The organism is Pseudomonas turukhanskensis, from assembly GCF_027922365.1.
GTDB lineage: Bacteria > Pseudomonadota > Gammaproteobacteria > Pseudomonadales > Pseudomonadaceae > Aquipseudomonas > Aquipseudomonas turukhanskensis.
In genome coordinates this window covers 75671-133341 of sequence record NZ_BSFN01000001.1, presented here as the reverse complement: position 1 = coordinate 133341, position 57671 = coordinate 75671, and the positions used below count along the sequence as shown (strand labels likewise).

General features: G+C 61.0%; 46 protein-coding genes, 1 pseudogene and 1 riboswitch. Of the genes and pseudogenes, 28 read left to right on the top strand and 19 right to left on the bottom strand.

The window, feature by feature from the left end; all coding sequences use genetic code 11:
• Positions 1 to 49 precede the first annotated feature (49 nt).
• Both PKE98_RS00530 and gshB read right to left on the bottom strand, forming a co-directional pair.
• The gene (locus PKE98_RS00530) at positions 50 to 943 is read right to left on the bottom strand and encodes an energy transducer TonB (protein ID WP_271193275.1); all 894 of its coding nucleotides are present in this window, start codon (positions 941 to 943) and stop codon (positions 50 to 52) included.
• 178 nt (positions 944 to 1121) lie between these two features.
• Positions 1122 to 2075: a glutathione synthase gene (gene gshB / locus PKE98_RS00525; protein ID WP_271193274.1), complete on the bottom strand. Its 954-nt coding sequence runs from the start codon at positions 2073 to 2075 to the stop codon at positions 1122 to 1124.
• A 245-nt stretch (positions 2076 to 2320) separates the two neighbouring features.
• Between gshB and pilG the strand changes: the two genes are divergently transcribed.
• The 9 genes from pilG (at position 2321) to PKE98_RS00480 (ending at position 16910) form a co-directional block, all read left to right on the top strand.
• The gene (gene pilG / locus PKE98_RS00520) at positions 2321 to 2728 is read left to right on the top strand and encodes a twitching motility response regulator PilG (protein WP_108094981.1); all 408 of its coding nucleotides are present in this window, start codon (positions 2321 to 2323) and stop codon (positions 2726 to 2728) included.
• Positions 2729 to 2773: 45 nt separating this feature from the next.
• Complete coding sequence (pilH, locus tag PKE98_RS00515) at positions 2774 to 3139, top strand: twitching motility response regulator PilH (protein ID WP_108094980.1); 366 nt, start codon at positions 2774 to 2776, stop codon at positions 3137 to 3139.
• Positions 3140 to 3180: 41 nt separating this feature from the next.
• On the top strand, positions 3181 to 3717 hold the full coding sequence (locus PKE98_RS00510; RefSeq protein WP_271193273.1) for a chemotaxis protein CheW: 537 nt from the start codon (positions 3181 to 3183) through the stop codon (positions 3715 to 3717).
• Positions 3718 to 3801: 84 nt separating this feature from the next.
• Complete coding sequence (locus PKE98_RS00505; protein ID WP_271193272.1) at positions 3802 to 5850, top strand: methyl-accepting chemotaxis protein; 2049 nt, start codon at positions 3802 to 3804, stop codon at positions 5848 to 5850.
• A gap of 44 nt (positions 5851 to 5894) precedes the next feature.
• The gene (locus PKE98_RS00500) at positions 5895 to 6791 is read left to right on the top strand and encodes a CheR family methyltransferase (RefSeq protein ID WP_271193271.1); all 897 of its coding nucleotides are present in this window, start codon (positions 5895 to 5897) and stop codon (positions 6789 to 6791) included.
• 25 nt (positions 6792 to 6816) lie between these two features.
• Positions 6817 to 14688 (top strand): Hpt domain-containing protein, encoded by a 7872-nt coding sequence (locus PKE98_RS00495; RefSeq protein ID WP_271193270.1) that lies wholly within the window; start codon positions 6817 to 6819, stop codon positions 14686 to 14688.
• Complete coding sequence (locus PKE98_RS00490) at positions 14685 to 15704, top strand: chemotaxis protein CheB (RefSeq protein ID WP_271193269.1); 1020 nt, start codon at positions 14685 to 14687, stop codon at positions 15702 to 15704. The genes PKE98_RS00495 and PKE98_RS00490 overlap by 4 nt, the downstream gene beginning before the upstream one ends.
• A gap of 20 nt (positions 15705 to 15724) precedes the next feature.
• Positions 15725 to 16201 carry a chemotaxis protein CheW gene (locus tag PKE98_RS00485; protein WP_271193268.1) on the top strand — a complete coding sequence of 159 codons (477 nt, stop codon included), beginning with the start codon at positions 15725 to 15727 and terminating at the stop codon, positions 16199 to 16201.
• Between the two features lie 178 nt (positions 16202 to 16379).
• On the top strand, positions 16380 to 16910 hold the full coding sequence (locus tag PKE98_RS00480) for a ferritin-like domain-containing protein (protein ID WP_271193267.1): 531 nt from the start codon (positions 16380 to 16382) through the stop codon (positions 16908 to 16910).
• Between the two features lie 146 nt (positions 16911 to 17056).
• On the opposite strand, the gene PKE98_RS00475 is transcribed toward PKE98_RS00480, so the two are convergent.
• Complete coding sequence (locus PKE98_RS00475) at positions 17057 to 17776, bottom strand: 16S rRNA (uracil(1498)-N(3))-methyltransferase (RefSeq protein ID WP_271193266.1); 720 nt, start codon at positions 17774 to 17776, stop codon at positions 17057 to 17059.
• 688 nt (positions 17777 to 18464) lie between these two features.
• Here PKE98_RS00475 and PKE98_RS00470 point away from each other — a divergent pair.
• On the top strand, positions 18465 to 19766 hold the full coding sequence (locus tag PKE98_RS00470) for an OprD family porin (RefSeq protein ID WP_271193265.1): 1302 nt from the start codon (positions 18465 to 18467) through the stop codon (positions 19764 to 19766).
• Between the two features lie 128 nt (positions 19767 to 19894).
• On the opposite strand, the gene PKE98_RS00465 is transcribed toward PKE98_RS00470, so the two are convergent.
• On the bottom strand, positions 19895 to 21298 hold the full coding sequence (locus PKE98_RS00465; protein ID WP_271193264.1) for an adenosylmethionine--8-amino-7-oxononanoate transaminase: 1404 nt from the start codon (positions 21296 to 21298) through the stop codon (positions 19895 to 19897).
• A gap of 216 nt (positions 21299 to 21514) precedes the next feature.
• On the opposite strand from PKE98_RS00465, the pseudogene PKE98_RS00460 reads away from it, so the two are divergent.
• From PKE98_RS00460 to PKE98_RS00450, 3 genes and pseudogenes are all read left to right on the top strand, one after another.
• Positions 21515 to 23005 (top strand): annotated as a pseudogene (locus PKE98_RS00460) (flavin monoamine oxidase family protein); the annotation flags it as partial.
• A 275-nt stretch (positions 23006 to 23280) separates the two neighbouring features.
• Positions 23281 to 23835, top strand: a complete 555-nt coding sequence (locus tag PKE98_RS00455; RefSeq protein WP_271193263.1) for a cytochrome b — start codon at positions 23281 to 23283, stop codon at positions 23833 to 23835.
• A gap of 30 nt (positions 23836 to 23865) precedes the next feature.
• A complete protein-coding gene (locus PKE98_RS00450) occupies positions 23866 to 24450 on the top strand; it encodes a YceI family protein (RefSeq protein ID WP_271193262.1) in 585 nt (194 codons plus the stop codon).
• A gap of 241 nt (positions 24451 to 24691) precedes the next feature.
• Here PKE98_RS00450 and rhlE2 read toward each other — a convergent pair whose 3' ends face one another.
• The 5 genes from rhlE2 to ahcY all read right to left on the bottom strand — a co-directional run bounded on the left by rhlE2 (position 24692) and on the right by ahcY (position 32084).
• A complete protein-coding gene (gene rhlE2 / locus PKE98_RS00445) occupies positions 24692 to 26647 on the bottom strand; it encodes an RNA helicase RhlE2 (RefSeq protein WP_271193261.1) in 1956 nt (651 codons plus the stop codon).
• A 166-nt stretch (positions 26648 to 26813) separates the two neighbouring features.
• Complete coding sequence (locus tag PKE98_RS00440; protein WP_373877790.1) at positions 26814 to 27545, bottom strand: DUF3142 domain-containing protein; 732 nt, start codon at positions 27543 to 27545, stop codon at positions 26814 to 26816.
• A 4-nt stretch (positions 27546 to 27549) separates the two neighbouring features.
• Positions 27550 to 29649 (bottom strand): PA5441 family protein, encoded by a 2100-nt coding sequence (locus PKE98_RS00435; protein WP_271193260.1) that lies wholly within the window; start codon positions 29647 to 29649, stop codon positions 27550 to 27552.
• Positions 29650 to 29730: 81 nt separating this feature from the next.
• Entirely contained in the window at positions 29731 to 30576 is an 846-nt protein-coding gene (metF, locus tag PKE98_RS00430) for a methylenetetrahydrofolate reductase [NAD(P)H] (protein WP_271193259.1), read from the bottom strand.
• A gap of 113 nt (positions 30577 to 30689) precedes the next feature.
• Positions 30690 to 32084: an adenosylhomocysteinase gene (ahcY, locus tag PKE98_RS00425; RefSeq protein ID WP_271193258.1), complete on the bottom strand. Its 1395-nt coding sequence runs from the start codon at positions 32082 to 32084 to the stop codon at positions 30690 to 30692.
• Positions 32085 to 32105: 21 nt separating this feature from the next.
• A riboswitch (S-adenosyl-L-homocysteine riboswitch) is annotated at positions 32106 to 32225 on the bottom strand.
• Positions 32226 to 32411: 186 nt separating this feature from the next.
• Between ahcY and PKE98_RS00420 the strand changes: the two genes are divergently transcribed.
• The 3 genes from PKE98_RS00420 (at position 32412) to PKE98_RS00410 (ending at position 33878) form a co-directional block, all read left to right on the top strand.
• Entirely contained in the window at positions 32412 to 32816 is a 405-nt protein-coding gene (locus tag PKE98_RS00420) for an acyl-CoA thioesterase (protein WP_309298732.1), read from the top strand.
• A 103-nt stretch (positions 32817 to 32919) separates the two neighbouring features.
• On the top strand, positions 32920 to 33306 hold the full coding sequence (locus PKE98_RS00415) for an MAPEG family protein (RefSeq protein WP_271193257.1): 387 nt from the start codon (positions 32920 to 32922) through the stop codon (positions 33304 to 33306).
• Positions 33307 to 33428: 122 nt separating this feature from the next.
• Positions 33429 to 33878, top strand: a complete 450-nt coding sequence (locus tag PKE98_RS00410; RefSeq protein ID WP_271193256.1) for a c-type cytochrome — start codon at positions 33429 to 33431, stop codon at positions 33876 to 33878.
• On the opposite strand, the gene PKE98_RS00405 is transcribed toward PKE98_RS00410, so the two are convergent.
• The 4 genes from PKE98_RS00405 to PKE98_RS00390 all read right to left on the bottom strand — a co-directional run bounded on the left by PKE98_RS00405 (position 33879) and on the right by PKE98_RS00390 (position 38491).
• The gene (locus PKE98_RS00405) at positions 33879 to 34283 is read right to left on the bottom strand and encodes a DUF1090 domain-containing protein (RefSeq protein ID WP_271193255.1); all 405 of its coding nucleotides are present in this window, start codon (positions 34281 to 34283) and stop codon (positions 33879 to 33881) included.
• Positions 34284 to 34386: 103 nt separating this feature from the next.
• Entirely contained in the window at positions 34387 to 36066 is a 1680-nt protein-coding gene (ligB, locus tag PKE98_RS00400) for an NAD-dependent DNA ligase LigB (RefSeq protein ID WP_271193254.1), read from the bottom strand.
• A 189-nt stretch (positions 36067 to 36255) separates the two neighbouring features.
• Positions 36256 to 37446, bottom strand: a complete 1191-nt coding sequence (gene metK, locus PKE98_RS00395; RefSeq protein ID WP_271193253.1) for a methionine adenosyltransferase — start codon at positions 37444 to 37446, stop codon at positions 36256 to 36258.
• Between the two features lie 19 nt (positions 37447 to 37465).
• Positions 37466 to 38491, bottom strand: a complete 1026-nt coding sequence (locus tag PKE98_RS00390) for an ArsR/SmtB family transcription factor (protein WP_271193252.1) — start codon at positions 38489 to 38491, stop codon at positions 37466 to 37468.
• Positions 38492 to 38679: 188 nt separating this feature from the next.
• Between PKE98_RS00390 and tkt the strand changes: the two genes are divergently transcribed.
• The 8 genes from tkt (at position 38680) to PKE98_RS00350 (ending at position 45507) form a co-directional block, all read left to right on the top strand.
• Positions 38680 to 40677: a transketolase gene (gene tkt / locus PKE98_RS00385; RefSeq protein WP_271193251.1), complete on the top strand. Its 1998-nt coding sequence runs from the start codon at positions 38680 to 38682 to the stop codon at positions 40675 to 40677.
• A gap of 169 nt (positions 40678 to 40846) precedes the next feature.
• The gene (gene epd, locus PKE98_RS00380; RefSeq protein WP_271193250.1) at positions 40847 to 41905 is read left to right on the top strand and encodes an erythrose-4-phosphate dehydrogenase; all 1059 of its coding nucleotides are present in this window, start codon (positions 40847 to 40849) and stop codon (positions 41903 to 41905) included.
• Positions 41906 to 41931: 26 nt separating this feature from the next.
• Positions 41932 to 43104: a phosphoglycerate kinase gene (locus tag PKE98_RS00375; protein WP_271193249.1), complete on the top strand. Its 1173-nt coding sequence runs from the start codon at positions 41932 to 41934 to the stop codon at positions 43102 to 43104.
• An 8-nt stretch (positions 43105 to 43112) separates the two neighbouring features.
• Positions 43113 to 43355 (top strand): hypothetical protein, encoded by a 243-nt coding sequence (locus PKE98_RS00370; protein WP_271193248.1) that lies wholly within the window; start codon positions 43113 to 43115, stop codon positions 43353 to 43355.
• Positions 43356 to 43512: 157 nt separating this feature from the next.
• Positions 43513 to 43713: a hypothetical protein gene (locus PKE98_RS00365; RefSeq protein WP_271193247.1), complete on the top strand. Its 201-nt coding sequence runs from the start codon at positions 43513 to 43515 to the stop codon at positions 43711 to 43713.
• A 61-nt stretch (positions 43714 to 43774) separates the two neighbouring features.
• Positions 43775 to 44089, top strand: a complete 315-nt coding sequence (locus PKE98_RS00360) for an MliC family protein (protein ID WP_271193246.1) — start codon at positions 43775 to 43777, stop codon at positions 44087 to 44089.
• A 105-nt stretch (positions 44090 to 44194) separates the two neighbouring features.
• Positions 44195 to 45259, top strand: coding sequence for a class II fructose-bisphosphate aldolase (gene fba, locus PKE98_RS00355; protein ID WP_271193245.1), 1065 nt, complete (start codon positions 44195 to 44197; stop codon positions 45257 to 45259).
• Positions 45260 to 45267: 8 nt separating this feature from the next.
• Positions 45268 to 45507, top strand: coding sequence for a hypothetical protein (locus PKE98_RS00350; protein ID WP_271193244.1), 240 nt, complete (start codon positions 45268 to 45270; stop codon positions 45505 to 45507).
• 158 nt (positions 45508 to 45665) lie between these two features.
• Here the strand turns inward: PKE98_RS00350 and PKE98_RS00345 are convergent, their stop codons facing one another.
• Positions 45666 to 46358, bottom strand: a complete 693-nt coding sequence (locus PKE98_RS00345; RefSeq protein ID WP_271193243.1) for a polysaccharide lyase family 7 protein — start codon at positions 46356 to 46358, stop codon at positions 45666 to 45668.
• Positions 46359 to 46596: 238 nt separating this feature from the next.
• Between PKE98_RS00345 and PKE98_RS00340 the strand changes: the two genes are divergently transcribed.
• Positions 46597 to 47100, top strand: a complete 504-nt coding sequence (locus PKE98_RS00340; protein WP_271193242.1) for a M48 metallopeptidase family protein — start codon at positions 46597 to 46599, stop codon at positions 47098 to 47100.
• Here PKE98_RS00340 and PKE98_RS00335 read toward each other — a convergent pair.
• Entirely contained in the window at positions 47097 to 47339 is a 243-nt protein-coding gene (locus PKE98_RS00335) for a DUF2789 domain-containing protein (protein WP_108094946.1), read from the bottom strand. The two genes, PKE98_RS00340 and PKE98_RS00335, sit on opposite strands and share 4 nt — an antisense overlap.
• A gap of 263 nt (positions 47340 to 47602) precedes the next feature.
• On the opposite strand from PKE98_RS00335, the gene PKE98_RS00330 reads away from it, so the two are divergent.
• Positions 47603 to 48460, top strand: coding sequence for an HDOD domain-containing protein (locus PKE98_RS00330; RefSeq protein WP_271193241.1), 858 nt, complete (start codon positions 47603 to 47605; stop codon positions 48458 to 48460).
• A gap of 129 nt (positions 48461 to 48589) precedes the next feature.
• Here the strand turns inward: PKE98_RS00330 and yccS are convergent, their stop codons facing one another.
• The gene (yccS, locus tag PKE98_RS00325) at positions 48590 to 50785 is read right to left on the bottom strand and encodes a YccS family putative transporter (RefSeq protein ID WP_271193240.1); all 2196 of its coding nucleotides are present in this window, start codon (positions 50783 to 50785) and stop codon (positions 48590 to 48592) included.
• A gap of 164 nt (positions 50786 to 50949) precedes the next feature.
• A complete protein-coding gene (locus tag PKE98_RS00320; protein WP_271193239.1) occupies positions 50950 to 52128 on the bottom strand; it encodes a BaiN/RdsA family NAD(P)/FAD-dependent oxidoreductase in 1179 nt (392 codons plus the stop codon).
• A 154-nt stretch (positions 52129 to 52282) separates the two neighbouring features.
• Between PKE98_RS00320 and PKE98_RS00315 the strand changes: the two genes are divergently transcribed.
• Entirely contained in the window at positions 52283 to 53074 is a 792-nt protein-coding gene (locus PKE98_RS00315; RefSeq protein WP_271193238.1) for a substrate-binding periplasmic protein, read from the top strand.
• Here the strand turns inward: PKE98_RS00315 and PKE98_RS00310 are convergent.
• Both PKE98_RS00310 and dbpA read right to left on the bottom strand, forming a co-directional pair.
• Positions 53071 to 54306, bottom strand: coding sequence for a GGDEF domain-containing response regulator (locus PKE98_RS00310; protein ID WP_271193237.1), 1236 nt, complete (start codon positions 54304 to 54306; stop codon positions 53071 to 53073). The two genes, PKE98_RS00315 and PKE98_RS00310, sit on opposite strands and share 4 nt — an antisense overlap.
• A 161-nt stretch (positions 54307 to 54467) precedes the next feature.
• A complete protein-coding gene (gene dbpA / locus PKE98_RS00305) occupies positions 54468 to 55847 on the bottom strand; it encodes an ATP-dependent RNA helicase DbpA (RefSeq protein WP_271193236.1) in 1380 nt (459 codons plus the stop codon).
• 225 nt (positions 55848 to 56072) lie between these two features.
• Here dbpA and PKE98_RS00300 point away from each other — a divergent pair, with 225 nt between their 5' ends.
• Positions 56073 to 57317 (top strand): HD-GYP domain-containing protein, encoded by a 1245-nt coding sequence (locus PKE98_RS00300; RefSeq protein ID WP_271193235.1) that lies wholly within the window; start codon positions 56073 to 56075, stop codon positions 57315 to 57317.
• Positions 57318 to 57671: the final 354 nt, after the last annotated feature.

The following is a 57671-nucleotide window of genomic DNA, read 5'->3' as shown; positions in this document are numbered from 1 at the left end:
CCTGACAAGCCGAGCCGGGCATTTGCTGCAAGTCGCCCGCCGGGCTTGGCTATTTGCTAGAGAGCTTATCGCCGCGCTCGAAGCGCCAGGTACGGATGATTTCCAGGCGGTCGATATCCGACAGATCGCCGGTAAACGGTGCAAACGGCGCAGACAACCGCACGATGCGCAATGCGGCCTGGTCCAGCAGTGGCTGGCCGGACGACTCCAGCACCTGCACTTCGTACAGGCTACCGTCGCGGTTGATCGAAACCAGCAGGCGCAGGCTGCCGTAAATACGCTGACGGCGGGCTTCGTCCGGGTAGTTCAGATTGCCGACGCGCTCGACCTTCTTGCGCCATTCGTCTTTGTACCAGGCGCCTTTGTCACGCATGGTCGAGGCCGCGTTGAGGCGGTGAATTTTTGGGCGCTTGGCGTAGAGCTGTTGTTGCTGCGCCAGTTCCGCCTCAAGGCCGGAGATTTCCGCCGATAGCTGCTCGCTGTCGAAAGCCGGAGCTTTGCGCGCGTCGGGCTGCGGTTTGGTTTCCTCCTGCTTGACCTGGGTTTTCTGCTGCTTGGGCGCCGTAGTGGCGACGGCTGCCTTGGGTGCTTCCTGCTTGGTCTTGGGTGCTGGCGCGGTCGGCAGGGTGATGCGTTTGACTTCTTTGTCCTGAAACAGCGCCTGCTCGGTGGTTTTCGGCGCGGCTTTTTTATCGAGCGTGCCGCTGCCCTGTTGGTTGTCCTGGGCAAGAAAGTCGGCCTCTTTGGGCGCTTCCTTGCTCTTGAACGTGGACAGGGTGATTTCCAGGGTTTTGCTGATCTGGCTCGGCGGCACAAGGGTAAAGCTGACGCCCAGAATCAGGGCCGCATGCAGCACGGCAGCGAGGAACAGGGTAAAGCCCAGCCGATCCGCAGGGCGGACGCCGTAATCAGAAAGTTCTGGCGGAAGGGCGGGTGAGTTCATCGCGCAATGGGGTCGATTCAGGTTGCCGCGCAGTCTGCCGAGCACTTGACGAAAAGTCCATGAAGCACTGCGCGGCTTGGTGAAGCACTGGGCATTTCTGCGTTGTGGGTCTCGTGTCGCTGCACTGCGTGGCTCTGTCCTTCTTTATATAAGCGACAGAGACACGCACATGGCGCGTTTAGCGAGCGTCCAGTTGCCCCGCAATGGCGGCCATCAGTTGCTCGCCAATGCCGGTGTTGTAGGCGTTGTCGATTTCGCGGATGCAGGTCGGGCTGGTGACGTTGATTTCCGTCAGGTACTCGCCGATGACATCCAGACCCACGAACAATAGCCCTTTCTCGCGCAGCGTCGGCCCCACTTGCGCGGCAATCCAGCGATCGCGATCGGTCAGTGGGCGTGCTTCGCCGCGCCCGCCAGCCGCCAGGTTGCCACGGGTTTCGCCGGCTGCCGGAATGCGTGCCAGGCAGTAGGGCACCGGCTCGCCGTTGATCATCAGGATGCGCTTGTCGCCGTCCTTGATCGCCGGCAGGTACGCCTGCGCCATGATCTGCTGCTGGCCGAGGTTGGTCAGGGTTTCGAGAATCACCGACAGATTAGGGTCGCCTTCGCGGTGGCGAAAGATCGAGGTGCCGCCCATGCCATCCAAGGGTTTGAGAATGATGTCACGGTGCTCTTTGGCAAACTCCCGCAGAATGTCGGCGCGGCGGCTGACCAGCGTCGGTGGCGTGCAGTGCGGAAATTGCGTGGCGAACAGCTTTTCGTTGCAGTCGCGCAGGCTCTGGGGACGGTTGACGATCAACACCCCGGCCCGCTCGGCTTGCTCCAGCAGGTAGGTGCTGTACACGAACTCCATATCGAACGGCGGATCCTTGCGCATCAGGATCACATCCAGATCGGTCAACGGGGCGTCGATTTCATCGCCCAGTTCGAACCAGTGTTGGGGGTCGGCGAAGACGTGAAGCGGACGCATGCGCGCTTTGGCGACGCCGGCAACCTGGTACAGATCGTGCTGCTCCATATAGAACAACGACCAGCCACGGGCCTCGGCGGCCAGTAGCATGGCCAGCGAGCTGTCCTTCTTATAGGAAATGCCCGAAATTGGGTCCATGACAATGCCCAGGCGTACGCTCATGGGGTGGCTCCTCCGCAAAACGAATGCGACAGTTGAAATGTGTCGCGACTAGACTGTGTGGCGGCAGAGTGGCGCTGACGACCACTTCGGTCAAGGAAAAACCTTACGCTTCTGGGGCTTATAGATTGCTTCTAGAGAGTGTGCTAAAAAGGCCTACGATTGGGTCGCAGCCCGTAGCTGGTAGGCCTCAGGCGCACTGAAAACGTAGAAAAATAACGACTCATCGAGGCGATGGTAGGACGAACATGGAACAGCATTCCGAAGGATTAAGGGTCATGGTCATCGACGATTCGAAAACGATTCGTCGAACCGCTGAGACCCTGCTGAAAAAAGTGGGTTGTGAAGTGATCACCGCCGTCGATGGTTTCGATGCGTTGGCCAAGATCGCTGACACACACCCCAACATCATTTTTGTCGACATCATGATGCCGCGCTTAGATGGCTATCAGACCTGCGCCCTGATTAAAAATAACAGTGCTTTCAAGTCCACCCCGGTAATCATGTTGTCCTCCAAGGACGGCCTGTTCGATAAGGCCAAGGGCCGTATCGTGGGTTCCGATCAGTACCTCACCAAGCCTTTCAGTAAGGAAGAGCTGCTCGGCGCTATCAAGGCACATGTCCCTGATTTCACCCCGGTGGAACAAGCATCTTGACGTTGTACCGCTAGCGCGGTGACGCAACTTCCATAGGGAAACACCATGGCTCGAATTCTGATTGTTGATGACTCTCCTACCGAGATGTACAAGCTGACCGCGATGCTCGAAAAGCACGGTCATCAGGTACTCAAGGCGGAAAATGGCGCCGATGGCGTGGCACTGGCCCGTCAGGAAAAACCCGACGCCGTCTTGATGGATATCGTGATGCCGGGCCTCAATGGCTTCCAGGCCACCCGTCAACTCACCAAAGATGCGGATACCAATCACATTCCGGTAATTATCGTCACCACTAAAGACCAGGAAACCGATAAGGTCTGGGGCAAGCGTCAGGGCGCGCGCGACTACCTGACCAAACCGGTGGACGAAGACACGCTGCTGAAAACCTTGAATGCAGTGCTGGCGGGCTAAGCCGCCACCACGCACATAAAAACTAGAAGGTTCAGGCCGACATGTCGGATGTACAGACTCCCTTTCAGCTTCTCCTCGAGATCGACCAGCGTTGTCGACTGCTGGCTGCCGGCTTGCCGTCGCAGCGGGCCGTGGTGCAGACCTGGAGTGGAATCGGCTTTCGTATGGGCGAACGCCTGTTTGTAGCTCCGATGGGTGAAATTGGCGAAGTGCTGCACGAACCACGGTTCACGTTGTTGCCCGGCGTAAAAAGCTGGGTGAAAGGCGTGGCCAACGTACGTGGACGTTTGTTGCCGGTAATGGATATGTGTGGCTACTTCGGCACCGAACTCTCGCCTCTGCGCAAGCAGCGGCGTGTGTTGGTGGTAGACCACCAGGATGTTTTCGCTGGCCTGACCGTCGATGAAGTGTTTGGTATGCAGCACTTCCCGGTGGACAGCTTCTCGGAGCAGTTGCCAGCGCTCGAAGCGGCTATTGAGCCCTTCATACATGGGGTATTTCAACGCGAACAGCCATGGCTAGTGTTCAGCCCTCACGCGCTGGCACAGCATCCGGGCTTTCTCGACGTTGCGTTCTGATTGATTAGGTTGGGTCGGCATTTGCCGACCCTTTGGCGTTACACGGGAAAACGTAGTGCGGTGGGTCCAGGCGGGGGCCAAATAATGAAAAAACTGAACGCAGGCAATCTATTGGCTGGAGTGCGTAGTAGCTCATTGATCGCGGGGCTGTTTATCGTCCTGATCGTTTCGATCGTGTTGCTCTTCGCCAACTTCGCCTACATCAACACCCAGTCGAACTACGACAAGGAATACATCAGCCACTCCGGTGAGCTGCGTGTACTGTCCCAGCGTATTGCGAAGAACGCCACGGAAGCGGCCGCCGGCAAGACAGAGGCGTTTGCCCTGTTGAAAGACGCGCGCAACGACTTCGAAAAGCGCTGGAGCTATCTGGTCAAGGGTGACAACACCACTGGCCTGCCGCCTGCGCCGGCCATCGTGAAACCGGAAATGGACGCCGTGCAGCAAGACTGGGACAGCCTGCGTAAAAACGCCGACGCCATTCTGGCCAGCGAACAGACCGTACTGTCCCTGCACCAGGTAGCCGCCACACTGGCCGAAACCATTCCGCAGCTGCAGGTCGAGTACGAAGAAGTGGTCGACATCCTGCTGGAAAGCGGCGCAACCGCTGCTCAGGTATCGGTAGCTCAGCGTCAGTCGCTTTTGGCCGAACGTATTCTCGGTTCGGTGAACAAGGTACTGGCCGGTGACGAAGACTCGGTACAAGCCGCCGACATGTTCGGTCGTGACGCCAGCCTGTTTGGTCGCGTACTCAAGGCGATGATCGAAGGCAACGCCGCCATGAAGATCACCAAGGTCAGCGACCAGGAAGCCCTGGAGCGTCTGTCCGAGATTTCCGAACTGTTCGAGTTCGTATCCGGTTCGGTAGACGAAATTCTCGAAACCTCGCCAGAGCTGTTCCAGGTTCGTGAATCGGCCAGCAGCATCTTCACCGTGTCGCAAACCCTCTTGGACAAAGCCTCCAAGCTGGCCGACGGTTTTGAAAACCTGGTGGGCGCGCGTTCGATGAACACGCTGGCCGGTTACGTGCTGGGTCTGCTGGCGATTGCCTCGATCATCCTGATCGGTCTGGTAATGGTTCAGAGCACCCGCAGCCGACTGGCTGAAACCGCCGAGAAAAACGAACGTAACCAGGCGGCGATTCTGCGACTGCTCGACGAAATTGCCGACCTCGCGGACGGTGACTTGACCGTAGCGGCCACCGTAACCGAAGACTTTACCGGCGCCATCGCGGACTCGATCAACTACTCGATCGACCAACTGCGCGACCTGGTAGCCACGATCAACCTGACCGCTGTACAGGTGGCCGCCGCCGCCCAGGAAACCCAGGCAACAGCAATGCACCTGGCCGAAGCATCCGAACACCAGGCGCAGGAAATTGCCGGTGCATCGGCGGCGATCAACGAAATGGCCGTGTCTATTGACCAGGTATCGGCGAACGCGTCGGAATCCTCCGCGGTAGCAGAACGTTCCGTAGCCATCGCCAACAAGGGTAACGAGGTGGTGCACAACACCATCACCGGCATGGATAACATCCGTGAGCAGATCCAGGACACCTCCAAACGTATTAAACGTCTCGGTGAATCGTCCCAGGAGATTGGTGACATCGTTAGCCTGATTAACGACATTGCCGACCAGACCAACATCCTCGCACTGAACGCCGCTATCCAGGCATCCATGGCCGGTGATGCCGGTCGAGGCTTCGCCGTGGTAGCGGACGAGGTACAGCGCCTCGCAGAACGTTCCTCCGCTGCAACCAAGCAGATTGAGGCACTGGTTAAAACGATTCAGACCGACACCAACGAAGCGGTTATCTCCATGGAGCAAACCACGTCCGAAGTGGTGCGCGGTGCGCGTCTGGCGCAAGACGCCGGGGTGGCACTGGAAGAAATTGAAAAGGTATCCAAGACCCTCGCGGCCTTGATTCAGAACATCTCCAACGCCGCCCGTCAGCAAGCGTCCTCCGCTGGCCATATCTCCAACACCATGAACGTGATCCAGGAGATCACCTCGCAGACGTCCTCGGGTACCACCGCTACCGCCAAGAGCATTGGTAACCTGGCCAAGATGGCCAGTGAGATGCGTCGTTCGGTTTCTGGTTTTACCTTGCCAGAAGCAGCGGACCAGGCCTGATCGAGGGGAGCACGATGACCTGAAAGGGTCATCGTCATTGGGCCATGAGCGAGGGAGACGGCATGCAACCGGGTGGAGCGCCAGGTGGGATTTGGTCCCTCAAGCCTCTGGTCGATTTGACCCCGGCGGAATTCCACGACTGGCAAGCGCTGCTTGAAGAGCGCACCGGCGTGGTGATCAACGAACAGCGTCAGGCTTTTTTGCAGACCAACCTCAGCGCGCGCATGCGTGAGCTCGAGGTGCCGGACTATGCCAGCTACTACCGGCAAGTTACCGATGGTCCGCGTGGCGCTGTGGAGTGGTCCACCCTGCTGGATCGCCTGACCGTTCAGGAAACCCGCTTCTTTCGCCATCGCCCTTCGTTTGAGGTGCTCGAGCAATACCTGGCGCTGCGCCTGGCGCGCGCCCAGCAAGGCGAGCAGCCGTGGGCGTTGTGGAGCGTGGGTTGTTCCAGCGGTGAAGAGCCCTACTCCCTGGCGATTAGCGCCGCGGAGGTGTTGCGTGATAGCGGCATGCCCGATCATTTTGGTGTGACCGGCACCGATATCAGCATGAATGCGTTGAGCAAGGCGCGAGAGGCCGAATACGCCGCGCGCAAGTTCGATCAGATGGATATAGACCTGTGCGAGCGCTATTTCAGCGTGCAGGACGATGGTCGTTTGAAAGTAATACCGAGCCTGGCGGCGCGAGTGTGCGTAGCCCGGCTCAACGTGCTGGAGTTGGCCAAGGCGCCGATGGCCGGCATGGATGTCATTTTCTGTCAGAACTTGCTGATCTATTTTCGTCGCTGGCGTCGCCGCGAGATCCTCAACCGGCTGGCTGAACGCCTTGCGCCGGGTGGTCTGTTGGTAGTCGGCGTCGGTGAAGTGATCGGTTGGCAGCACCCGGACCTGGAGCCGGTGGCCGACGAGCGAGTGCTGGCTTTTACCCGAAAGGGGTAACGTGCGGTTTATGAGTGGAGTGGCTATGGGTGATCGGCACGATTATGTCGCCCTGGAGTGGGTTAAAGGCGAGATCGCAGAAACCCTGAAACAGGCGCGGCAGGCCCTTGAGGCGTTCGTTGAGAACCCCGAGGACTCGACACGCATGCGTTTCTGCCTGACCTATGCGCATCAGGTGCACGGCACTCTACAAATGGTGGAGTTCTACGGCGCTGCTCTGCTCGCCGAGGAAATGGAGCATCTGGCCCAGGCCCTGATGGAAAATCGCGTGAGCAACCAGGGTGAAGCCCTGGAAGTGCTGATGCAGGCCATTTTGCAACTGCCGGTTTACCTCGACCGTATTCAAACCGCGCGCCGCGACCTGCCGATGGTGGTGTTGCCGCTGTTGAACGACCTGCGTTCGGCCCGTGGTGAAAAACTGCTGTCCGAAACCAGCCTGTTCTCCCCGGACATGACCGTGCGTCAGCCGGCCCTGTCGGCCGATTCGCTGGCCCAGCTGCGTACTGCCGAACTGCCGGTGCTGCTGCGAAAATTGCGCCAGATGCTGCAGATGGCGCTGATCGGCGTTATCCGAAATCAGGACCTGGGCACCAACCTGGGCTACATGGCCCGCGTGTTCGCCCGCCTGGAAGTGCTGTGCAAAGACGCCCCGCTGGGGCCGTTGTGGCAGATCGCCTCGGGCATCGTCGAAGGCCTGTCCAACGGCAGCGTGCTCAACGGCAGCTCCGTGCGCACCCTGTTGCGCCAGGTCGATAAAGAACTCAAACGCCTGCTGGAACAAGGTGCCGACGGCATCAACCAGGCGGCGCCCGATGAGCTGACCAAGAATCTGCTGTTCTACGTCGCCAAGTCCAGCCCGCAATCGCCGCGAATTCGCCAACTCAAGGAACAATACCGCCTCGACGAAGCGCTGCCCGATGACGATGTTGTCGACGAAGAGCGCGCCCGTCTGGCCGGCCCGGACCGCGACGCCATGCGTTCGGTGGTCGCTGCCCTGTGTGAAGAACTGGTGCGCGTCAAAGACAGCCTCGACCTGTTCGTGCGCAGCGACCGCAGCAAGGTGGCCGAACTCGATAGCCAATTGGCCCCGCTCAAGCAAATCGCCGACACCCTGGCGGTATTGGGTTTTGGCCAGCCGCGCAAAGTGATTCTCGACCAGATCGATGTGGTCCACGGCCTGTCCCTCGGCCAGCGTGAGCCTAGCGATGCAGTGCTGATGGATGTCGCCGGTGCGCTGTTGTATGTCGAAGCGACCCTGGCCGGTATGGTCGGCCCGGCCGATGACGGCCGTCGCGAAGAAAGCCACCTGCCCACCACCGACGTGGCGCAGATTCATCAGCTGGTTATCAAGGAAGCGCGCAACGGCCTGGAACAGGCTAAAGACGCGATCATCGAATTCATTGCCTCGCAGTGGAACCACGAGCACCTGGCCCGCGTGCCCGAGTTGCTGACCCAGGCCCGTGGCGGCCTGGCGATGATTCCGCTAGAGCGTGCAGCCGCCCTGCTGAACGCCTGCAACCGCTATATCCAGGAACAACTGCTGGCGCGCAAAGCCGTGCCGAACTGGCAGAGCCTGGACACCCTGGCCGATGCCATCACCAGTGTCGAGTACTACCTCGAACGTCTGAGTGAAGACCATGCCGCCCAAGGCGACCTGATTCTCGACGTCGCCGAAGAAAGCCTGGAAACCCTGGGTTATCCGCTGAAAGAAAAACCGTCGATCCTGGATCGCGTTGAGCCTGAACCAGAAGCTTTTGCGCCGCTGGCCGACCCGATGCACGACATCGACGTGTTGGGTGACGAGCCTGATGCGGCTGCCGAGCCTGAGGCCGAGCAGGCTGCTGAAACGGCATTTGAAGCTGAGCCTTCGTCGTTTGAATCCGACTTTGGCGTGATTGAGGAAAGCTTCAGCCTGGAAGACTTGCCCGTTGCTGATACCTCCGTTGTCGCCAATGGTGGTGACGTGGGCAGCATCGAGTTCTCGCTGGACAATTTGCCTGTTGAAACCGAAGCCTCGGCGCCGGCAGAAGTGTCCGAACTGAGCCTGGAATTTGGTGAGCTGCAAAGCGCAGAGCCCGAGCCATTGCTGAGCCTGGAAGACAGCTGGACCCTTGAAGACCTGCCGGCCGCGCCGGGCGAAGTGGTCGAGTTGAGCGCGTTCGACGAGGTTCAAGACCTCAGCGAGCTGCCGAGTCTGAGCCTGGACGACGAACCGCTGACGCTGGAAGAGCCTGCGCTGGAGTGGAGCGCGGACAACAGCCTTGAGCTGCGTGACCAGCAACTGGAAGTACCCGAGCTTGAGGCATTCAGCCTGGACGACGCCGGTCTGCAAGAGCTGACGCTTGAAGATCCGAGCGACAATCCCGCCGACTGGAACGAAGCCGAGCTCGCCGAGCTGGAGCTGCCGGAAGTCGACCTACCGCAGGCCGAGCCTGCGCAGGCGCCCGCGGCGCCGGTGGAAAAAACCTTGTCCATGGCCGATGTCATGGCCACCCCGGTGCAGGCCATCAACCCGCCTGCCCAGGATGTACCGCCAAGCCTGTTGCCGCCGCCCGAAGGCGAAGAGCCGATCGACGAAGACCTGCTGGAAGTCTTTATCGAAGAAGTCGGTGAAGTGCTGGAAACCATCGCCGAGTACCTGCCGCAATGGCGCGCCAATACCGACGACAAAACCGCCCTCGCCGAAGTGCGCCGCGCGTTCCACACCCTCAAAGGCAGTGGTCGCATGGTCCGTGCGCTGATTATTGGTGAGCTGGGCTGGGCCATTGAAAACCTGCTTAACCGCGTGCTGGATCGCAGCATTCAGCCCGATGACGACGTGCAGCAAGTGATCACCGATGTGGTGGCCTTGATGCCGGCACTGGTCGATGAGTTCGCCGCCAAGGCGCAGCGTCAGCGTGACGATGTGGATGCGCTGGCCGCCACCGCCCATGCTTTGGCCCGAGGTCAGCGCAGCCCAAAACCTGAAGCCCCGGTGACCGAGCAGGCAGCCGACGCCGTGGGCGCTGAAAGTGCAGTTGCGAAAGCGGCTGTTGCGGCTACCGACATCGAAGCGCTGGACCCGCAACTGATCGAGATTTTCCGCAACGAAGCGGAAACCCACCTCGACACCCTGGTGGGTTTTCTCGCCGATTGCGCTCAGGAGCTGCCGCAGGAAATCACCGATAACCTGCAGCGTGCCCTGCACACCCTCAAGGGCAGCGCGCATATGGCCGGCATTTTGCCGATTGCCGAAATTGCCACGCCGCTGGAAAAACTGGCGAAAGAATTCAAGACCAACCTGATTCCAATGGACCTGGCCGAGGCGGAGTTGCTGCATACCGCCGAGCAACTGTTCCGTCGTGGTCTGGAGCAACTGGAAACCAGCCCGCTGGCACCGATTGAAGGCGCGGCCGAGTTCCTCGAGCGCGTGAACAAGCTTCATCAGGAGCGTCTGGACTCTGCGCAGGCGGCCCGTCAGGACCTGCACGGCAGCGACCAGCGCGACCCGCAACTGATCGGCATCTTTCTGTCCGAAGGCATGGATATCCTGCTGGACGCCGAAGACCTGCTGCGCAAATGGCGCGAGCATCCGTCCGAGCGCCAGGAACTTTCCGCTTTGCTGGATGAACTGACGACGCTGGGTCGTGGCGCCGAGATGGCTGAACTGCCGCAGATCGATGAACTGTGCGAGGCCCTGCTGGACCTCTACGGCGCCGTCGAAGAAGGCAGCCTGGCGGTTAGCGAACGCTTCTTCAGCGAAGCCGAAGCCGCCCACGAAGCCTTGATCAGCATGATGGATCAGGTCGCCGCCGGCTTGCAGGTGACCGCTGAACCGCAACGCGTCGAAGCCCTGCGCCAACTGCTGGGCGAAGCCCTGGACCCGCAAACCCTGGCCTTGCTGAGCCCCGGCGGCGAAGCTGGGCTGAATATTGTCGAGCTGGACGCTGCCACGGCTGAGTTGGAAATGGCTGAGTGGGACAACCAGCCGGCTGTAGACGCGCCTGAGCACGAGTACGACCTGTCGGACTTCGATGCCCTGCCGAACGTGGAAGAGCTGCCTGCGGTGGAAGAGCTGCCGGCAGAAGATTTTTCGCCCTCGGTAGAAGACCTTGCCGCCATCGAGCCGGCATTGGAGCCGATCGCCGTAGCCCCTGAGCCAACGCCAGCGCCTGCCCCAGTAGCCAACGCCGATCCGCTCGATGCCGAGATGGTGGAAATCTTCCTCGAAGAAGCGGTGGATATTCTCGAAAGCTCGGGCCAGGCGCTGGATCGCTGGCTGGGTGAGCCGGATAACCATCTGGCCTTGTCCTCGTTGCTGCGTGACCTGCACACGCTCAAAGGCGGCGCCCGCATGGCTGCCATTCGCCCAATCGGCGATTTGGCCCACGAGCTGGAAACCCTTTATGAAGGCCTGGTGGACCGCCGCTACAGCTACTCGCCGGTATTGGCCGGGCTGCTGCAACGCAGCCACGACAAACTGGCCGTACTGCTGGATCAGTTGCAGGCCAACCAGCCGTTGCACGACCCGGCCGACCTGATCCAAGACATTCGCAGTTTCCGCCAGGGCGGTGGGCAAAGCCTGTCGGCTGCCGCGGTGATTCTCGAGGACTTCGAGGAACCGCTGGAACCCGTCGAGCTTGAGCTGCCCGGCGAAGTGCCAAGTCCGGAAGCCGAGCTGCTTGCCGCCGAAGACGAGCTGGAAGCACTGCCACTGGTTGAGCTAATCGAAGACCAGCTGGACCCGCAAGAGATCAGCTTTGAAGACGTAGTTGCCACCCCTGAGCTTAGCGCCGAAGAACTGCATAACGCCTTGCCCGAAGCCGAAGCGCTGGAACTCGACGCGGCATTGCCGGAGCTGGAATTCGCTGAGACCGCTATCGAAGAGGCTGTGCCGGAAGCTGAAAGCATCGAACTGAGCGACCTGGATGGCGACCTGAGCGCGGAGCTGAGTGCCGAGCCGCTACTGCCAGTCGAGCCCGAGTTTGAAGCCCTGCCAGAGCCTGAGGTTGAGCCGGTTGAATTCACCGCCCCCGAGCCCGTGGCGTATGAAGCGCCGGCCCCGACCGCGTTCGATGACGACCGTGATCCGGAGCTGGTGGAAATCTTCCTGGAAGAAGGTTTCGACATCATCGACAGTTCCAGCGCCGCCCTGCAGCGTTGGAAAGACGACCTCGATAACAGCCTCGAACTGGAATCCCTGCAACGTGATCTGCACACCCTCAAGGGTGGTGCACGCATGGCCGAGATCCGCGAAATCGGCGACTTGGCCCACGAGCTGGAATTCCTTTACGAAGGTCTTGGCGATGGCCGCCTGCGTGCCAGCCCTGGCCTCTTTGGTCTGCTGCAAAGCTGCCATGACCGCCTGGCGGTCATGCTCGAAGCTGTGCGTGATAAACGTCACGTGCCCAGCGGCGAAGACCTGATCGACACCATCAAGCGTTTTCGCGCCAACCCCGACGAGCAACTGAGCATGCCGTCGAGCGTGCACCTGGTTGCCGCCAGCGAAGAGGCTACCGCCGAGGATGCGGAAGACGACGACATTCTGGATATCTTCCTGGAAGAGGCCGACGACCTGCTGGAAAGCATGGAAAGCGCCATCGGCCGTTGGGAAGAAAAGCGCGATGACGGCGACGCCGTCGACGACATGCTGCGCATTTTGCACACCCTCAAGGGCGGTGCACGTCTGGCCGGGCAGAAGAACCTCGGCGATCTGACCCACAACCTTGAGCAGCACCTGACCGAGGCACAGCAACAAGGTGCGCCTTGGCCGGAAAGCCTGTTCCTTGATGTGCAGTCCGGTTTCGAAGCGCTGCAAGGCGAGCTCGACCAGCTGCGCCAGCGGGTGAACGACAACCTGGCCGCTGAACTGGCCCAAGCCAGCCACGAGACGCCAGAGGCCGAAGTGCCGCCGCCAAGCAAGCTGCCGGCCGTGCACACGCTGGCCAACCCGATTGTGGCCGCCAGCGAGTTTTCCAACGCCCCGGCAGCCGCCAAGGTCTTGCCCTTCGTGCGTCGTGCCCAGGAGGCTGCGTTGGACGCCGCCGCCCGCCGCGCGCCGCAAGAGTTGGTAAAAGTACCGGCCGAATTGTTGGAAGGCCTAGTGAACCTGGCCGGTGAAACCTCGATTTTCCGTGGTCGTGTCGAGCAGCAGGTGAGCGACTTCGGCTTCACCCTCGGCGAGATGGAAGCCACCATCGACCGGGTGCGTGACCAGTTGCGCCGCCTCGATATCGAAACCCAGTCGCAGATCATCAGCCGCTTCCAGGCTGAAGCTGAGCGCGTGGGTTACGAAGATTTCGACCCGCTGGAAATGGACCGTCACTCGCAACTGCAGCAGCTCTCGCGTGCGCTGTTCGAGTCGGCCTCCGACTTGCTGGAATTGAAAGAAACCCTGGCCGCGCGTAACCGCGATGCCGAAACCCTGTTGCTGCAACAGGCGCGGGTCAACACCGAACTGCAAGAAGGGTTGATGCGTACGCGCATGGTGCCGTTCGACCGCCTGGTGCCACGTTTGCGCCGAATCGTGCGGCAGGTGGCGAGCGAGTTGGGCAAGCAGGTCGACTTTATTGTCGGCAACGCCGATGGTGAGATGGACCGTACCGTTCTGGAACGTATCGTCGCGCCGTTGGAGCATATGCTGCGTAACGCCGTGGACCACGGTATTGAGCCAGGCGAAGTGCGTCGGGCCGCCGGCAAGAGCGAGCAAGGCACCATCCGCCTGAGCCTGGGCCGTGAGGGCGGCGATATCGTCCTGACCCTGGCCGATGACGGTGGCGGTATCAAGCTCGAAGCGGTGCGCCGCAAGGCCATCGAGCGCGGCATGATGGATAGCGCCTCGGACCTGACCGACTACGAAGTGCTGCAATTTATTCTGGAAGCCGGTTTCTCCACCGCCGAGAAGGTTACGCAGATCTCCGGCCGTGGCGTGGGCATGGACGTGGTGCACTCGGAGGTAAAACAACTCGGTGGCTCCATGAGCATCGAGTCGACACCGGGCGAGGGCACCACCTTCCGTATCCGCCTGCCATTCACCGTGTCGGTTAACCGCGCGTTGATGGTGCTGTCCGGTGAAGACCTGTACGCCATTCCGTTGAACACCATCGAAGGTATCGTGCGGGTTTCGCCCTACGAGCTCGAAGCCTATTACGCGCCAGATGCGCCGCGTTTCGAATACGCCGGGCAAGCCTACGAGCTGCGTTACCTGGGTGACCTGTTGAACAACGGTCAGCAACCCAAGCTGGTGGGCCAGAGCCTGCCGTTGCCGGTGATTCTGGTGCGTTCCAGCGATCACGCTGTGGCGGTGCAGGTGGACTCCCTGGCCGGTTCGCGCGAGATCGTGGTGAAGAGCCTCGGCCCGCAGTTTGCCGGCGTTCACGGAATTTCCGGTGCGACCATCCTGGGTGACGGTCGCGTGGTGGTGATTCTCGACCTGCTGGCGACCATTCGTGTGCGTCACGCGCACCTGCTTAACCAGATGCAGACCCGCACGGTCAGCCGCACGGCGTTGCCGGCCGAGCTGGAAGTGGAGCGTCCGACGCTGGTGATGGTGGTCGACGATTCGGTAACGGTACGTAAGGTCACCAGCCGCCTGCTGGAACGTAATGGCATGAACGTGCTGACCGCCAAAGACGGTGTGGACGCCATCTCGCTGCTGCAAGAACACAAGCCCGACATCATGCTGCTGGACATCGAGATGCCGCGCATGGACGGTTTCGAAGTGGCAAACCTGGTGCGCCACGACGAAAACCTCAAGGATTTGCCGATCATCATGATCACTTCGCGTACCGGTGAAAAACACCGCGAGCGGGCGATGAACATCGGGGTCAACGATTACCTCGGCAAGCCGTATCAAGAGTCGCTGCTGTTGGAAACCATCGCCAAACTGGTGGCCGAACACCCGGTTAAACGGATATGACCGATAAAGTAACTGCCCGCATTGCGGTGCTGGCCGACACCTCGCTGCAACGTCATGTGTTGCAGCAGGCGCTCACCGGCAGTGGCTACAACGTGGTGCTCAACAGCGACCCGGCGCGGCTCGACGACGAAGCACTGGCCGCTGTTGAAGCGGATCTTTGGCTGGTGGACCTGGCGCAGTCGGAAGACTCCCCGCTGGTTGATACCTTGCTGGAGCAGGCCGAGGTGCCCGTGCTGTTTGGCGAAGGCCATGCACCGGAGCGCCATTCGGAAAACTACCCGCGCTGGGAGCGGCGGCTGGTCGGCAAGCTCAAGCGCCTGGTGGGCGACCCCACTCAAGCGGTCGGCCCCAGCCTGCAAGCCTTGTTCGATGAAGCCCAGCGTCCGGCGCGCCTCGATTTGCCGCAAGCCCTGGCCAACACGCCGCTGGCAGCCGGTGCACCGGCTCGGCAGGTGTGGCTGTTGGCGGCATCGCTCGGTGGCCCGGCGGCCGTCAAAGCGTTTCTCGATGCGCTGCCCGGCGGTTTGCCCATCGGTTTTATCTACGCCCAGCATATCGACGCCAGTTTTGAAGCGACCCTGCCACAAGCGGTTGGTCGCCACAGCCAATGGCACGTGAACCCGGCACGCCACGGTGATGCGGTGCGTTGCGGTGAAGTGGTGGTGGCGCCGATTCAGCATGAACTGGGTTTTGCCGAAGACGGCGCCATGCAGATTGCCGACCGTGGCTGGCCGGAACCCTACAGCCCGTCCATCGACCAGATGATGCTTAACCTGGCCCAGCATTTCGGTGCCCTGGGCGGCGTGATTGCGTTCAGCGGCATGGGCAGCGACGGCAGTGCAGCCGCGGCCTATGTAAAACGCCAGGGCGGCGCAATCTGGACCCAGCGCGCCGACAGCTGCGCCTGTGCAAGCATGCCCGACAGCCTGCGCGAAGGCGGCTACAGCGCCTACAGCGGCGACCCGCGCGAACTGGCGGAAACGCTGGTCAACCATTTAGCGGCACAGTGCGCCTGAGGGCGCAAACAGGATTTCCCATGAGCCAAGCCGTTACCACCACCAACACTGCCACCGCGACCAGCATCACCGGCCTGCTGGTGCCGTTGGCCGACCGTACCTTGCTGCTGCCCAACGTGGCGGTGGCTGAGTTGATTCCCTACCGGGCGCCACAGGTGACGCCGGGCATGCCGGCCTGGTTTCTCGGGCAAATGGCCTGGCGTGACCTGAGCCTGCCGCTGTTGTCGTTCGAAGCAGCATCCGATGGCCAGCCACAGATTCGCCCGGGTGCCCGTGTGGCGGTGATCAACGCCCTGGGCGGCCGTCCTAACGTGAAGTTTCTTGCGCTGCTGGTGCAGGGTATTCCGCGTTCGCTCAAGGTCGGCACCGATCTCGCCCGTGCCGACGTGCCACTTTCGCCGCTGGAGCTGGATGCGGTGAGCTTTGGTGAAGCGGTTGCCAAAATTCCCGACTTGTTGGCGCTGGAGCAGATGCTAGCGGACGCAGGATTGATCTGACCCTTCGTTTTTCGCATCTTTCAGCGGGCGCCTATGTGGCGCCCGCTGCGTTTCCAGGCCCGGAACAGAGCGCGCGAAACATCAAACTTTTCCTCCACCCACTACTCACAACTCAGTACACCCAGACGCGTGCCGCCAGAGCCCGCGCTACTGACCGAATAGCTGATGGAGAATGAATATGACCGCTGCACAACTGACTGATGTCGCCACGCTGCGCCAACGCGCGCGCCAGCATATCGAGGAAGGCGCGATCACCGAGGGGTACTCGGCTGATCGTGAAGAAGTTCTGAAATTGCTCAACGCGTCGCTGGCCACCGAGCTGGTCTGCTACCTGCGTTACAAGCGCCACTACTTTATGGCCACCGGCCTGAAAGCCAGCGTGGCGGCAGCCGAATTTCTGGAGCATGCCCAGCAAGAGCTGGCCCATTCGGATCTGCTGGCTGAGCGCATCATGCAATTGGGCGGCGAGCCGGATTTCGACCCGCGCGGTTTGACCGAGCGCTCCCACGCCGAATACGTGGCGGGCAATACGCTAAAAGAGATGATTACCGAGGACTTGGTAGCTGAGCGTATTGCTATTGATAGCTACCGCGAAATCATCACTTACCTGGGCAATGACGACCCGACTACACGCCGCCTGTTTGAGGAGATTCTCGCGCAGGAAGAAGAGCACGCCGATGACCTGGCGGACTTGCTGAAGGACTCCTGATAGACCGCGTTCGCTGCGGCTTCACCCCCAACCCCTCTCCCGCAGGCGGGCGAGGGGAGCTGACCGAGTTCACCGCACGATTCCCCTCTCCCTCCGGGAGAGGGGCTAGGGGTGAGGGCCGGCGCAAACTCGTCCGTACCTGAAACCTAGAAATCCCCCCACAACTGCTGCGCGACACTCAAGGCCACCACCGGAGCTGTCTCCGTTCTAAGCACCCTCGGCCCCAGCCGCGCGGCGTGAAAACCCTTGCCCTGCGCCTGCGCCACTTCTGCATCGCTCAGCCCGCCCTCTGGCCCGATCAAAAACGCCAGCGACTGCGGCTTGGCATGGCTGGTCAACGGCTCGGCCACCGGGTGCAACACTAACTTCAGCTCTGCCTGGCAATGCTCCAGCCATTGCGCCAGCAGCAGCGGCGGGTGAATCAGCGGCAACACTGAGCGCCCGCATTGCTCGCAGGCGCTGATCGCCACCTGACGCCAATGTTCCAGGCGCTTGTCCTCGCGTTCGCCTTTCAACCGTACCTCGCAGCGCTCGCTGACGATCGGGGTAATTTCATTGGCGCCCAGTTCGGTAGCCTTCTGGATAGCCCAGTCCATCCGCTCACCGCGCGACAGCCCCTGACCCAGGTGGATGTGCAGGGGGGACAGCGCCTGGCCGGCAACTTCTTCGCGCAGTTCCACCCGTACGTTTTTCTTGCCTACCTCGATCAGCTCACCAAGGAACTCCTGGCCGCTGCCGTCGAACAGCTGCACGGCATCCCCTACGGCATGGCGTAGCACGCGGCCGATGTAGTGCGCCTGGGTTTCCGGCAGCTCATGCTGACCGAGCGAAAGAGGGGCATCGATAAAAAAGCGGGAGAGACGCATGGCGTAAACAAGGCTTGGCTAAAGGGGTGGCAAGCATAGCGTAGAGCGTGGCTGAAATTCTCCTGCAGGGGGTAGGAATAACCGATGTTAATTGGGAGAGCGTTCTCTATAAGTTGGAGGGGATTTCAGTTTATACATCGGATAACGTCCGCTTATGTGAGTTAAATATTACCTTTTGATCTTGCGATAAATCAGCGGGAAGTTGCTTTCAAAGCGCGCGTAGTTTGAGTTTTGTAAAGTTGGCCTAAATTATCTAATTACGTCCTGAATTATGCTTGGATGGCTCTATCTCGGGCTATATGGTGAGGTTGGTCGGTACTTTAAAGTGGCGGTTGTGGCCTGTTTAAAACTCTTTTTTGTCGACGTTGAAACTATCTGTCCAAGTAGACAAGTTGTCTGAATTGGAAAAGATTTCCTCTGCTGATATATGGCGTAAATACATGTGGTGATGTCGTGCGCTGAACATTGCCAAAGAACTAAACGTGGGAGAAATTGCGCGGGCTTTTCTTTTTGACGCCCATGGGTAACTCAGCGTGCAGCGAGGATTGCATCTCCCGCTGCTACAGAACTGAGCGAGCGGGTAGCCACCACTGGGTTCACTCAGGTGGTCGCCCGGCTCAACCTTTCTGATGATCCCGGGCAGTGGCGCGGGCATATGCCGACACATTCATTTCAATGGGGAATACAAATGAGACTGAAATACACAGCAATTGCCCTGGCCGTAGCCAGCGCCGGCGTTTTCGCCACGGCAGCCCAGGCAGGTCAGGCCGACGCCAAAGGCTTTCTTGAAGGCGACACACTCGACCTGATTTCCCGCAACCTGTATTTCAACATGGACCGCCATAACCCGGGTACGGCCGACAACCGCGAGTGGGGCCAAGGCTTCCAGTTGGACTACGTGTCGGGCTTTACTGAAGGCACCGTTGGTTTCGGTGTGGACCTGAGCGCTTACACCGGCATCAAACTCGACAGCGGCCGGGGCCGCAATGGCACGCAAATGCTGCCGGAAGACTCCGATGGCCGTAGCGAAGACAGCTTCGGTACTCTCGGCGGCGCAGTGAAATTGCAGCTGTCCAATAGCATCCTCAAATACGGCGACCTGCGCCCGTACAACCCGGTTATCGCCATGGCCGATGCCCGTCTGGTACCGGCAACTGCTCGCGGCTTCCAACTCGATAGCGCTGAAATCGAAGGCCTGAAAATCGACGCCGGCCACTTCACCTCGGCCAAAGACAACAACATGTCCGGCCATGACGGTGGTTTTTACGCGGGTTACGCGGGCAAGGAAGGCGGCGATGTTGACTATCTCGGCGCGACTTACAGCATCAACGACAGCCTGAGCATTACCGGCTACGCCTCCCAGTACGAAGACCTGTGGAAGCAGTACTACGGCAACGCCAACTACGTGCTGACCTTGAGCAGCGATCAGTCGCTGAGCTTCGATTTCAATATCTACCGCACGCTGGACGAGGGCAAAGCCCTGGCTGGCACCATCGACACTACCGCCTGGTCGTTCGCCACCGGCTACACCATTGGCGCGCACACTGTGACCCTGGCCTTCCAGAAGAACCATGGCGATCAGCCGTTCGACTACCTGGTGCTCGGCGGCGGCGTATTCCAAGACTCCATCTACCTGGCCAACTCCATGCAACTGGTGGACTTCAACGGCCCGCGTGAAGAGTCCTGGCGCCTGGGTTACAACCTGGACATGACCACCTATGGCGTGCCGGGCCTGACCTTCTACGCCGGGTATACCCGTGGCGATAACGTGGATGGCAGCCATATGGCCGCCGACAGCCCCTACAACTACTACGCCGACAACGAGAAACACTGGGAGCGGGATATCTCGGTCAAGTACGTCGTGCAGGAAGGGCCGGCTAAGGATCTGTCGTTCCGTATCCGTCAGGCGACTCACCGGATCTCGGGCACTTCGGACGTCGATTCGGATCAGGTACGGTTTATCGTCGAGTATCCGCTCTCGATTCTGTAAGCGTGATTGACGGGCTCTTGGGCTAGAGCCAGACAAGGCGGGTCCTCGCCGAAAAGCGCAACGTACTCCAGTACGTGAGCATTTTCGGCGAGGGCTCTACGCCGTATGGCCGACGACCAAGAGCTCGTTTAACCCGGATCGCGGAAGTTCGGGTGACGGCCACTCACCGGCACCGAAGTGCTATTGGCCGTTGCAATATCAATCCCCTCGCTGGCCACCTCGGCCAGAAAGTCGATCTGCTCTGGCGTAATCACGTACGGCGGCAGGAAGTACACCACGCTGCCCAACGGGCGCAGCAACGCACCGCGCTCCAGCGCATGCTGGAACACTTTCAAGCCACGCCGCTCCTGCCACGGGTAGGGCGTTTTGCTGGCTTTGTCTTGCACCATTTCAATCGCCAGCACCATGCCGGTCTGCCTTACTTCCGCCACATGCGGGTGGTCGACCAGGTGCGCCGTGGCGCTAGCCATACGCGCGCTCAAGGCCTTGTTGGCTTCGATGACGTTGTCTTGCTCGAAGATATCCAGCGTCGCCAGCGCTGCTGCACAGGCCAACGGGTTGCCGGTGTACGTGTGGGAATGGAGGAAGGCGCGCAGGGTTTGATAGTCGTCGTAGAAACCTTGGTAAATCGCTTCGCTGGTCAGCACCGCCGCCATCGGCAGGTAGCCGCCGGTAAGGGCTTTGGACAGGCACAGGAAATCGGGCGCGATACCGGCCTGCTCGCACGCGAACAGGGTGCCGGTGCGGCCGAAACCGACGGCGATTTCATCGTGGATCAGGTGCACGCCGTACCGGTCGCAGGCCTCGCGCAGTAGCTTGAGGTACACCGGGTGGTACATGCGCATGCCGCCGGCGCCTTGAATCAACGGCTCGATAATCACCGCAGCGACGTCCTGATGGTTTTCGGCCAAGGCCTGTTCCATCTGGCCGAACATCACCCGCGAGTGCTCTTCCCAGCTCACGCCCTCGGGGCGCAGGTAGCAGTCGGGGCTGGGCACTTTGATGGTGTCCATCAAGAGCGACTTATAGGTTTCGGTAAACAGCGCCACATCGCCCACCGACATCGCGGCAATGGTTTCCCCGTGATAGCTGTTGGTCAGGGTGATAAAGCGTTTTTTGCGCTCCTGACCGGTGTTGCGCCAGAAGTGAAAGCTCATCTTCAGCGCCACTTCGATGCCGGACGAACCGTTGTCGGCGTAGAACACCCGGTCCAGCCCCGCCGGGGTGAGTTTGACCAGGCGCTCGGACAGCTCGATTACCGGCTGATGGCTGAAGCCGGCCAGAATCACGTGTTCCAGCTGGTCGACCTGATCCTTGATGCGCTGGTTGATGCGCGGGTTGGCATGGCCAAACACATTTACCCACCAGGAGCTGACGGCATCGAGGTAGCGCTTGCCGTCGAAGTCTTCGAGCCACACCCCTTCGCCACGCTTGATGGGCACCAGCGGCAATTGCTCGTGGTCCTTCATTTGTGTGCATGGGTGCCAGAGCACCGCCAGATCGCGTTGCATCCACTGATTATTCAGGCTCATTCGAAACTCCCAGGCAGTCGAGACAGCTGTACAGACGCGGCCAGTCGCAGGCTGGGCACGTAAAGCAGGGGTGCAGCCTATGCAATGGTCGGCGCTGTAACAACCCAAACACCATTTAGCCGACGGGTCTGGCTGGTTCCGCTTCGGTCTGCGGCGTATTCTGCGCGCCATCTAAGAGCGTCCCGCTGCCTGCGGAACGGGTTTAAGGAGTTGTTTATGTTACGGACCGGTTTGCGCGCCTTGGCGCTGCTGGCAATGGGTGTTTTCAGTGTGGCCGCGAACGCCGCCGACAAACCCGCCGCCGCGAAGCAACCGACCGCCATTGTGGTTGGCGGCGGGTTGTCGGGTTTGACCGCAGCGTATGAGCTGCAACAGAAGGGTTGGCAGGTAACCCTGCTGGAAGCCAAGCCCAGCATCGGTGGCCGTTCGGGGCTAGCTACCAGCGAGTGGATTGCGGGCAAGAAAGTCCAGCCCGCTTTGAATAGCTATCTGGACACCTTCAAGCTGCAAACCCTGCCCGCGCCTGAGTTTGTGCGTAACCCCAGCTACCTGATCAATGGCGAGTACTTTACCGCCGCAGACTTGGCGACCAAGCAGCCGCAAACCGCCGAAGGCCTCAAGCGTTTCGACAAGAGCCTGGACGAGTTGGCCGCTTCCATCAGTGACCCGATGAACCCGGCCGCCAATAACACACTGTTTGCCCTCGACCAGATCACCGTGGCCAAGTGGCTGGACAAGCTGGCGCTGCCGGCCACTGCACGGCTGTTGGTGAATCAGCGCATCCGTTCGCGCTATGACGAGCCCTCGCGTTTGTCGCTGCTCTACCTGGCGCAGCAAACCCGTGTGTACCGTGGCGTGGACGACCGCGACCTGCGCGCCGCGCGCCTGCCCGGTGGCAGCCAGGTGCTGGCGTCGGCCTTTCTCAAGCAGCTGAAAACCATCAAGACCAATTCCAAGGTTTCGGCCATTAGCCAGGACAAGGACGGTGTGACGGTCAAGGCCGGCGCCGTGGGTTACAGCGCCGACTATGTGGTACTCGCTGTGCCGCTCAAGGCGCTGGCGCAGATCCAGCTGACGCCGGGTCTGGACGCCGCGCACATGGCCGCCATCAAAGGCACCAACTACGGTTGGCGTGACCAGATCATGCTCAAGTTCAAAACCCCGGTGTGGGAGAGCAAGGCGCGCTTGTCCGGGGAAATTTTCACCGACCAGGGCCTGGGCATGCTGTGGATCGAGCCGGCCGCCAAGGGCGGCGCCAATGTGGTGATCAACCTCTCGGGCGACAACGCCCGTGTGCTGCAAGCGTTCGGCGACAAGCAGATGGTTGACCAGGTGCTGATCCGCCTGCACGCCTTCTACCCGAAAGCGCGCGGCGCGTTTACCGGCTATGAAATCAAACGCTACAGCACGGACCCGTCTACCGGCGGTTCCTACCTGGCGTACGGCCCCGGCCAACTGACGCGTAACTGGCGCATGTGGGAAAAACCGCTGCAGCGCGTGGTGTTCGCCGGTGAACATACTGATGCGATGTACCCCGGCACCCTGGAAGGCGCCCTGCGTAGCGGCCAGCGCGCGGCCAGTCAGGCGCAGGATTTGTTGGCGGGCAAGGAAGTCGACCCGGCGAAAAAGCAGGTAGTTGCCGAAGCAGCGCCGGTGAAGAAAACCAAAGACGGCGAAGACAAGCCTGGGTTCTTCTCCAAGCTGTTCAATTGATGCCCCAGCATTGAGTAGCGGCGGATATCCGGGGTGCGGATATTCGCCCTAAGCCATTACGTCCCCGTCGCTACACCGCTAATCAAAGGCTTCGAGGCTGCCCCCTCATAAGTGCGCACTCACCCCGACCACTCGGTCATCCGTTCTTTTCTCCCGTCTAACCCGCTACAACCCATCGTATTTCCCGATATTTCAAAGCAGAATTTTTCGCTTTAACTCGATAGATTTACCGCTAGTCTTAGCCCACTGCTTTTTACGGAAACCTTGCTATGCAGCTGCGCAACTCCCCTTCCCGTTATGGCCTGGTCAGCATCGTGTTGCACTGGGGCATCGCTCTGGCGGTATTCGGATTGTTCGGTCTGGGCCTGTGGATGGTCACCCTCGATTACTACAGCCCTTACAACCACTCTGCGCCGGCGCTACACAAAAGCATCGGCCTGACCCTGTTGGCGCTGATGCTGGTGCGCCTGCTGTGGCGCTTCATCAGCCCGCCGCCACCGACCCTGAGCAGCTACAGCAAGGCCACCCGTCTGGGCGCCAAGCTCGGTCATGGGGTGCTGTACCTGGTTTTGTTTGCCGTACTGATTGCCGGCTACCTCATCTCCACCGCCGATGGCCGGCCTATTGAAGTATTTGGCTTGTTCGCGGTACCTGCCTCACTCACCAGCATTCCTGACCAGGAAGACGTTGCCGGTGCAGTGCATTTGTACCTCGCCTGGGGCTTGGTAATTTTTGCCGGTCTCCATGCGTTAGCAGCTCTGAAGCATCACTTCATCGATCACGATGTAACCCTGACCCGCATGTTCGGCCGTCGCGCCGACTGACTCACTCACTGCACTAGAAGGACTTACGCAATGCTCAACCTGAAAAAATCCCTGGCTGCCCTGGCCCTTGGTACTGCCCTGCTGAGCGCCGGCCAGGCCATGGCTGACGACTACACCATCGACAAAACCGGCCAACACGCGTTTATCGATTTCAAAATCAGCCACCTGGGTTTCAGCTACATCTACGGCACCTTCAAGGATTGGGAAGGCACCTTCAGCTTCGACGCCAAGAAGCCTGAAGCGAGCAAAATCGACGTCACCCTGAAAACCACCAGCGTTGACACCAACCACGCCGAGCGTGACAAGCACATCCGCACCGCCGACTTCCTCGACGTCTCGAAATTCCCGGAAGCCAAATTTGTTTCGACCTCGGTCAAATCCACCGGTGAAGGCACCGCTGACGTGACCGGTAACCTGACCCTGCACGGCGTCACCAAACCGGTTGTCATCGCCGCCAAATTCATCGGCGAAGGCAAAGACCCATGGGGCGGCTACCGTGCAGGCTTCGAAGGCACCACCACCATCAAGCTGAAAGACTTCGACATCCAGAAAGACCTGGGCCCGAAATCCCAGGAGCTGGAGCTGATCATTTCGTTTGAAGGCGTGAAGAAGTAAGGCTTTAACCCGCACACAAAAACGCCGGCCTAGTGCCGGCGTTTTTGTGTGCGGGTTAAAGCCTTCTCGGGACTCGTAGGAGCCAGCTTGCTGGCGAATGGTGCGAACGCAATTCGCCCCTCCAAGTTTCCAAGGTTCGAGCGATCGGGTGGCCGTTCCCCTCACTCTTACGGCAATGGAGTTGGCCGGCACAAACAAAAACACCGGTCCAAGGCCGGTGTTTTTGTGTAAAGCGCGGGGCTTAGCCTTCGCGATTACGGGTCAGCAGTGCCGGTTTTTCACCGCGGTTGCGGCTCGGCAGCTTGTCCAGTTGCTCCAGCTGTTCGGGCGTCAAGGTACGGTCGATTTTCGACTCCTTGTGCACGATTACCGGCGTGTGCTGCGGCTCGCGCGGGCCACGCACGGCCGGTTCCTGACGCAGGGAGTCATCGCGGCCGCGATTGCGTGAGTCATCACGACGTGGCTGGCCGGAGCCGCTACGGCCCGGGGCGCGTTTGCCCTGGCCCGCATTGGCACCACCATTGCGCTGGCCGCCACCGGCCGGTTTGCCTTGACCTTGCGGACGCGGCGATTGGCTGCGCGGCGCTTGGCCGGCAGGGCGCGGAGCGCCTTGACCGACGCCGTTGCTGGCGCTCGGGCCAGTCGGTGCGGCCGGGCGACGACCACGGTTCTGCTGACGACCCTGGTTCGGGCTGACATAGTCGGCACGGTTACCGAAGTTGTCGATTTCGTCGTCCAGAAACTCGTCCGGCGCGCGATCGGCAGGCAGTGGCGGAATCGCCGCCGCAGCGTTGCTGGTGCGCGGTTGACGCGGTTCGTTGCTGCGCGGCTGACCTTGGCGCGGCTGCTGTTGACGACCTTGACCGGCAGGTTTGTCACGGCCCTGGGCAGCGGGTTTGTCTTTGCCGTCCTTGCCTTTGTCTTTGCGGCCGCTGCCACGGCGTTCGCCACCGCCGCCGCCCGGTTTGTTCGGGTCACGCGGGGCACCACGGCCACGGTTCTGGCCTTCAGGGCGCTCGCGCACTTCCGGTTTTTCCGCCTCCACGGTGCTGGCATCGAAGCCCATCAGGTCGCCATCGGCGATCTTCTGTTTGGTCATGCGCTCAATGCCTTTGAGCAGTTTCTCTTCGTCCGGCGCCACCAGCGAGATGGCTTCACCGCTGCGGCCCGCGCGGCCAGTACGGCCGATACGGTGCACGTAGTCTTCTTCAACGTTGGGCAGCTCGAAGTTGACCACGTGGGGCAGTTGGTCGATGTCCAGGCCACGGGCGGCGATATCGGTGGCCACCAGAATGCGCACGGCATTGGCCTTGAAGTCAGCCAGGGCCTTGGTGCGCGCGTTCTGGCTCTTGTTGCCGTGAATCGCCACAGCTGGCAGGCCGTGCTTGTCCAGGTACTCGGCCAGGCGGTTGGCGCCGTGCTTGGTCCGGGTAAATACCAGCACTTGTTCCCAAGCACCGGCGGTAATCAGGTGAGCGAGCAGGGCGCGCTTGTGGTTAGCCTGCAGGCGGAACACCCGTTGCTCGATGCGCTCGACAGTGGTGTTGGGCGGCGTGACTTCGATGCGCTCGGGGTTGTGCAGCAGTTTGCCGGCAAGGTCGGTGATGTCTTTGGAGAAGGTTGCCGAGAACAGCAGGTTCTGGCGTTTGCTCGGCAAGCGCGCGAGCACCTTCTTCACGTCATGGATAAAGCCCATGTCGAGCATGCGGTCGGCTTCGTCCAGGACCAGGATTTCCACATGGGAAAGGTCCACGCTGCCTTGACTGGCGAGGTCCAGCAAACGGCCCGGGCAGGCGACCAGTACGTCGACACCGCGCGCCATGGCTTGCACCTGCGGGTTCATGCCAACGCCGCCGAAGATGCAGGTGGAGACGAATTTCAGATCGCGCGCATACAGCTTGAAGCTGTCATGCACTTGCGCGGCGAGTTCGCGAGTGGGGGTCAGTACCAGCACGCGGGGCTGTTTCGGGCCGTGGCGGTGCTCGCGGTCCGGGTGGCCGTTGGGGAACAGGCGCTCGAGGATCGGCAAGGCGAAGCCACCGGTTTTACCGGTGCCCGTCTGGGCGGCAACCATCAGATCGCGACCTTGCAACACGGCGGGAATAGCCCGCTGTTGCACTGGAGTGGGCTCGGTGTAGCCAGCAGCCTCAACGGCACTGACTAAAGCCTCGGAGAGACCGAGGGAAGCAAAGGACATGAGTAATCCTGTTTAGTAAGGGCGTGGCCCATGGGGAAATTCTGCCGTGCATGAAGCGCGTTGAGGGCGCGCTCCCGTCCGGTCCTGCGGGCCTCTAGGAGGGCCAGCGTCCGGGCGTAAGCCAAGCGGGGAAGCCGGAGTATAACAGAGCATTTCCACAATGCGCCTAGTGCGGCGACGCAGGGGCATTGAGGAGAAAAACCACATAGCCTCGAAACAGCGGCAAGCCTTCGAGAAAGTACGGTGCCTGCCACTTGCCGTATTGCACCAGGCCGATCTTGAACGGCAGTTGCAGGTGCTTGGTTGGTGGCAGGTAAGCGCTGTAATTGGCAATGGTGTGGCGGCCCTGATACGTCTGGATGACGAGTTCGTCCACAACACCGACCAATTGGTTCAATACTGCGGGGTCTGCATTGGGGGCCCAGTCGAGCAAGCCGGTGATGCTCAGGCGGTAGTTTTTTGGTAGACGTTCGCGCAGCTCGCGCAGAAATTTCACGTAGTGGTGCAGATCGCGGGTGCGAGCATCGAAGTCAATCTGGATGCCCACCACGGCGTTGCCCGCCAGCTGCCAGCGCCGTAGTTGCGACAGCAACACGGCATAGGCTTCAGGCGGCCACTCTAGTGTTTGCGCGCGATACGCCAACCAGATCTCGCCGGGATGAGTGGCTAGCCTGGGCACGGACATGCCTTGGGCCAGAAAGCGCACGGCCCCGCCCTGGCGGCGTGGCGCGCGCTCGATCTGGCCTTGCAGGATGTACAGGCTTTTCGCCCGGGCCAGCAGCGGCTGCGGTTGCACGCCGCTCCAGAGCCAGAAGGCGTCGTACTGGCTGGCATCCACCCCGGCAAAGGCCGGGCCGCCACAGCAGGCCAGCAGCAGGCCAAGCAAAAAGCCCTTCACCGGCTTACCAGTAGTACTTCAGCGACTGGGCCCAGGTGCTGTTGGCGTACTGACGTTTGAGCGTGGAAAACCACTGCTTGCGTACAGCCTTGTCGATTTCATCGCCGTTGCAATGGTTGTAGCCGCTGGTGGCGTAGCAGTTGATGGCGCGGTACAGCGCATAGGCGCGGTCGTCGGCCGGGGCTTTTTCGTTGGCGATAATCTGCTGGTAACCGTGCAGCGGGTCGAAGCGTTCGCCCGGGAACTGGCTTTTGCTGCCACCCAAGGCATATTCGCCCGGCGAGCCGTCCAGGGGCAGCGAATGGCTGCGGCTGAACTCGCCGAGGCAGTTGAGGGCCTGGGCATTACCCGGTTCGCTTTCCAGCACCGCCGCGGTTTCTTTAGGGGTTGGGCAGGTATAGCCGTCGTCATTCTCGCCTTGGGCGTTGACGAATTGCGTGAGCGGCTCGGGTACCGGCTCAGGAACCAGCGCCAGGTCGGCCTTGAACGCCGCATAGTGGCCTTGCAACAAATCCTTGTAGAGCAGCACCGACAGCGCGGTGATCGATTCTGCCGTTGCGACCTTGCCGTCGTTCGCCACGCGCCGAAGCAGCTCAGGCGAGGCAACACGGCTCAACACTTGCGCACGCCAGTCGCTGTTGGTGATCAGCGAATCGGCGGCGAAAATCTTCTCCACCTGGTTGCTGTGCTCGTAATTGAGGGCCAGCGCCAATTGCAGTTGCTGCAGTTGAATCGGTTGTTCGGTCAGCTTGAACAGCTTCAGCCAGTGGGCTTGCGCCGCCGGCCATTGACCGTCCTCTTCCAAGGCCATGCCGCGCACGACCTGCTGGCTGAAATGCAGGTGGTCGAGAATGGTGTCGTCGGTAGCTTCTGGCAGAACGGCCAAAGCCTCGGCCGGCACTTCGCCGACGTAGTAGTGCCAGGCGCCGAGCAGGTAGGCGTAAAGGTCAGGCTCACTGGCAAACAGCGGTTTTTGCGCCTGCAGTTGCTCCTTGCTGAGCGGCTCTTCCGACCGCATGTTCTTGAGGTCGATAACGGCCAGCAGCATGGGATTGGTGACGCCTTGGGCGCTGGTGAACAGCTTGTTGTCCACCTCATCAGTCAGTTGTTGCAGGCTGCTGTCGCGCTTGTTCAGGTCTTGTTCTGCCAACTGCTCGGCATACGCAGCGGCCAGTTTTACGTTGTCTTGTTGCAGCCAGTACACGCGGCGCAACAGGCCCTTGGCCGAAAGCGCGTAATCGCCCTGCGGGTAGCTTGCCAGGTACGCCTGAAGGGCCGCTTCGGCATTGGCCAGTGCAGGTTGATCGGCCTTGCTCAGGTCGGCGTAGCCATATTCGTCAAAGGCATTGGCCTGGGCTGCATTCAACTGACTGCGGGCCACCATGTAGCTGGCGGTGTCCTTCAGCCATGGCTGTTCGCTGCTGGTGAGTTCGGTAAAACGCGCAATGGCGGCGCTGAAATCGCCGTCATAGAAGGCTGCCGCGCCTTGCAGGTAGGTCGCAAATTGCCGGCCGGGAATCGATTGCACCCCGGTGAAATTCAGCGGTTGTGGCTCGCTGGCTGGGTGCTCCTGCTGCAACAGGGTCAGGCGTTGGATAGCCAGCCGTTTGCGCTCGGGCTCGGGCAGGTCGGCTGCCAGCAACTGGGCGATAAAGGTGGCGGTGGTGTCGGTGTTGTTGCTGCTCTGCCGGCTGCCTTCGCCGCTGGCATAGGACGGCGCCTCGCTCAGGTCCGGGTAGTCCGCGCTCATGCCCAGCTTTTCGATCAGCGCCGAAAGCGAATTGGTATCCGCTTCGGTTGGCGTATCGGTGGGGGCGGCTTCAGGGCTCGCGACGCTGAACAGTTGGTCCAGCGCAAAGGGCACCAGGGCATTTTGGTCTTCGGCTTTTTCCGGGTTGCCCGCCAGGCTCGGTTGGCCGGCGTCCGACAGCAGCCAGTGCAAGTTGGCACGGGTGTCGTTGCTGGGGCTCAGAAACGCCTGGGTGGAACAGGCATCCAGTCCTTTTGCTTGCAACTGCAAGCTCGGCGCGCACTCGCTGTCGTCAAAGCTGGCGTGGGCCAGCGGTGTGCCGAGCAGGAGCAGTGCGAGGGCAAAACGGTTCATCGAGGCGCTTCCTTGTCGATCGATTTCAAAGACGTATTCATTAAAAAAGCCGCTTCAGAAGCGGCTTTTACCCAAGCGGTATTAACGCGGCAGCTTGAGGTTATTCCAGATCGCCAGGCTCGGCTCTGCCTGGTTCAACGTGTAGAAGTGCAGGCCCGGCGCGCCGCCTTGCAGCAGGCGGTCGCACATCTCGCTGATCACCTGTTCGCCGTAGCTCTGGATGCTCTCGATGTCGTCGGCATAGGCCTCCAACTGCTTGCGAATCCAGCGCGGAATTTCGGCGCCGCAGGCATCGGAGAACCGTGCCAGCTTGCTGTAGTTGGTGATGGGCATGATGCCCGGCACGATAGGAATGGTGACGCCCATCTTGCGTACGCGCTCGACGAAGTAGAAGTAGCTGTCGGCGTTGAAGAAGTACTGGGTGATCGCACTGTCGGCGCCGGCCTTGGCCTTGCGCACGAAGTTGGCCACGTCGTCTTCGAAGTTGCGCGCTTGCGGGTGCATCTCCGGGTAGGCGGCAACTTCGATATGGAAGTGGCTGCCGGTTTCTTCGCGGATAAAGCTCACCAGGTCGTTGGCGTGACGCAGCTCACCGCTGGCCATGCCCATGCCCGATGGCAGGTCGCCGCGCAGGGCAACGATGCGCTTGATGCCCGCTTCCTGATACTGCTTGAGCAGGGCGCGCAGTTCGGCCTTGCTGTCGCCAACGCAGGACAAGTGCGGTGCAGTGGGCACCTTCACTTCGCTGTCCAGCTGCAGCACGGTGTTGATCGTGCGGTCACGGGTGGAGCCACCGGCACCGTAGGTGCAGGAGAAGAAATCGGGGTTGTAGCCGGCCAGCACACGGGCGGTGGCCATCAGTTTTTCATGCCCAGCGTCGGTCTTGGTCGGGAAGAACTCGAAGCTGTAGCGACGTTCTTTGCTCATTTAACAGTGCTCTTAGAAAACGCTGGCGAATGGTCGACAGGCCCGACGTGCATAGCAAAAGCCGGGCCTGTACTTCGCACCAAGGCGCACGCACGGGGCGTGCGCCGGGCACATCAGTAGCGGTAGGCGTGTGGCTTGAACGGACCTTCCTGCGCCACGCCAATGTAGTCGGCCTGGGTTTTGGTCAGTTTGGTCACGACGCCGCCGAAACCCTTGACCATTTCCAGGGCCACTTCTTCGTCGAGCTTCTTGGGCAGTACTTCCACGGTCAGGCGCTCGGCTTTCTGCGCCGGGGTCAGGTCGGCGTATTTCTGGCCGAACAGGAAGATCTGCGCCAGCACCTGGTTGGCGAACGAGCCGTCCATGATGCGGCTCGGGTGGCCGGTAGCGTTGCCCAGGTTAACCAGGCGGCCTTCGGCGAGCAGAATCAGGTAGTCATCGTTGTGCGGATCGAAGCTGCCGGCGCCGGTGCGGTGAACCTTGTGCACTTGCGGCTTCACTTCTTCCCATGCCCAGTTCTTGCGCATGAAAGCGGTGTCGATCTCGTTGTCGAAGTGACCGATGTTGCAGACTACGGCGCGTTTTTTCAGAGCGGTGAGCATGTTGCTGTCGCAGACGTTGACGTTACCGGTGGTGGTGACGATCAGGTCGATCTTGCTCAGCAGCAGTTTGTCGATGCTGGCAGCGGTGCCGTCGTTGTTGCCGTCGATAAAGGGCGAAACGACTTCGAAGCCGTCCATGCAGGCTTGCATGGCGCAGATCGGGTCCACTTCGGTGACCTTGACGATCATGCCTTCCTGACGCAGCGACTGGGCCGAGCCCTTGCCCACGTCACCGTAACCGATCACCAGCGCTTGCTTGCCCGACAGCAGGTGGTCGGTGCCGCGTTTGATGGCGTCGTTCAGGCTGTGACGGCAGCCGTATTTGTTGTCGTTCTTGCTCTTGGTCACCGAGTCGTTGACGTTGATGGCCGGGATTTTCAGCTCGCCCTTGGCCAACATGTCCAACAGACGGTGTACGCCGGTGGTGGTTTCTTCGGTCACGCCGTGGATTTTTTCCAGCATGGCCGGGTATTTCTTGTGGATGATCTCGGTCAGGTCGCCGCCGTCGTCGAGGATCATGTTGGCATCCCATGGCTGGCCATCCTTGAGGATGGTCTGCTCGATGCACCACTCGTACTCCTGCTCGGTCTCGCCTTTCCAGGCAAACACCGGAATACCGGCAGCGGCGATGGCGGCAGCAGCCTGGTCTTGCGTGGAAAAAATATTGCAGGACGACCAACGCACTTCGGCACCCAGGGCAACCAGGGTTTCGATCAGCACGGCAGTCTGAATGGTCATGTGGATGCAGCCGATGATTTTCGCGCCTTTGAGCGGCTGCTCACCGGCGTACTTGTGACGCAGGCCCATCAGGGCTGGCATTTCGGATTCGGCGATGATGGTTTCGCGGCGGCCCCAGGCGGCCAGGGAAATATCGGCGACTTTATAGTCGGTAAAAGCAGCGCTCATGCTGTAACTCCATTCGTGGTGTGCGAATGGGCGCCGTTGATGCGTTTTAACAGTCTCGATGCATCACCTGCATCGGCTGTTCTCTACGCCCTGCTCGAGCCTGACAGGTAAAGAACACCTGCTGCAGCGCCCCTCGAGCAGGTGGCGGGAGCGGCCGTAACTACCCAAGGCCGCTTTGAAGCTGGAGGATTATAGCCGCGCAGGCGAGCTTGCCCAAGGCTTTCTGTCTAGTTATGCGCAAGTGCTATGAGCACTATTGATAGGCATGGTGCGACAGGCTCAGGTGGCGTCTGCCATGCTGTACCTGTCCTAACACAAGGAGCAGATATGAACTTCCACACGCGCAAATGGGTGAAGCCAGAAGACCTCAACCCCAATGGCACCCTGTTCGGCGGCAGCCTGTTGAAGTGGATCGACGAAGAGGCGGCGATCTACGCCATCATCCAGCTGGGCAGCCAGCGGGTGGTGACCAAGCTGATTTCCGAGATCAATTTTGTCAGCTCGGCGCGTCAGAGCGACATTATCGAGCTGGGTATCACCGCCACTGAATTCGGCCGCACGTCGCTGACCATGCGCGCCGAGGTGCGCAACAAGATCACGCGTAAAAGCATTCTGACCATCGACAAGATGGTGTTTGTGAACGTCGATATCGAAGGCAACCCGGCGCCCCACGGCAAAACCGAAATCACCTATATCCGTGACCAGTTCAAGGAAGAGGGCGGTTCGGCCTGAACCGGCGGATTGACTGAAATGCCATGGGCCAGCGCTCAGTTGGCCATGGATTCTGCGCGCGCATAAGGGCAAGCTGCTCGGACAATAAAACCGAGGAGTTGCCATGACCATCGCTTACTGGTGCGTGCTGATCGCGCTGTTTCTTCCCTACGTGTCCACCGTGGCTGCCAAGGCTCTGGGTGGCGGCTTTACGCCTAAACACAACCACGACCCACGCGCGCTGCAGGCGACCCTGACCGGGCCGGCGAAACGCGCCAACAACGCGCAGCTCAACGCGTTTGAAGTGACGCCGGCGTTCGCGGCGGCAGTGATTATTGCCCACCAGGTCGGCCATGCGGCACAAACCACCATCGACCTGCTGGCCATCTGGTTTGTCGTCAGCCGTGTGCTTTATCTGATCTGCTACCTGGCCGACTGGGCGCCGATCCGCTCGCTGGTGTGGGGCGTTGGTATGGCCTTGATTGCCAGCTTTTTCTTCGTCAGCGCGTAAAGCGGGTAAATCAGCCGATGCGGCGCAATGGCGCACCAGCGCAACGCCGCAACGGTTGGTAATCCGACGCCAGGCGAGGATACTGGCGGCCGCCGTCGAACAGCCAAAAAGTAGCCTCGTCCATGATTCTGAAAAAATCCTTTCTTGTTGCCCTGGCCTGCGTGGCCCTCACTGCCTGTGGCGGTGTCGATCCCAATTCACCGCAAGGCAAACGTCAGGCGGTGTTCAAGCAAATGCTGAAAACCGGCGAAGACCTGGGTGGCATGTTGCGCGGGCGGGTGCAGTTTGACAGTGCCCGCTTCACGGCCGGCGCGGTCAAGCTCGATGAGCTGTCCAAACAACCCTGGCAGTACTTCCCGCAGGTAGCCGAAACCGACAAAAGCAGCGCCAAACCCGAAGTGTGGGAAAACCAGGCGCGCTTTCAGGAGTTGGCCAAAAACCTCGAGGCCGCTACCGCGGCGCTAGTAGTGGCCAGCAAAGACACGCAACTGGATGCGAAGAAACTCGACGCTCCCGTGCAGGCCGTCGAAGACGCCTGTGAAACCTGCCACAAGGCGTTCCGCAACCACTGATCAGCGTTCCAGCTGCTTCTTCGCCTCGTCGAGTTCTTTACGGGCCTCGGCGAGTTTGTTTTTGCGGCTGTCGATCTTTTCCGGGTCGCCCTTGCTCATGGCTTTTTGCAGGTCGCTCTCACGTTTTTTCACTTCGTGTTGAGCGTCCAGCACCTTCTGCTCGCGGGATTTTTCCAACTGTTCATCGGTGCAGTTGCTTTTTACCTCGCTCAAGGCCTTTTCCAGACCCGCTTGCTGGGCGCTGTTGCCAGCGGCCTTGGCCTGTTCGATCTGTTGCGAGATAGCGTCGCGTTTGGCGGCGCAGCCGGTGAGGGTCTTGGTGGTTTCAGCGGCTACTGCGGCGGTGGTCACAAGGCTCAGCAGGGCAGCGGTAATAAGGTGACGTACAGGGTGGTGGGAAGACATTGCAGCGCTCCATGGCAGTGAAAAGTCCGCGAGCGGCAGGCCGTCGCAGGGTCACAATGGCCTGAAGTCTATCCCATGGAGCCGGCGATGGCGGCTCGGGTTTTCAGAAGCCGGGTACCGCCGCCGCTTGCAGTTTGTCCCGTAGCGCCAGCACCTGCGGGTGGCGAAAAAAATCCTGCAGTTGCTGTGCACGTGTAATTCCGATGCCGGGTTGGGCCAGCCAATCGCGCTCACTGCGGTTGGCCAGCGTGTCCCAGTTTTCCGGCAGGCTGGCGCCGCCCGTGGGCGGCAATCCGATGGCTTTCAGCCACGTGGTGAACGACCGCCCTCGCGCGGCGTTAAAGCTGTTGAACACGTTGTTGGCGCTGCGTTTGCCGAAGCCGGGCAGGCTGGCAAGCTCCGCTTCGCCGAGGTCCAGCCAGTCGAGTAAACCGTTCATACGTTTGGCACTCAACAATTTGTCCCAGGTGCCAGGCCCCACGCCGGCCATGGCCAAGCCCTTTTTGCTACTCAGCCATTCCAGCCGCGCCTGGAACTGACTGGTGCAATTGCCGTCTGGCTGCCAGCAACTCAAGTGATGAAAGTCCTCGGCGTTCGGTCCCTCCAGCGGCGCGCGCAGCTGGGTACGCCAGGTGACGTCGTCCAGACGCGGAATCGTCAGGCCGGCCAGGGCGATGGCCACCTGGTCGCCGGGGCGAATATCCAGGCGCTGCCAGCGGCGTAGCGAGCCGACGCTGACCCGGCGGATCGTTCGGTCGTCCAGACGCACCGGTTGCAGGTGCAGCAACGGTGTAATGCGCCCAGTGCGCCCGATCTTGAACTCCACCCGCCGAACCTCGGCCAATGCCTGGGAGTAGGGGTATTTCCAGGCTACGGCGGTGGCTGGCGGCGCGGCACGCCAGCGGCTCCCGACAGGCCGAGTGCCCTGGCGGACCACCACGCCGTCGCTGGCAAACGGCAACGCGCTCTGATGCCAGTGGCGCCGCCAGCGCTCGGCATCGCGCCAGTGGCTGATGGGCTTGCTGAATTCGTTGGTGTCGGCAAAACCGAGGGCGCGCAGATTTTCCAGTCGCGCTTTCATTTCCACGGGCCCCAGCGGTAGCTCCCAGACGAATAGACCGATACGCGGGCCATCGCTTGCCGATAGCACTTTGCGATTCAGCAACCCCGCTACCGTGGCGCGGGCCCCCATGCCGCCGCTTTTGGCCTGGATATGGGCGGGCAGCCGCAAGTACAACTCGCCTTGCAGGATGGTTTGCGCTTCCTGAGTCGGCAGGGTGGAAGCAATGGCTGGGATATGTTCGGCGTGCGCGGTCCAGTCCTGGCCGGTGAGGCCGTCCCCGCGGCTGACCATCTGATGCAGTCGGCCATTGCGGTACACCAGGCTAACGGCCACCCCATCGACTTTCGGCTGTACCCACACATCTTCGCGGTGCTGCATCCAGGCTTGGATCGCCGCGGCATCGGCGAGCTTGTTCAAACCGGTGTGGGCGATCGGGTGCGCAAGCGGGCCACCGGTTGCCGGGGCCGCAGGGGCTTGAGCTACCTGGATGGCGGGAAAGCACTCACGCCATTGGCGCAGGCGCAAAACAGTCTGGTCATAGAGCTCATCGGCAATGAGCGATTGGCCCAGGCGGTGATAGTGCTCATCCCATTGGCTGATTTGCCGGGTCAGGGCATCGAGTTCGGTGGTGGCTTGCTCGGGCGTCCAGGTCGGACAGGGTGCCGCCAGAATGGGAAGGGAGAAACCGCAGCAAAGCAGCAAGGCAATCCGTCGCAGCATGGTGAACGTCCTGTTCGAGTGAGGGCTCGAGGCAGGTTACGGATTGAGCGGTTTGCTCCTAGCGGCCGGTGCTGGTGCCTTTGTAGGCCATGGCGTGTCAGCGACGAGAAAGTTTGTGGTTTGGGCGCTGATAGGCGAGCAATAAAAAGCCCCGCACTGGGCGGGGCTTTTGGGCAACACGACGAAGCGTTACAGGCCGGCAGCAGTGCGCAGCTGTTCGGCCTTGTCGGTTTTTTCCCAGGTGAAGGTGGTGAAGGTGTCGTCGCCCACGGTCAGCTGTTCCGGGGTACGGCCGAAGTGGCCGTAGGCCGCTGTCGGACGGTACATCGGGTGCAGCAGGTCGAGCATCTTGGTGATGGCGTACGGACGCAGGTCGAAGGTGTCGCGCACCAGCTGGATGATCTTGTCTTCGCTGACCTTGTTGGTGCCGAAGGTGTTGATCGACACCGAGGTCGGCTGCGCCACGCCAATGGCGTAAGACACCTGAATCTCGCAACGGTCGGCCAGGCCGGCGGCCACGATGTTCTTGGCCACGTAGCGACCGGCGTAGGCGGCGGAGCGGTCAACCTTGGATGGGTCTTTGCCGGAGAACGCGCCACCACCGTGACGGGCCATGCCGCCGTAGGAGTCGACGATGATCTTGCGGCCGGTCAGGCCACAGTCGCCCACCGGGCCACCAATCACGAAGTTGCCCGTCGGGTTGATGTGGAACTGGGTGTCCTTGTGCAGCCACTCGGCCGGCAGCACGTGCTTGACGATCAGCTCCATCACGCCTTCGCGCAGGTCTTTGTAGCTGACATCCGGGTTGTGCTGGGTGGACAGTACAACGGCGTCCACAGCGACCGGCTTGCCGTTTTCGTAGCGGAAGGTGACTTGCGATTTGGCGTCCGGACGCAGCCACGGCAGCAGGCCGGATTTGCGCGCTTCTGCCTGACGCTCCACCAGGCGGTGGGCGTAGCAGATTGGCGCTGGCATCAGCACATCAGTGTCGTTGCTGGCGTAGCCGAACATCAGGCCCTGGTCGCCGGCGCCCTGGTCTTCGGGCTTGGTGCGGTCAACGCCCTGGTTGATGTCGGGGGACTGCTTGCCAATGATGTTCATCACGCCGCAGGTGGCGCCGTCGAAGCCTACGTCGGAGCTGGTGTAGCCGATGTCGGTGATGACGTTACGGACGATTTCTTCCAGGTCGACCCAGGCGTTGGTGGTCACTTCACCGGCGATAATGGCCACACCGGTTTTCACCAGGGTTTCGCACGCCACGCGAGCGAATTTGTCCTGGGCAATGATGGCGTCCAGTACGGCATCGGAAATCTGGTCGGCGATTTTGTCTGGGTGTCCTTCAGACACGGACTCAGAGGTGAAAAGAGAGTATTCGCTCATCTCGACGGGTTCCTGTTTATCAAGTAGTCGGCAGCGTTACGGCTGCTGATGGGTCCGGGCTGCCAGGGGCGCGCTGAAAATGGCGCACCTGAATCTGGAAACCATTGCGTAATCCAATGTAGAGGCTCTCGCCGGACACCAGGCCTGCGGCGGTTGCCCAGTGGGCCAGGTCGTCCTGTTCAAAGCCTAGCCAGAGATCACCACAGGCCTCCCTGGCCCAGCTCTGGTTGTGGCGGCATAACTCGGTAATCAACAGGCTGCCGCCAGGTTTTACCCGTTGCGCCAGCTGTTTCAACGCATCGGCCGGAGCGGCCAGGTGGTGCAGCACCATGTTCAGCACCACGCAGTCAGCGGCCAGGCGCTCACTGTCTTCATTTAACGCATCGGCCAGTAACAGTTCGACGTTGCCCAGGCTTTCCTGTTCGCAGCGCATGCGCGCCAGCTCGAGCATTGCCGGGCTGTTGTCCAGCGCCGTCACGTGGGCAAAGCGGCGCGCGAGCTCAGGCAGAAAACCGCCGTCGCCGGGGCCGACTTCCAGCGCCGTGGCATCGGCTGCAAAGCCCAGGGCGTCGAGCAGGGCCAGCACGCTGTCGCGGTACTGCGGCAAGCCGGCGATCAGGTCTTGCTGGGCCCGGAAGTTTTCGGCCATACGGCTGAAAAAATCCTGGCTGGCTGCGGCGCGTTGGCCATGCACGGCGGCGATGCGGGTTTGCACGTCGGCAGGCAGTTCCAGGTTATCCACTTCATCGAGCAGGGCGCTGTGCAGCAAGCGGCCCAAACGCTCGGCGGGGGCTAGTGCGCGGCGATAGAAAATCGCGTTGCCCTCGCGCCGGGTGGCCACCAGGCCGGCCTGCGCCAATACTTTCAAATGGTGGCTCATGCCCGATTGCCCGGTGGCGAAAATCTGCGCCAGTTCCAGCACCCCGAACGAATCGTTGCACAGGGCTCGCAGCACGTTCAGACGCAGCGGATCGCCCCCGGCCTTGCACAAGGCAGCGAGTTCGTCGGCAGGCTCGAAACGGAGCTGGGGCACGCGCATATTCATAGGCTGCGCAGTCTAGTCGGTCATTTTTTATCCAGCAACCTCAATATCAAAAAGTTTTGATATTGCCGGTGCGCTTAGGTCGCAGGGTAGAAAAGCACCTCAGTGCGACCATCTGTGATTGCCCCGCACCCGCCGCCTGGGCGAAAATGGCCGCCTTTTTGTGAACAGCCCTACCCAGGAGATTAGCGATGCCCAGCCGTCGTGAGCGTGCCAATGCCATTCGTGCCCTCAGCATGGATGCCGTGCAGAAAGCCAACAGCGGCCACCCCGGTGCACCGATGGGCATGGCGGATATCGCCGAAGTGCTGTGGCGTGACTACCTCAAGCACAACCCGAGCAACCCGAGCTTCGCCGACCGTGACCGTTTCATCCTGTCCAACGGCCATGGCTCGATGCTTATCTATTCGTTGCTGCACCTGACCGGCTACGACCTGTCCATCGACGACCTGAAAAACTTCCGCCAGCTGCACAGCCGCACCCCGGGCCACCCGGAATACGGCTACACGCCGGGCGTGGAAACCACCACTGGCCCGCTGGGTCAGGGCCTGGCCAACGCCGTGGGTTTTGCCCTGGCCGAAAAAGTGCTGGGCGCGCAGTTCAACCGTCCTGGCCACAACATCGTCGACCACCACACCTATGTGTTCCTGGGTGACGGTTGCATGATGGAAGGCATTTCCCACGAAGTGAGCTCGCTGGCCGGCACGCTGGAGCTGGGCAAGCTGATCGCGTTCTACGATGACAACGGCATCTCCATCGACGGCGAAGTCGAAGGCTGGTTCACCGACGACACCCCGAAACGCTTCGAAGCCTACGGCTGGCAAGTGATCCGCAATGTCGACGGCCACGACGCCGAAGAAATCAAGATCGCCATCGACACCGCGCGCAAAAGCGCCCAGCCCACCCTGATCTGCTGCAAAACCATCATCGGTTTCGGCTCGCCGAACAAGCAGGGCAAGGAAGAGTGCCACGGCGCCGCGCTGGGTAACGACGAAATCGCCCTGACCCGTGCCAACCTTGGCTGGAACCACGCGCCGTTCGAAGTGCCTGCCGACATCTACGCCGAGTGGGACGCCAAAGCTGCTGGTGCTGCCGCCGAAGCTGAGTGGAACAAGCGCTTCGACGCTTACGCCGCTGCCCACCCGGAACTGGCCAGCGAACTGAAACGCCGCCTGGCCGGCGACCTGCCTGCCGACTTCGCCGACAAGGCTGCTGCCTATATCAACGAAGTGGCGAGCAAAGGCGAAACCATCGCCAGCCGCAAAGCCAGCCAGAACGCCCTGAACGCCTTCGGCCCGCTGCTGCCGGAATTCCTCGGTGGCTCGGCTGACCTGGCCGGTTCCAACCTGACTCTGTGGAAAGGCTGCAAAGGCGTCAGCGCCGAAGACGCTGCCGGCAACTACATGTTCTACGGCGTCCGCGAGTTCGGCATGAGCGCCATCATGAATGGCGTGGCCCTGCACGGCGGCTTTGTGCCGTACGGCGCCACCTTCCTGATCTTCATGGAATACGCCCGCAATGCCGTGCGCATGTCGGCGCTGATGAAGCAGCGCGTGCTGTATGTGTTCACCCACGACTCCATCGGTCTGGGCGAAGACGGCCCGACTCACCAGCCGATCGAACAGCTGGCCAGCCTGCGCACCACGCCGAACCTGGACACCTGGCGCCCAGCCGATGCCGTTGAATCGGCCATCGCCTGGAAGCACGCAGTAGAACGCAAAGACGGCCCGACAGCGCTGGTCTTCTCCCGTCAGAACCTGCCGCACCAAACGCGCGATGCCGAGCAATTGGCCAACGTTGAGCGCGGCGGTTATGTGCTCAAAGACTGCGCCGGCGAGCCTGAGCTGATTCTGATCGCCACCGGTTCGGAAATCGGTCTGGCTGTTGCCGCTTACGACAAGCTGACCGAGCAAGGCCGCAAGGTGCGCGTGGTATCCATCCCGTGCACCAGCGTGTTCGATGCTCAAGACGCCGGTTACAAGCAGTCGGTTCTGCCGCTGCAGGTGGGCGCGCGCATTGCCATCGAAGCGGCGCACGCCGACTACTGGTACAAGTATGTGGGCCTCGAAGGCCGCGTGATCGGCATGACCAGCTTCGGCGAGTCGGCCCCGGCGCCTGCGCTGTTCGAACACTTCGGCTTTACCGTGGAGAACATCCTCGAGCAGGCCGGCGAGTTGCTGGAAGGCTAAAACGTTTGCCCGCTTACACCGTCGTCCCCGCGTAGGCGGGGACCCAGGCGCGCCGATCCATCTGCGTACCTGGATTCCCGCATGCGCGGCGGTCCGCCGATGCGGAATGACGGGGTAAGCCCGGCAGGTATGCCGCACCCCCTCCGCTTCATCCGACGTGAGCCTGTCCATGTCCCAACGTCCTTACAAAGTTGCCCTTAACGGTTATGGCCGCATCGGCCGTTGCGTGCTGCGCGCGTTGTATGAGCGTGGTGCCAAGGCGGGTTTTCAGGTGGTGGCGCTCAATGACCTGGCGGATCTGGCCAGCATCGAATACCTCACGCGCTTCGACTCCACCCACGGCCGGTTCCCTGGCGAGGTGCGCATCGAGGGCGAGTTTCTGCATATCAACGGCGACAACCTGCAAGTGCTGCGCAGCGCCACGCCCGAGGGTGTGAACTGGGCTGCCTTGGGTATCGACCTGGTGCTGGAATGCTCTGGCGCCTATAACAGCCGGGCCGATGGCCAGCGTTTTCTCGATGCCGGTGCGCCGCGTGTGCTGTTCTCGCAGCCGATGGCGAGCGAGGCGGATATCGACGCCACCATCGTCTACGGCGTTAACCAGCAGACGCTGACCGGCCGCGAAACCCTGGTTTCCAACGCCTCGTGTACTACCAACTGCGGTGTGCCGCTGCTGAAATTGCTGAATGAAGCGGTGGGTCTGGAATATGCATCCATCACCACCATTCACTCGGCCATGAACGACCAGCCGGTAATCGACGCCTACCACCACGAAGACTTGCGGCGTACCCGCTCGGCCTTTCAGTCGGTGATTCCGGTGTCCACGGGCCTGGCTCGCGGTATCGAACGCTTGTTGCCGGAACTTGCCGGGCGAATTCAGGCCAAAGCGGTGCGGGTGCCGACGGTGAATGTGTCATGCCTGGACATTACCCTGCAGACTGCACGCGACACCGATGCCAGCGAGATCAACCGCGTGCTGCGTAACGCCGCGGAGAATGGCCCCTTGAAAGGCTTGCTGGCCTATACGGAATTGCCGCACGCCAGCTGCGATTTCAACCACGACCCGCATTCGGCGATTGTCGATGGCAGTCAGACCCGCGTTTCTGGCCCACGGCTGGTGAATCTGCTGGCCTGGTTCGACAACGAATGGGGTTTCGCCAATCGCATGCTCGATGTGGCTCAGCACTATTTAGATATTTCAGCTCCAACTGCTTCTAACGACCTTTGATCAACCAGCCCGGGAAGGACTGCGCCATGACCACCCCTCTTGTACAAAAAATGAGCGACCTCGATCTCAAAGGTAAGCGCGTACTGATTCGCGAAGACCTCAACGTGCCCGTCAAGGACGGCGTGGTCACCAGCGATGCGCGCATTCTCGCCTCCCTGCCCACCATCAAACTGGCCCTGGAAAAAGGCGCCGCGGTCATGGTGTGCTCCCACCTGGGGCGCCCGACCGAGGGCGAGTTCAGCGCGGAAAACAGCCTCAAGCCAGTGGCTGACTACCTGAGCAAGGCCCTGGGCCGTGACGTGCCGTTGGTGGCCGACTACCTCGGCGGCGTCGAGGTGGCCCCCGGCGATATCGTGCTGTTCGAAAACGTGCGCTTTAACAAAGGCGAGAAAAAGAACGCCGACGAACTGGCCCAGCAATACGCTGCCCTGTGCGACGTGTTTGTGATGGACGCTTTCGGCACCGCGCACCGTGCTGAGGGTTCCACCCACGGCGTGGCCAAGTTCGCCAAAATCGCCGCTGCCGGCCCGCTGCTGGCGGCCGAGCTCGACGCACTGGGCAAAGCCTTGGGCGCACCGGCCAAGCCGATGGCGGCCATCGTTGCCGGCTCGAAAGTGTCGACCAAGCTGGACGTGCTCAACAGCCTGAGCCAGATCTGCGACCAGTTGATCGTCGGTGGCGGCATCGCCAACACCTTCCTTGCCGCTGCCGGTTACCCGGTCGGCAAGTCGCTGTACGAACCCGACCTGCTGGACACTGCCAAAGCCATCGCGGCCAAGGTCAGTGTGCCGTTGCCGGTTGACGTGGTGGTGGCCAAGGAATTTGCCCAGACCGCCGAAGCCACCGTCAAAGCCATCAGCGACGTGGCTGATGACGACATGATCCTCGACATCGGCCCGCAAACCGCCGCGCTGTTTGCCGACCTGCTCAAGTCCTCGAAAACCATTCTGTGGAACGGCCCGGTGGGCGTGTTCGAGTTCGACCAGTTCGGCGAAGGCACCAAGGCCCTGGCCCTGGCGATTGCCGAAAGCTCGGCGTTCTCCATTGCCGGCGGCGGCGACACCCTGGCGGCCATCGACAAATATGGCGTGGGCGAGCAGATCTCCTACATTTCCACCGGTGGTGGCGCGTTCCTCGAATTCGTCGAAGGCAAAGTGCTGCCGGCCGTGGAAGTGCTCGAACAGCGCGCCAAGGCTTGAGACCAGCCATGCGCCGCGTGTGCTTCATCGCTGCCGTTGTCCTGCTTACGCAGGGCTGCAGCAGCGCCGAGCCGCAAAAGATCACGCCGGACAAGCCTGAGCCAACCCAGGAGGCGCGCGAGCGCTGTTACCAGACCAGTTGGTGGGCAGAAACCTCTGCGGTGATCTACCGTCGTTTCGACGAAGAACACCAACCGCAGCCCGCCCAAGGTGAAAACCAGCCAGCGGCTGCGACGGAGGAGTGCCCGTAAGCGGTGCGGTTCGCGAGCAAGCTCGCTCCTACGGTGCGAAACATCACCGATAGGAGCCAGCTTGCTGGCCAAGCGCTTGAGGCGCTTACGCAGGAGCAACTATTTCAGCGCCCCAGGGGTCACTGCTAATAACCTCCCGCGTAAAGGAACACACGCCATGACCCGCTACAGCGCCACCCTGTTGTCCGCTTCGTTGTTAGTGCTACTGACCGGTTGCGCCGGTGGTAGCTCACCGAGCACCTGCGAGGTGATGAGCCCCGCACAGATCAGCCTGCCGACCAACCAGAACGATCAGCGGGTGGAAGCGCAAACCACCGGGGAACCGGTGTCCGACAGTCACGAGCAAGATTGCCCCTGACTGAGCCGCCCTTGATTGAGGCGTAGCCGGGCAAGCCAACGCAGGCCCATAAGGAGTGTGGATGAAAGCTGTTATGGGCCTGCTGGCCCTCGTATTGCTTGCTGGTTGTGCCAGCTCAAAACCCACCGACCAGTGGACCACCTGGACCTGCGACAGCCAGGCCAAGGTGCTGTGGCGTTATGCCGAAGGCAACCAGAGTGCTGTTGATGTGCGCCTGGGTGGCAGCGATATCGTTTATCGGCTCAAACAGGAACCTGTAGAGACCGGGGCTTTCTATAGCAGCGATGTTCTGGCCTTTCACATAAAAGGACAGGAAGGCCTGATTTACTGGGTTGCCAATAACGACCTGATTGGCCGGGGCTGCAAAGCCCCATAAGTATTCACACGGCAGAGGGCCTAACGCAGTGCCTTCTTCGCCTATACAATGCCCGCAGTTGCAGGCTTGCACGATTAACTAGCGAAACCGGGAGATAGTTAAACCATGGCACTTATCAGCATGCGCCAGATGCTGGACCACGCCGCCGAATTCGGCTACGGCGTACCAGCTTTCAACGTCAACAACCTGGAACAGATGCGCGCCATCATGGAAGCGGCTGACAAGACCAATTCCCCGGTGATCGTGCAGGCTTCGGCCGGTGCACGTAAATACGCGGGCGCACCGTTCCTGCGTCACCTGATCCTGGCGGCAATCGAAGAATTCCCGCATATCCCGGTGTGCATGCACCAGGACCACGGCACCAGCCCTGACGTGTGCCAGCGCTCCATCCAACTGGGCTTCAGCTCGGTAATGATGGACGGCTCGCTCGGCGAAGACGGCAAAACCCCTACCGACTACGACTACAACGTACGCGTTACCCAGCAGACCGTGGCCATGGCCCACGCCTGCGGCGTTTCGGTAGAAGGCGAGCTGGGCTGCCTGGGTTCGCTGGAAACCGGCATGGCCGGTGAAGAAGACGGCATTGGCGCCGAAGGCATGCTGGACCACAGCCAGATGCTGACCGACCCGGAAGAAGCCGCCGACTTCGTCAAGAAGACCCAGGTGGATGCCCTGGCGATTGCCATCGGTACCAGCCACGGCGCGTACAAGTTCACCAAGCCGCCTACCGGCGACGTGCTGGCCATCGACCGTATCAAGGAAATCCACAAGCGCATCCCCAACACCCACCTGGTGATGCACGGTTCTTCGTCGGTACCGCAAGAGTGGCTGGCGATCATCAACCAGTACGGCGGCGACATCAAAGAAACCTACGGCGTGCCGGTTGAGGAAATCGTTGAAGGCATCAAGCACGGCGTGCGTAAGGTCAACATCGACACCGACCTGCGTCTGGCGTCCACCGGTGCCATGCGCCGCCTGATGGCCACCAACCCGAGCGAATTCGACCCACGCAAATTCTTTGGCGAAACCGTCAAAGCCATGCGCGACGTCTGCATCGCCCGCTACGAAGCCTTCGGCACCGCCGGCAACGCTTCGAAGATCAAGCCGATTTCCCTGGAAAGCATGTTCCAGCGTTATGCCAAGGGTGAGTTGAACGCCAAGGTGAACTAAGTTCGCTGGTGTTACTGCTCAAACAGAAGCCCGCCTTTATGGCGGGCTTTTTGTTTTCCAAACCAAAACACCCGTCATCCCAGCGCAGGCTGGGATCCAGAATGTTGTGGCGGGCAATTAACCGCGCTCCATCCACTATTCTGGGTCCCAGCCTGCGCTGGGACGACGGTGTGCTCGGTTATTTCGTGGTTTTAGCTGCCGCCGCCGTGGTCGCCGCCACCGCCGTATGGTCAATCTTCAACACATAAAACGCCGCCACGCCGGCCTCGGTTTCCTAGCCTTTCTCCCGAAGCCAACACCCGTCATCCCAGCGCAGGCTGGGATCCAGAATGTTGTGGCGGGCAATTAACCGCGCTCCATCCACTATTCTGGGTCCCAGCCTGCGCTGGGACGACGGTGTGCTCAGTTATTTCGTGGTTTTAGCTGCCGCCGCCGTCGTATGGTCAATCTTCAACACATAAAACGTCGCCGCACCGGCTTCGGTTTCGTAGCCTTCGTTGTCCTGGGTGTACACGCCGGCCTTGAAGTAAAGCAGTTTGGGCGCCCAGGTCGGGTCTACCCTGGTTGACCACTGGGCGCTGTTGACGGTCACCGACAGCGCGCCCTTGGGCGACAGATGCAACGTGTAGGTGAAGCGCTGGTTGAGCTTCACGCCGCTGAGCACGGTAATCACCTGGCCTTCTTCATCCAGCGGATTGCCCCGTACCTTGGCGACGATATTGGCCGTGGCCGTCTTGGTTTTGTACTGGAACTCCAGCTTCACCATCGGCTTACTGCTGCCGAACGCGTGAATCTGGCCGATCACCACTTTGCCCGTAGACGGCACTTGGTTTACTGCAACGGCGGCGCGCAGAAAATTGTCAGCGCTGGGGTAGGTCCAGTTGCGTAATTTGCTGTCGGCGAAGGTTTCGCGCAGTTCGCTGCGCGGGTAGCTGGCGCTTTCGGTTACGGTGCCGTTGACCGGCGCCCAGAAAAATACCGAGCCGTTGTTGGCCTTGAAGTAATAGTCCTGGTAGCCGCCCACCAGAACCGGGGTCTGAATAGTGGTGGCCGGCACGCCAACAGGGATGGACAGGTTCCAGGTAGCCAGATCAATCATCAAATTCTCTCCGCGGGAGAGGTGGTTATGTCCCGCGGCCTGTGTATCGTGCGGCGTCTGGCGCCCTTGAATGCCTTTCGTCGCCCCCGACCTGTCATGAAATCGACAGCCGTTTCGCTGCTTTTGCGGGTGGTTGCTGCAAGTGCTTGATGTGTTTCGGGGCGTTGGCAAAGCTGGCGTTTTGCCCGGCCGGCAGCCTTGGTTAAACTGACGGCCCACTGCCGACGACTGGCTGCCCATGCCCCCGCTCAAATACTTGCAAGCCTACCCGCCCGCCCTGCAAGAGCAGGTGCGGCAGCTGATCGCCAGTGATCGTCTGGGGGAGTATTTGCAACAGCGCTATCCGCATAAGCATGCGGTGCAGAGCGACAAGGCGCTCTACGCCTACACGCTGGAACTCAAGCAGGAGCACCTGCGTAACGCGCCGGCCATCGACAAGGTGCTGTTCGACAACCGCCTGGACCTCACCCACCGCGCACTTGGCCTGCACACGGCCATTTCGCGGGTGCAGGGCGGCAAGCTCAAGGCCAAGAAAGAGATTCGCGTGGCGTCGTTATTCAAGGACGCCGCGCCGGAGTTTCTGCGCATGATCGTGGTGCATGAGTTGGCGCACCTCAAAGAGTCCCACCACAACAAGGCCTTCTACAAACTCTGTGAGTACATGCTGCCGGGGTATCACCAGTTGGAGTTTGATCTGCGCGTTTATCTAACCTGGCGGGATCTGCCTAAAGCGCAAGGCTAAGGCACTTTCTTGCGCAGCAGCACATTGAGCTGATCGACCACCGGCGCCCAGTCGGAATCATCAAGAATCTCGTCCTGCAAAAACGCCTGCTGCGACGGCGACCAGAAGCTGGCTTTGGATACCTTGATCTCATCAGGCAGCGGCGAATGGCTGGCGATGAATTGGGCGATTTCGTCGGGTTCGGAAGGCAGGCCGAGTTGTTGGAACAAGGCGGGAAGGTCGTGCTTGTTACGTTCCATGGTGTAGTCCTCAGTGGGCAAGCAGGCGTAAGGGTGGGACTGTCAGGTTTTGCTCGTGGTTCAACCTCGTTGCAGAGCGTTCTTCGCGCCTGGGGCCCGGCGTTCGCCTGGACGACGGGATTGTTTGGCCGTTCTTCGTCTTCCGGTGCTTATCAAATAGACGGGCCGTGCCACGGTTCACACATCAGACGGGCGGCCAATGGGCAAACCCCGTGATAGCGATTAGCCTGTACGGTCTAAGGGTTCGCGCCGGAGCAGGTTTCATGTCAGCCGTGTTGAGCGGGTATGCCCGCTATCGCCAGGTGGTCACGCAGCTGATGTCTGGCGAGGAACAATTGCCCAGCTTGCCGGCCTTGACCCTGGAAATCCGCAAGGCCCTGCGCAGCCCCGATATCAGCCTGGAAGCCCTGAGCAAACTCATCAGCCGCGACCCCGCCCTGGCCGCGCTGCTGATCAAGTATTCGTCCAGCCCGCTCAATCGCACCCGCCGTGGCCCCAAAACCCTCAAGGACGTGATGCAGTTGCTGGGCGTCGGCCAGGTCGACCGCATCACCATGGTCCACAGCATTCAAAGCCTGTTTACCCTGCACAGCGCCGCCCATAAAAAGCTCTTTATGGAAGCCTGGGAGCGGCTGATTCTGCAGGCCTGCATCTGCGGGTTTCTGGCCGCCAAAGTGAGCCATATCCAGCCCGAACAGGCGCTGCTGGCCAGCCTGATGAGCGAATTGGGTTCGTTGGCGATTCTCTCGGCCTTCAAAGACGACGCCGTGCCCTCGCGCGAGCTGTACCTGCAACTGTGTCAGGAATACAGCAAGTCGCTGGGCGTGATTCTGCTGAAGAAATGGGCGGTGGATGAGGAGTTGGTGGCGATTGTGCGCAACAGCGGCAACTGGGAGGAGCGGGGCGTCGGCTATCACATGGAGCTGCTCGACCTGGTCAACCTGGCGCGCTACCACCGCCTCAAAGGGTTTGACCACGTGGCCGACTTGCCACCGCTGCAAAGCCTCACTGGCTTTGGCAAACTGCTGCCGCCGTATAACCAGCTGGATATCAATGGCGGCTTGCAGCTGATTACCGTGCACCGCGATGAGATTGATGCATTGGCGGATATGCTTCGGTAAAGCCGTCACTCGCCGTCATCCCAGCGCAGGCTGGGATCCAGAATGTTGGATTAGGCGAGGTGGTGAGTACGCCGCACGATTCTGGATTCCGGCCTGCGCCGGAATGACGGCATGTGATGAGCGATTTCATCACCCCGGCGCGTTGATACTCACCGGATCGCGCAGCACATGCGCCGCCAACGTGCGCAGCGGGCTCAACTGCCGGCAGATCAACGCCAGCTCGCTCTGCACCAGCCGTTCGCGGTCGTCCATTTCTTCCGGCAGTTGTTCCAGCGCCTTGGCCAGCTCTTCTTCGGCATCGCTGTGGATCACCACCGGGGTTTTCTCCACCAGGTTCTGCGCCACTTCGTCCAGGCTGCTAGCCAAAATCGACGCCGCCTGGCTGATCAGGCCCGGCCCGACGGCGCTGGCCAACGGCTCGCCACGGTGCGCGCCGAGGGCCGACAGGTAACTGAGCAAGGTGTGCGAGAGCACTAGGAAGCGGAAGCCCACATCCGCTTCCTTACGGAAGTGCCCCGGCTCCATCAGCATATTGGCCAGCGTGCTCGATAGCGCCGCATCAGCGTTATGGGCGTTGCGCCGGGCCAGGCGGTAAGCCAGGTCGTCGCGTTTGCCTTCGGCGTACTGGCGCATGATCTGCTGCAGGTAGCGGCTGTTGCAGCTCAGGGTATTGGCCACCACCTGGTTCAGGCGCCGGCCCTGCCAGTCCGGCAGAATCAGGAAAACCGCCAGGCCCGCAATCAAGGCGCCCAGCAGGGTGTCCACCAGGCGCGGCACAATCAGGCCGTAGCCGTCGCCCACCTGGTTGAAGCAGAACATCACCATCAAGGTAATCGCCGCCGTCGACAGCATGTAGCGCGTGGCCCGGTTGGCGAAGAACACCACCCCGGCGACTACGGCGAACATCGCCTGAATCAGCGCGCCGGGGAACAGGTCGAACAGCGCCCAGCCCAGAACCAGGCCGATCACCGTGCCGCCAATCCGTTGCATCAGCTTTTTGCGCGTGGCGCCGTAGTTAGGCTGACACACGAACAGCGTGGTGAGGATGATCCAGTAGCCTTCCTCGGGGTGAATCAGGTGCAGCATGCCGTAGCCCACGCTCAGGGCAATGGCCAGGCGCAGGGCATGACGGAATAGCAGCGAAGTCGGCGTCAGTTGCAGGCGAATGCGGCCAATGATGTCTTTGAGCGAACGCGGCGAGCGGTCGAGCAAGCTGCTGTCCTGCTCGTCGGCCAGGGCGTCGGGGTTATTGGCATTGGACAGCAGGTTATTCAGCGTGCCGAGGTTGCTGGCCAGCGCGCGTAACGAACGCAGCAGGCTGCGCCAGGCCGGGTTGCTCTGGATGCGCAGGTGCTCCATGGAGGCTTGCAGGTCGGCCAGGGCCTGGCTGGAGTGGCCGCCGTAGTCGAAGCTCTGGCGCAGCTGAATGGCCTCGCCCAATTGCTGGCAAGCCCAGCCTTGCTGGCGCAGCAGGCGCTGGCAGCGAAACAGCACGTCGCTGTGGAAAAACGCTTCGGCCAGTTCGTTGTAGGGATAGTGCGAGGAGCTGGCGCGCTCGTGAATGTCCTGCGCCATAAAGTACAGCTTCAGGTAGCGGCTGATTTTCTGCCCCGGCCGCGCACTGTCCACGCGGTTGAGAATGATCTCTTTGCTGGCATTGAGCGCGGCCACCACCTTGCCGTTCTGCTTGGCCAGGGCCAGACGCTTGTCTTCCAGCTCGACCCCGCGAATCGGCTCGAACAACGCCGATTTCAGCTTGAGAAAGCGCCCCAGTTCGCGGAACAACACGGCCAGGCTCTGCTGCACCGGCTGGTGGGTAAACAGCGCCTGCCAGATCACTGACAGCAAGCCATACCAGGCGGCGCCAGCCACCAGCAGCATCGGCTCATGCCAGAAATTCACCTGGGCGCCGTCGCGCTGGTCCACCCCGATCATGGTGTACACCGAGAGAATCAATGTGGCCTGGGCAATGCGTGCATAGCGCTCGCCTAATGCGCCAAGCATGGTCAGGCAGAAGCTCGCCAAGGCCATTGAGGCGGCAAATACCCAGGGCATCGGGAATAACAACTCTACCGCCACCGAGGCCACGCTAAAGCACGCCAAGGTCACCAGCAGCGCATTGAGGCGGCCCTGCCAGCTGTCATCGGTTTCGGCCAGGGCGCTGGCGATAACCCCGAGAAACAGCGGAATCAGCTGGTGCATGGCGTCCTGCGTCCAGCACAGTGCCATGATCCCGGTAAGGGCGATAAAGGCCCGCAGGCTGTAGCTGAACTTGTCCAGCGCCCAGAGGCGGCGCAGGGATTGGCGAATGGTGGGAGCTGGCATCGTGGGCAGACAACCTGACTGGCGATACGTTGATTAGAGCGGATAAGCCGCGCAGTGCGAACCGTCGCGGTCTTTAATTACCACAAACGGTGGGCGATCAGCGCGCAGTGCCGCGCGCTTCAAGCATGCTTGGACAGCTGCCGCGCCGCGAAGTCACGCACCGCCTAAACGAACTGCGCGGCGGCGTACGCCGAGGCCCAGGCCCACTGGAAGTTGAAGCCGCCCAGGTGGCCGGTCACGTCCAGCACTTCGCCGACAAAATACAGCCCCGGCGATTTCAGCGACTCCATGGTTTTGGACGACACCTCCTTGGTGTCGACGCCGCCCAGGGTCACCTCGGCCGTGCGGTAGCCCTCGGTGCCGGCCGGCACCACCTGCCAGTTGGCCAACTGCTCGGCAATCTGCGCAAGCTCCGCCGGGGTGTACTGCTTCATGGGCCTCGACACAAACCAGTGCTCGGCCAGCAGGTTGGCCATCTTTTTGGTGAACAGCTCACCGAGCAGCGTTTTCAGTTCGCTGTTGGGGCGCTCGGCCTGTTGCTCGGCGAGCCAGGTAGGCACGTCATGGTCGGGCAAGAGGTTGATCGACACGGCCTGGCCGGGCAGCCAGTACGAGGAAATCTGCAAAATCGCCGGACCGCTGAGGCCGCGGTGGGTGAACAGAATATTTTCGCGAAAGCTCTCGTCGTTGCAGCTCACCAGACAATCCACCGAGGTACCCGACAGCTCGGTACACAGTGCCTTGAGCTGATCGGTAATGGTGAACGGCACCAGCCCTGCGCGGGTCGGCAGCACGTTGTGGCCAAACTGCTTGGCCACCTGATAACCAAAACCGGTGGCGCCCAGGGTCGGGATCGACAGACCACCGGTGGCAATCACCAGCGAGGTGCAGCTGACGGCGCCAATGCCGGTTTGCAACTGGTAGCCGCTGTCGGTCTTGTCTATCTGGGTGACAGCGGTGTTCAGGTGCAAGGTCACGCCCGCCTGGTCGCATTCGCTGAGCAGCAGCTCGAGAATGTCGCTGGCCTTGTTATCGCAAAACAGCTGGCCAAGTTTTTTCTCGTGGTACGGCACGCCGTGCTTGCTCACCAGCTCGATAAAGTCCCACTGCGTATAACGGGCCAGTGCCGATTTGCAGAAGTGCGGGTTCTGCGACAGGAAGTTGGCCGGCTCGGTGTACATATTGGTGAAATTGCAGCGCCCGCCACCGGACATCAGGATTTTCTTCCCGGCCTTGTTGGCGTGGTCCAGCAGCACCACCTGGCGCCCGCGCTTGGCCGCTTGCAGCGCGCACATCAAACCGGCCGCTCCGGCCCCAATAATCACCACATCCGCACCTTGCACCGCGCACCTCAAAGCTTAGCCCCGTCTACAGGGGCGGCAGTTTAGCGTAAGCGCCGCACAAAACTTGGCGTTTCCCTTCAACGGCACTGGTGTTGTGGGCCAAGGCCTGACTAAGCTCTGGTATCCATGAGCCGGTTTGAAGAAGACGCCCGGTATGAAGTCGATTGCGCGCCTTATGTTGTGGCTGGTCATTGCTTGCAGCACTTCAGTGCATGCGGAGTCCTTGCGCCTGGTGGCCAATGCCTGGCCGCCGTTCAATGACGTCAATCTGCTTAACAACGGCCTGTCCAGCGACCTGGTGATCACCGCGCTCAAGCGCGCCGGTTACTCAAGCTCCTATTTTCAGGTGCCATGGGCGCGCGTGGTGCACGGGTTGCAGGTGGCCGATTACGACATTGTGGTGAGCGCCTGGTACAACGATGAGCGCACCACCTACGGCGTGTTTTCCCAGCCGTACCTGATCAACCGCATCCGCTTTCTGCAGCGCAAGGGCGGCACTATCCAATTTGCTACCCTGAGCGACCTGGTCAGCAACAGCATTGCCGTGGTGCGCGGCTATGTGTACCAGCCTGTCTTCGACACTGACCCCTCCTTACTGCGGGTGCCCGTGGTGGACTTCGCCATGGGCGCGCGCATGCTTGCCGCCGGGCGGGTGCAACTGACCCTGGAAGATGAGCTGGTGGCGCGCCATTACTTTCAGTACGAACTGCGCGGTATCGAAGACCAACTGGAATTCTTGCCCAAGCCGCTGAGCGAAAATGGCCTGCATATTCTGGTGCGCAAAAGCCACCCGCACGCCGAAGAAATCGTCGAGCGCTTCAATCAGGCCATGCAAGCCATGCGTGAAGACGGCACCTACGCCAAGATATTCGCCGCCCATGGTTTTGCCGCCGTTGCCGAATCAAGCGGCCCCACAGGCCAGGACACCGGTGAAATTCCCGATTAGTTGCTGACCGTGCGCCCGCGCCCCTGGTGTTTGGCTTGGTACAGGCGGGTATCGACTTGGTGCAGCAGGCTTTCCAGGTCCTCCGCCGCGCCCTGATACACCCCAGCACTGAAGTTCAGCGCCGGCGCATCGGCGGCGTATTTCAAACCGGCCACTACCTGACGCAACTGCTCCAGGGCGCCTTGCAAGGCCGGCGCGTCCTGGCGGCTGAGCAGGGCGAATTCCTCACCGCCCAAACGGCCCAGCAAGGCGTCGGGGAACACCTGCACCAGCGCGCGGGCGAACAGCACTAGCGCGGTGTCGCCGCTGGCATGGCCAAACTCGTCATTGATGCTTTTGAAGAAATCGAGGTCCAGCATGGCCACGCTCAGGTCATGGCCACCGCGCTGCGCCAGCTTGCACATCTGTGTGCCTTGCTCGTAGAACGCGCGGCGGTTGTAAAGGTTGGTCAACGAGTCGAACAACGCCGCCTGTTTCAGCGCCTGCATCAGATCGCGTCGTTCCAGGGTCGACATCACCCGGCAATTGAGCTCTTCCGGGCAGAACGGTTTGCGCAGAAAGTCATCGGCACCGTGCTTGATAAACAGCGCGCTCAGCGAGCCCTTGGTGTCGGCAGAAAGGCCGAGAATAATCAGGTCAGTGCGCTTCATCTTCTGCCGCAACATCTTCACCAGCTCGAAGCCGCTGATGCCGGGCATGCTGTGGTCTACCAGCAGCAGGTCGATATCGGGCTGTTCCTTGAGGATTTGCAACGCCTGGTCGCCGTCCACCGCATCGATGATCTGGTACAGGTGCGAGGTGAGGATGCGGCGGATGAAATGGCGCGTGGAGTCGGAGTCTTCGGCCACCAGGATTTTCACCTGACTGTTGCTCTCAAGGCGGTGCAGCAGGCGGAAGGCGTACTCATAGGAATGCTGGCTTTCCTTGAGCACGTAATCGACCACACCCTTGAGCAGCAGCTCGTCGCGGCGCTGCTCGTTGTAGGAGCCGGTGAGCACGATGCACGGCAGGGTGTAGCCGAGCACCAGGTCGACGATTTCACCGTCCATGGCATCGGGCAGATTGAGGTCGACAATGGCGGCGAAGAACAGCGAGGCGGAGGTTTCCAGCATGACCTGGGCTTCGCCCAGGGAGGCGCAGAACACCGGTTGCAGGTTGGGTTCCTGGCGGAACAGATGCTCGAGGATTTTGAGCACCAACGGGCTGTCTTCGACTACCAGGATGTTTCTCACCTACTGCTCCTTGTCACGGTGGTTCTGCGTCTCGCCGGGTGGATCGTCGCTGCGCCTTACGATTCTGGACCCCAGCCTTCGCTGGGGTGACGAAGTACCTGACAACACCTCCGTCATCCCCGCGCAGGCGGGGATCCAGAATCGTAAGGCCAAATGCGGTTTTAAAGCATCCGTACGCGAATGGACTTGCCTTTGATTTTCCCGCTGTTCAGGCGATTCAACGCCTGATTCACCACATTGCGATCCACCGCCACATAGGCCTGGTAATCGAAGATGGCGATCTTGCCGACCTTGTCGCCGGCAATGCCGGCATCCCCGGTCAGCGCGCCAAGAATATCGCCCGGGCGCACTTTGTCTTTGCGCCCGGCGCCGATGCACAGGGTCACCATCGGCGGCTGCAACGGGCCGCCCGGCTGGGCTTTCAAGTTGTCGATCTGGTCCCACTTCAACGGCGCCTGCTGGCGGGTTTCGATGGCTTGCGCGCGGTGCGCTTCGGCCGGGGCCACCAGGCTCAGGGCCAAGCCTTTTTCGCCAGCACGACCGGTACGGCCAACGCGGTGAATATGGATTTCCGAATCGCGCGCCAGCTCGACGTTGATCACCGCATCCAGCGAGTCGATGTCCAGACCACGGGCCGCCACGTCAGTGGCCACCAGAATGCTGCAGCTGCGGTTGGCGAACATCGCCAGTACCTGATCGCGGTCGCGTTGTTCCAGGTCGCCGTTCAGTGCCTGGGCGGAAAAGCCTTTGGCCGTCAGGTGGTCGACCACTTCCTGGCACTGCTGCTTGGTAAAGCAGAAGGCCACGCACGATTGCGGACGGAAGTGCGCCAGCAGTTTGGTCACGGCCTGCATGCGCTGGTCCGGGTCAATTTCGTAGAAGCGCTGCTCGATCTGGTTGTCAGCATGCAGCGACTCGGCGCGCACCTGCTGCGGGTCGCGCATGATGGCGGCAGACAACTGCTTGATGCCAGACGGGTAGGTAGCCGAGAACAACAGGGTCTGCCGCTTCGCCGGGGTGTGGCTGATGATGTCGGTGATGGCGTCGTTAAAGCCCATGTCGAGCATGCGGTCGGCTTCGTCGAGCACCAGGGTGTTGAGGCCGTCGAGTTTCAGGGTGCCCTTGCGCAGGTGCTCCTGAATGCGCCCCGGGGTGCCGACGATAATGTGCGCGCCGTGCTCCAGCGAGCCGATCTGCGGGCCGAAGGGCACGCCGCCGCACAGGGTCAGTACCTTGATGTTGTCGGCACTGCGGGCCAGGCGACGAATTTCCTTGGCCACCTGGTCCGCCAGTTCGCGCGTGGGGCACAGCACCAGCGCCTGGCAACCGAAGTAGCGCGGGTTCAGCGGGTTGAGCAGGCCGATGCCAAAGGCGGCGGTTTTGCCGCTACCGGTCTTGGCCTGGGCGATCAGGTCCATGCCCTTGAGAATCACCGGCAGGCTTTGTGCCTGAATCGGCGTCATCTCGGCATAACCCAGGGACTCCAGGTTGGCCAACATGGCGGCGGATAGGGGCAACGAATTGAACGCGGTGGAAGTCACGGGGCAGGCCTGCTGAACGGAAATGGCGTGCAGTGTAACAGGGGCGCCGTGTACCACGGCATTGCAGGCACTCAAGGGGCGACGGACTGCGACTAAAGATAGGGCGCTGGCCTGTGTAATTTGTAAAAACCCCAGCGCAAAGGTGGCTATTTGCTGGTATTACTTTCTCCAGGGGTCAGGGCGTTGTTCGCTGACCATATCCGCTGAAATTTGCCGGGTCCTGCCGTGCTGAAACGAATCGCCGTTGCTGATCTTTGCCTGGGCATGTTTGTTCACGAATTCTGTGGTTCGTGGATGGAACACCCATTCTGGAAAGCCAAGTTCCTACTCGACTCTGCCAAGGACCTTCAGCGCATCCGCGACAGTGGCATCGAAGAGGTCTGGATCGACGCCGACAAAGGCCTGGACGTACCCGACGGCAGCGCTGCCGTGAGCCAGGAGCAAGTGGCTGCCGAGGTGGAGCAGTTGCTGGTCGCCGAGGTGGACGCCAAACCGGTGAGCACATCGCTGGAAGAGGAGGTCAAGCGCGCACAGAAGCTCTGCGCCCGGTCCAAGGACGCCGTCGTCGCCATGTTCGGCGAGGTGCGCATGGGCCACGCCATCGATGCCGAGCGGGTGGTCGAGCTGGTGGACGAGATCACTGCCTCGGTGATGCGCAACCCCGACGCCATGATCAGCCTGGCGCGCCTGAAAACCTCCGATGAATACACCTATATGCACTCCGTGGCCGTATGCGCACTGATGATTGCGCTGGCTCGCCAGCTGGGGCTGTCTGACGAGCAGGTGCGTGAGGCTGGCGTGGCCGGGTTGCTGCACGACATCGGCAAGATGATGATCCCCGACACTATTCTCAACAAACCCGGCAAACTCACTGACGCCGAATTCAACACCATGCGCGACCACCCCATGGCCGGGCTGAAGCTGCTCAAAGACAACCGCGACATCAGCGCCATCGTGCTGGACGTGTGCCTGCACCACCATGAAAAGGTCGATGGCAGCGGCTACCCGCACCACCTGGTGGGCGAGCAGATCAGCCTGTTTGCCAAGATGGGCGCCGTCTGCGACGTGTATGACGCCATCACCTCCAACCGCCCGTACAAAAGTGGCTGGGACCCGGCCGAGTCGATCCGCAAGATGGCCGAGTGGAGCAAAGGCCATTTCGATCAGGCGGTGTTCCAGGCCTTCGTCAAATCCGTGGGCATCTACCCCACCGGCTCGCTGGTGCGCCTTGAAAGCGGGCGGCTGGGTATCGTCATGGAACAGCACGCCACCTCGCTGCTGACGCCGCGGGTGAAAGTGTTTTTTATGGCCAAATCGAAAACGCCGATTCCCCAGCAGATCATCGACCTGGCCAAGCTGGTGGGGCGCGAGAAGATCGTCGGGCGCGAGGCGCCGGAAGACTGGAATTTTCCGCGGCTGGAAGAGTTGTGGAGTGGGCTGCCATCGAAGAATGGCAGTTACTTCGGCTGACTCGTTTACCCCAGCACCGTTGTCCCTTTCGCAACCCTGGATCCCAGCCTGCGCTGGGATGACGGAGGGGGAGCAAGAACACCGTCATCCCGGCGCAGGCCGGGATCCAGAATGCCGTGCCTTGGCTTGAGGACTTGTGGAGTGGGCTGTTGCAGTTACTTCGGCTGACTCGTTTACCCCAGCACCGTTGTCCATTTCGCAACCCTGGATCCCAGCCTGCGCTGGGATGACGGAGGGAGGCGCAAGAACACCGTCACCCCGGCGCAGGCCGGGATCCAGAATGCCGTGCCTTGGCTTGAGGACTTGTGGAGTGGGCTGTTGCAGTTACTTCGGCTGACTCGTTTACCCCAGCAC

What these genes read in the sequence shown, in the direction of transcription:
- PKE98_RS00335 (WP_108094946.1), bottom strand. Translation starts at nt 47,339, where the DNA reads ATGGAACGTAACAAGCACGACCTTCCCGCCTTGTTCCAACAACTCGGC.
- metF (WP_271193259.1), bottom strand. Translation starts at nt 30,576, where the DNA reads ATGAGCAAAGAACGTCGCTACAGCTTCGAGTTCTTCCCGACCAAGACC.
- PKE98_RS00370 (WP_271193248.1), top strand. Translation starts at nt 43,113, where the DNA reads ATGCGCCGCGTGTGCTTCATCGCTGCCGTTGTCCTGCTTACGCAGGGC.
- PKE98_RS00340 (WP_271193242.1), top strand. Translation starts at nt 46,597, where the DNA reads ATGCCCCCGCTCAAATACTTGCAAGCCTACCCGCCCGCCCTGCAAGAG.
- PKE98_RS00465 (WP_271193264.1), bottom strand. Translation starts at nt 21,298, where the DNA reads ATGAGCCTGAATAATCAGTGGATGCAACGCGATCTGGCGGTGCTCTGG.
- PKE98_RS00435 (WP_271193260.1), bottom strand. Translation starts at nt 29,649, where the DNA reads ATGAACCGTTTTGCCCTCGCACTGCTCCTGCTCGGCACACCGCTGGCC.
- PKE98_RS00530 (WP_271193275.1), bottom strand. Translation starts at nt 943, where the DNA reads ATGAACTCACCCGCCCTTCCGCCAGAACTTTCTGATTACGGCGTCCGC.
- rhlE2 (WP_271193261.1), bottom strand. Translation starts at nt 26,647, where the DNA reads ATGTCCTTTGCTTCCCTCGGTCTCTCCGAGGCTTTAGTCAGTGCCGTT.
- PKE98_RS00505 (WP_271193272.1), top strand. Translation starts at nt 3,802, where the DNA reads ATGAAAAAACTGAACGCAGGCAATCTATTGGCTGGAGTGCGTAGTAGC.
- PKE98_RS00415 (WP_271193257.1), top strand. Translation starts at nt 32,920, where the DNA reads ATGACCATCGCTTACTGGTGCGTGCTGATCGCGCTGTTTCTTCCCTAC.
- PKE98_RS00490 (WP_271193269.1), top strand. Translation starts at nt 14,685, where the DNA reads ATGACCGATAAAGTAACTGCCCGCATTGCGGTGCTGGCCGACACCTCG.
- PKE98_RS00480 (WP_271193267.1), top strand. Translation starts at nt 16,380, where the DNA reads ATGACCGCTGCACAACTGACTGATGTCGCCACGCTGCGCCAACGCGCG.
- PKE98_RS00375 (WP_271193249.1), top strand. Translation starts at nt 41,932, where the DNA reads ATGACCACCCCTCTTGTACAAAAAATGAGCGACCTCGATCTCAAAGGT.
- pilH (WP_108094980.1), top strand. Translation starts at nt 2,774, where the DNA reads ATGGCTCGAATTCTGATTGTTGATGACTCTCCTACCGAGATGTACAAG.
- PKE98_RS00345 (WP_271193243.1), bottom strand. Translation starts at nt 46,358, where the DNA reads ATGATTGATCTGGCTACCTGGAACCTGTCCATCCCTGTTGGCGTGCCG.
- fba (WP_271193245.1), top strand. Translation starts at nt 44,195, where the DNA reads ATGGCACTTATCAGCATGCGCCAGATGCTGGACCACGCCGCCGAATTC.
- PKE98_RS00495 (WP_271193270.1), top strand. Translation starts at nt 6,817, where the DNA reads ATGGGTGATCGGCACGATTATGTCGCCCTGGAGTGGGTTAAAGGCGAG.
- PKE98_RS00450 (WP_271193262.1), top strand. Translation starts at nt 23,866, where the DNA reads ATGCTCAACCTGAAAAAATCCCTGGCTGCCCTGGCCCTTGGTACTGCC.
- PKE98_RS00475 (WP_271193266.1), bottom strand. Translation starts at nt 17,776, where the DNA reads ATGCGTCTCTCCCGCTTTTTTATCGATGCCCCTCTTTCGCTCGGTCAG.
- epd (WP_271193250.1), top strand. Translation starts at nt 40,847, where the DNA reads ATGTCCCAACGTCCTTACAAAGTTGCCCTTAACGGTTATGGCCGCATC.
- tkt (WP_271193251.1), top strand. Translation starts at nt 38,680, where the DNA reads ATGCCCAGCCGTCGTGAGCGTGCCAATGCCATTCGTGCCCTCAGCATG.
- metK (WP_271193253.1), bottom strand. Translation starts at nt 37,446, where the DNA reads ATGAGCGAATACTCTCTTTTCACCTCTGAGTCCGTGTCTGAAGGACAC.
- PKE98_RS00330 (WP_271193241.1), top strand. Translation starts at nt 47,603, where the DNA reads ATGTCAGCCGTGTTGAGCGGGTATGCCCGCTATCGCCAGGTGGTCACG.
- PKE98_RS00365 (WP_271193247.1), top strand. Translation starts at nt 43,513, where the DNA reads ATGACCCGCTACAGCGCCACCCTGTTGTCCGCTTCGTTGTTAGTGCTA.
- PKE98_RS00510 (WP_271193273.1), top strand. Translation starts at nt 3,181, where the DNA reads ATGTCGGATGTACAGACTCCCTTTCAGCTTCTCCTCGAGATCGACCAG.
- pilG (WP_108094981.1), top strand. Translation starts at nt 2,321, where the DNA reads ATGGAACAGCATTCCGAAGGATTAAGGGTCATGGTCATCGACGATTCG.
- PKE98_RS00470 (WP_271193265.1), top strand. Translation starts at nt 18,465, where the DNA reads ATGAGACTGAAATACACAGCAATTGCCCTGGCCGTAGCCAGCGCCGGC.
- gshB (WP_271193274.1), bottom strand. Translation starts at nt 2,075, where the DNA reads ATGAGCGTACGCCTGGGCATTGTCATGGACCCAATTTCGGGCATTTCC.
- yccS (WP_271193240.1), bottom strand. Translation starts at nt 50,785, where the DNA reads ATGCCAGCTCCCACCATTCGCCAATCCCTGCGCCGCCTCTGGGCGCTG.
- ligB (WP_271193254.1), bottom strand. Translation starts at nt 36,066, where the DNA reads ATGCTGCGACGGATTGCCTTGCTGCTTTGCTGCGGTTTCTCCCTTCCC.
- PKE98_RS00455 (WP_271193263.1), top strand. Translation starts at nt 23,281, where the DNA reads ATGCAGCTGCGCAACTCCCCTTCCCGTTATGGCCTGGTCAGCATCGTG.
- PKE98_RS00360 (WP_271193246.1), top strand. Translation starts at nt 43,775, where the DNA reads ATGAAAGCTGTTATGGGCCTGCTGGCCCTCGTATTGCTTGCTGGTTGT.
- ahcY (WP_271193258.1), bottom strand. Translation starts at nt 32,084, where the DNA reads ATGAGCGCTGCTTTTACCGACTATAAAGTCGCCGATATTTCCCTGGCC.
- PKE98_RS00485 (WP_271193268.1), top strand. Translation starts at nt 15,725, where the DNA reads ATGAGCCAAGCCGTTACCACCACCAACACTGCCACCGCGACCAGCATC.
- PKE98_RS00500 (WP_271193271.1), top strand. Translation starts at nt 5,895, where the DNA reads ATGAGCGAGGGAGACGGCATGCAACCGGGTGGAGCGCCAGGTGGGATT.
- PKE98_RS00410 (WP_271193256.1), top strand. Translation starts at nt 33,429, where the DNA reads ATGATTCTGAAAAAATCCTTTCTTGTTGCCCTGGCCTGCGTGGCCCTC.
- PKE98_RS00315 (WP_271193238.1), top strand. Translation starts at nt 52,283, where the DNA reads ATGAAGTCGATTGCGCGCCTTATGTTGTGGCTGGTCATTGCTTGCAGC.
- PKE98_RS00405 (WP_271193255.1), bottom strand. Translation starts at nt 34,283, where the DNA reads ATGTCTTCCCACCACCCTGTACGTCACCTTATTACCGCTGCCCTGCTG.
- PKE98_RS00420 (WP_309298732.1), top strand. Translation starts at nt 32,412, where the DNA reads ATGAACTTCCACACGCGCAAATGGGTGAAGCCAGAAGACCTCAACCCC.
- PKE98_RS00390 (WP_271193252.1), bottom strand. Translation starts at nt 38,491, where the DNA reads ATGAATATGCGCGTGCCCCAGCTCCGTTTCGAGCCTGCCGACGAACTC.